The 57671-nt window shown below is 33.9% G+C and carries 34 protein-coding genes (1 of these 34 running past the window's edge); 10 read left to right on the forward strand and 24 right to left on the reverse strand.

Translation table 11 applies throughout. From position 1 onward, the window contains the following. The first annotated feature begins 24 nt into the window (after window positions 1-24). Window positions 25-429, forward strand: a complete 405-nt coding sequence (locus tag OIU83_RS18435) for a hypothetical protein (protein ID WP_264207732.1) — start codon at window positions 25-27, stop codon at window positions 427-429. Window positions 430-569: 140 nt separating this feature from the next. Here OIU83_RS18435 and OIU83_RS18440 read toward each other — a convergent pair whose 3' ends face one another. The 3 genes from OIU83_RS18440 to OIU83_RS18450 form a co-directional block, all read right to left on the reverse strand. After that, on the reverse strand, window positions 570-1223 hold the full coding sequence (locus OIU83_RS18440; protein WP_264207733.1) for an HD domain-containing protein: 654 nt from the start codon (window positions 1221-1223) through the stop codon (window positions 570-572). Between the two features lie 85 nt (window positions 1224-1308). Then, window positions 1309-2295 (reverse strand): acyl-ACP desaturase, encoded by a 987-nt coding sequence (locus OIU83_RS18445; protein ID WP_264207734.1) that lies wholly within the window; start codon window positions 2293-2295, stop codon window positions 1309-1311. Window positions 2296-2305: 10 nt separating this feature from the next. Continuing rightward, window positions 2306-3040 (reverse strand): lysophospholipid acyltransferase family protein, encoded by a 735-nt coding sequence (locus OIU83_RS18450; protein ID WP_264207735.1) that lies wholly within the window; start codon window positions 3038-3040, stop codon window positions 2306-2308. 126 nt (window positions 3041-3166) lie between these two features. On the opposite strand from OIU83_RS18450, the gene rnpA reads away from it, so the two are divergent. Both rnpA and OIU83_RS18460 read left to right on the forward strand, forming a co-directional pair. Beyond that, the gene (gene rnpA / locus OIU83_RS18455; RefSeq protein WP_264207736.1) at window positions 3167-3571 is read left to right on the forward strand and encodes a ribonuclease P protein component; all 405 of its coding nucleotides are present in this window, start codon (window positions 3167-3169) and stop codon (window positions 3569-3571) included. Window positions 3572-3666: 95 nt separating this feature from the next. Then, entirely contained in the window at window positions 3667-5304 is a 1638-nt protein-coding gene (locus OIU83_RS18460) for a S41 family peptidase (protein WP_264207737.1), read from the forward strand. Between the two features lie 137 nt (window positions 5305-5441). On the opposite strand, the gene OIU83_RS18465 is transcribed toward OIU83_RS18460, so the two are convergent. The 12 genes from OIU83_RS18465 to OIU83_RS18520 all read right to left on the reverse strand — a co-directional run bounded on the left by OIU83_RS18465 (window position 5442) and on the right by OIU83_RS18520 (window position 37934). Next, a complete protein-coding gene (locus OIU83_RS18465) occupies window positions 5442-6368 on the reverse strand; it encodes an alpha/beta hydrolase family protein (protein WP_264207738.1) in 927 nt (308 codons plus the stop codon). Window positions 6369-6422: 54 nt separating this feature from the next. Beyond that, entirely contained in the window at window positions 6423-6869 is a 447-nt protein-coding gene (locus OIU83_RS18470; protein ID WP_264207739.1) for a GNAT family N-acetyltransferase, read from the reverse strand. 35 nt (window positions 6870-6904) lie between these two features. After that, window positions 6905-7882: a DUF4837 family protein gene (locus tag OIU83_RS18475; protein WP_264207740.1), complete on the reverse strand. Its 978-nt coding sequence runs from the start codon at window positions 7880-7882 to the stop codon at window positions 6905-6907. 55 nt (window positions 7883-7937) lie between these two features. Then, window positions 7938-9776 carry a LysM peptidoglycan-binding domain-containing protein gene (locus OIU83_RS18480; RefSeq protein WP_264207741.1) on the reverse strand — a complete coding sequence of 613 codons (1839 nt, stop codon included), beginning with the start codon at window positions 9774-9776 and terminating at the stop codon, window positions 7938-7940. 107 nt (window positions 9777-9883) lie between these two features. Next, window positions 9884-11071 (reverse strand): phosphoglycerate kinase, encoded by a 1188-nt coding sequence (locus OIU83_RS18485; protein WP_264207742.1) that lies wholly within the window; start codon window positions 11069-11071, stop codon window positions 9884-9886. 162 nt (window positions 11072-11233) lie between these two features. Then, window positions 11234-12208, reverse strand: coding sequence for a PorP/SprF family type IX secretion system membrane protein (locus tag OIU83_RS18490; protein WP_264207743.1), 975 nt, complete (start codon window positions 12206-12208; stop codon window positions 11234-11236). A 41-nt stretch (window positions 12209-12249) separates the two neighbouring features. Then, a complete protein-coding gene (locus OIU83_RS18495; RefSeq protein ID WP_264207744.1) occupies window positions 12250-30126 on the reverse strand; it encodes a T9SS type B sorting domain-containing protein in 17877 nt (5958 codons plus the stop codon). 151 nt (window positions 30127-30277) lie between these two features. Continuing rightward, window positions 30278-34033, reverse strand: coding sequence for a PorP/SprF family type IX secretion system membrane protein (locus OIU83_RS18500; RefSeq protein ID WP_264207745.1), 3756 nt, complete (start codon window positions 34031-34033; stop codon window positions 30278-30280). A gap of 1 nt (window position 34034) precedes the next feature. Further along, window positions 34035-35495 carry a gliding motility-associated C-terminal domain-containing protein gene (locus OIU83_RS18505; protein WP_264207746.1) on the reverse strand — a complete coding sequence of 487 codons (1461 nt, stop codon included), beginning with the start codon at window positions 35493-35495 and terminating at the stop codon, window positions 34035-34037. Then, the gene (locus tag OIU83_RS18510; protein WP_264207747.1) at window positions 35492-35914 is read right to left on the reverse strand and encodes a hypothetical protein; all 423 of its coding nucleotides are present in this window, start codon (window positions 35912-35914) and stop codon (window positions 35492-35494) included. Before OIU83_RS18510 ends, OIU83_RS18505 begins: the two co-directional genes overlap by 4 nt. 99 nt (window positions 35915-36013) lie before the next feature. Continuing rightward, window positions 36014-37303: a hypothetical protein gene (locus tag OIU83_RS18515; protein ID WP_264207748.1), complete on the reverse strand. Its 1290-nt coding sequence runs from the start codon at window positions 37301-37303 to the stop codon at window positions 36014-36016. Between the two features lie 181 nt (window positions 37304-37484). Then, complete coding sequence (locus OIU83_RS18520; RefSeq protein WP_264207749.1) at window positions 37485-37934, reverse strand: hypothetical protein; 450 nt, start codon at window positions 37932-37934, stop codon at window positions 37485-37487. A 511-nt stretch (window positions 37935-38445) separates the two neighbouring features. On the opposite strand from OIU83_RS18520, the gene OIU83_RS18525 reads away from it, so the two are divergent. From OIU83_RS18525 to recA, 5 genes are all read left to right on the forward strand, one after another. After that, complete coding sequence (locus OIU83_RS18525) at window positions 38446-39594, forward strand: DNA polymerase III subunit (RefSeq protein ID WP_264207750.1); 1149 nt, start codon at window positions 38446-38448, stop codon at window positions 39592-39594. 4 nt (window positions 39595-39598) lie between these two features. Next, the gene (locus OIU83_RS18530) at window positions 39599-39985 is read left to right on the forward strand and encodes a DoxX family membrane protein (protein ID WP_264207751.1); all 387 of its coding nucleotides are present in this window, start codon (window positions 39599-39601) and stop codon (window positions 39983-39985) included. Between the two features lie 236 nt (window positions 39986-40221). After that, window positions 40222-41385: a WG repeat-containing protein gene (locus tag OIU83_RS18535; protein WP_264207752.1), complete on the forward strand. Its 1164-nt coding sequence runs from the start codon at window positions 40222-40224 to the stop codon at window positions 41383-41385. A 135-nt stretch (window positions 41386-41520) separates the two neighbouring features. Continuing rightward, on the forward strand, window positions 41521-42030 hold the full coding sequence (locus OIU83_RS18540) for an acyl-CoA thioesterase (RefSeq protein ID WP_264207753.1): 510 nt from the start codon (window positions 41521-41523) through the stop codon (window positions 42028-42030). 170 nt (window positions 42031-42200) lie between these two features. Beyond that, complete coding sequence (recA, locus tag OIU83_RS18545) at window positions 42201-43208, forward strand: recombinase RecA (protein WP_264207813.1); 1008 nt, start codon at window positions 42201-42203, stop codon at window positions 43206-43208. Window positions 43209-43460: 252 nt separating this feature from the next. Here recA and OIU83_RS18550 read toward each other — a convergent pair whose 3' ends face one another. Beyond that, window positions 43461-44261: a lysophospholipid acyltransferase family protein gene (locus tag OIU83_RS18550; protein ID WP_264207754.1), complete on the reverse strand. Its 801-nt coding sequence runs from the start codon at window positions 44259-44261 to the stop codon at window positions 43461-43463. Between the two features lie 333 nt (window positions 44262-44594). Between OIU83_RS18550 and trpS the strand changes: the two genes are divergently transcribed. Beyond that, window positions 44595-45566: a tryptophan--tRNA ligase gene (gene trpS, locus OIU83_RS18555; RefSeq protein ID WP_264207755.1), complete on the forward strand. Its 972-nt coding sequence runs from the start codon at window positions 44595-44597 to the stop codon at window positions 45564-45566. A 100-nt stretch (window positions 45567-45666) separates the two neighbouring features. Here trpS and dprA read toward each other — a convergent pair whose 3' ends face one another. Next, a complete protein-coding gene (gene dprA / locus OIU83_RS18560; RefSeq protein ID WP_264207756.1) occupies window positions 45667-46767 on the reverse strand; it encodes a DNA-processing protein DprA in 1101 nt (366 codons plus the stop codon). A 240-nt stretch (window positions 46768-47007) separates the two neighbouring features. Between dprA and OIU83_RS18565 the strand changes: the two genes are divergently transcribed. After that, window positions 47008-47955 (forward strand): HU domain-containing protein, encoded by a 948-nt coding sequence (locus OIU83_RS18565; protein ID WP_264207757.1) that lies wholly within the window; start codon window positions 47008-47010, stop codon window positions 47953-47955. A gap of 54 nt (window positions 47956-48009) precedes the next feature. Here the strand turns inward: OIU83_RS18565 and OIU83_RS18570 are convergent, their stop codons facing one another. The 7 genes from OIU83_RS18570 to OIU83_RS18600 all read right to left on the reverse strand — a co-directional run. Next, the gene (locus tag OIU83_RS18570; RefSeq protein ID WP_264207758.1) at window positions 48010-50277 is read right to left on the reverse strand and encodes a helix-turn-helix domain-containing protein; all 2268 of its coding nucleotides are present in this window, start codon (window positions 50275-50277) and stop codon (window positions 48010-48012) included. A 161-nt stretch (window positions 50278-50438) separates the two neighbouring features. Next, window positions 50439-51026, reverse strand: coding sequence for an OmpH family outer membrane protein (locus OIU83_RS18575; protein WP_264207759.1), 588 nt, complete (start codon window positions 51024-51026; stop codon window positions 50439-50441). A 246-nt stretch (window positions 51027-51272) separates the two neighbouring features. After that, window positions 51273-52121, reverse strand: coding sequence for a class I SAM-dependent methyltransferase (locus OIU83_RS18580; RefSeq protein ID WP_264207760.1), 849 nt, complete (start codon window positions 52119-52121; stop codon window positions 51273-51275). 100 nt (window positions 52122-52221) lie between these two features. Continuing rightward, window positions 52222-52686: a hypothetical protein gene (locus tag OIU83_RS18585; RefSeq protein WP_264207761.1), complete on the reverse strand. Its 465-nt coding sequence runs from the start codon at window positions 52684-52686 to the stop codon at window positions 52222-52224. Between the two features lie 593 nt (window positions 52687-53279). Then, on the reverse strand, window positions 53280-55151 hold the full coding sequence (gene mnmG / locus OIU83_RS18590; protein WP_264207762.1) for a tRNA uridine-5-carboxymethylaminomethyl(34) synthesis enzyme MnmG: 1872 nt from the start codon (window positions 55149-55151) through the stop codon (window positions 53280-53282). Window positions 55152-55298: 147 nt separating this feature from the next. Beyond that, entirely contained in the window at window positions 55299-55718 is a 420-nt protein-coding gene (gene ybeY / locus OIU83_RS18595; protein WP_264207763.1) for an rRNA maturation RNase YbeY, read from the reverse strand. Further along, window positions 55715-57671, reverse strand: partial view of a hypothetical protein gene (locus OIU83_RS18600; protein WP_264207764.1) — the 3' portion only. 1364 nt of this gene lie beyond the right edge of the window; only the last 1957 of its 3321 coding nucleotides appear in the window; its start codon lies off the right edge, out of view; it ends in the stop codon at window positions 55715-55717. The genes ybeY and OIU83_RS18600 overlap by 4 nt, the downstream gene beginning before the upstream one ends.

Raw genomic sequence — 57671 nt, forward strand, 5'->3', positions numbered from 1 at the left:
CAATTATAACATTAAAATAACATCATGTCTTACGAACCTATATTAGCCGAATTTTGGCAAAAAGTAAAAGAAAGTATCCAGAGCGGGACTTTTGCTAAATTAACATTAGCCAAAACCATTGGTGATACTGAGATAAAAAACATCTATGTACGTCTTGTTATCAATGAAGACGATACTACTTACGGCGTATCGCTTACTGCACGTTATAAAACCGAAGAAATAGAAAGTTTCCATACACTTGACGAAGCTTTTATAGTGCTAACTCCATACATCAAGAATCCGTTTTTAACAGCTTTATTATTTACAACCGTTGCTGATATTACCTTTAAAGTAAACAAAAAGAATGTGGGAAGTATTGTTGAGCAAGCTCCAACTTTTAAAAACGCATCTCCTGTAATGCTTGAGATGATCGAAAAAGGGATTGTGTAATTAAAAAAAAGACGCACTACTGTGCGTCTCTACTTTTTTTATGGACTTTTCTCCCCCTATCGGAAAACAAAATATAGAGTATATACTAAAGAGCTTCAACTTCACTCAGCCTGATATAAACTGAGCACTGAGACTAAAGACTATTTCTCCCCTTCCCACTCAGCATAAAACTGTGAAAGGAATGTTTCCATAAAACGGTGTCTTTCAGCAGCGATTTGCTTTCCAGTTTCGGTATTCATTTTATCTTTTAACAACAATAATTTCTCATAGAAATGATTAATTGTTGGGGCATTATTCTTTTTATATTCTTCTTTGGTCATATTGGTAACTGGATCTATTTTAGGATCATAGATTGTTCTATCCTTGAAACCTCCATAGTGAAAGGCTCTCGCAATTCCGATAGCACCAATTGCATCTAGTCGATCTGCGTCTTGTACAATATCCAACTCTACAGAAGTGAATTTCTTTTCAAAATTTCCTCCTTTATATGATATATTTTCGATAATATTTACAACATGTGTTATAATATCCTCTGGAGCATTCTCGGATTCCAGAAACAATCTTGCTGTTCTTGGTCCAATCGTTTCATCTCCATTATGAAATTTACTATCGGCAATATCATGTAACAAAGCGCCCAATTGTACTACTGTAATGTCACATGGTGTGTTTTTAGCAATTAAAAGCGCATTTTTATATACTCGTTCAATATGAAACCAATCATGCCCTCCTTCGGCATCGTTTAGTTTTTCTTTTACAAAAGTGATTGTCTTGTTTATTAGCTCTGAATTATTCATAGTCATATTTTAAAAAAAATGTTGATTTTCAAAGTCTTTAAACCTCAAAAATCAACATTTGTTATACTTAAATCTAAAGTTTAGCTTATAATCTTGCCGGTTCTACCCATTTAAAGATATGTGATTCTTGAGGAATTACTAATCTTTCAGAAATTTTAGCCATTCTTCCAGGTAATTTCATCAAGTAATCACGTGCTTTTTCAGCTTCATCAGTAAGACCACCAATTTTGTCAATTTCCCATTTGTCAATTAACTTTTGCATGATATCTACATAATCACTAGCGGTATAAACACCAATACGTTGTGCAGAATCAGAAAATTGCTCGAAAGCAGAACTTATCTTTTGTCCAGACTCTCTAAGGAAATGCGCAGGCATAACGATTTTTTGCTTCATCATGTATTGAAAAGCAAGCATCATTTCACTAGGATCTACTTGGAAAATACGGTTAACAAATTCACTATATGCATGGTGATGACGCATTTCGTCACCAGCTATCATTTTACACATTTTAGATAATTTATTATCTCCATATTTCTTAGCCATTTGTGCTACTCTGTTATGAGAAACATAAGTTGCAAGCTCTTGAAAACTAGTATATACAAAGTTTTTGTATGGATCTGTTCCGGTTCCGATATCAAAACCATCATTAATTAAATGCTGTGTAGTGATTTCTATTTCGCGCATATTCACACGTCCAGACAAATACAAGTATTTGTTCAACATATCTCCATGACGATTTTCTTCTCCAGTCCATTGTCTAATCCAGGTAGACCAACCGTTTCTTTCTACATTATCAATACCTTCCACATCCATTAACCAAGATTCGTATGTAGGTAATGCTTCTTCTGTAATTGTATCTCCAACTAAAGTTACCCAAAAATCGTATGGTAATTCTTTGGCTATTTCACGTAGTTCTTTTACCTCTTCAAAAAAAGTATCTTTTTCTGAATTGGGTAAAAAATCTGACGGTTGCCAAATTTTTTCAACAGGTATTAAATACTGTTCAACGAAGCTGTCCACGTTTTTCTCTAAAAACTGCATTACTTCTAATCGAATGTTCTTTATAGACATTTTATATAATTTAAATTTTAACTCCTTCTACTACAGCCTTTTCTGACTTTTCCATTATTGTTGCAAAATCATAATCTTTCACAGCTAACGGTTTATGGACGGTAAAGGTAAGATGATTTCCTAAACCCACGGGAAAAAAGCCAAATTTTACCATTTTCCATGAGTTATTAATACTAACCGGAACAACATATGCAGATGGTGCATACTTGCATAATATCTTCAAACCGTTTTGCGCAAATTCTTTAGGGACTCCGGTTTTACTTCGTGTGCCTTCGGGGAAGATTACGGCAGCACGATTATATTTTTCTATATATTCAGACATTCCTTTAATTGCAGGAATGGCTTGTTTAGGGTCTTTTCGATCAATAAGGACAGAACCTCCATGACGCAAATTATAAGATACACTTGGTATTCCAGATCCTAACTCTTTCTTACTTACAAATTTACAATGAAAACGACGTAAATACCAAATCATTGCCACAATATCATACATACTTTGATGGTTGGAAACAAAAATAATTGGAACTCCCTTTGGGATCAAATCTCTATTTTCGAATTTATAGGTTGTGCCTATAAGATTGGTACATTTTATCAAAAAAAAATTGAGATAATCAACACTTTTTTTATGTGCCTGATAACCAAAAACATTAAGACAAACCCACTGAATTGGATGGAAAATTGCTAAACAAAATCCAAAACACAAATAATAAATAACGGATATGGGGTACGAAATTAGTTTTTGCATGCTTAAAAAATTAGCTGCAAAAGTAATAAATATATTTTTAGCGCTAATTAAATCATAAACAATAATAGGTTTGTCGTTAAATTGTACCTTTGTTGCATATTTCACTATTTTTTTCAAAAATCAAAAATGAGCTTTACTTATCCTAAAAATGAACGACTAAAAAGCAAAACAACAATTGGATTACTTTTTTCTGAAGGGAAATCTGTTTCTAAATATCCGTTGCGATTAGTTTATTATTCTGGTGATATAAAGCAAGATGAAAAAATAAAAATGGGTGTTTCGGTATCCAAGAAATATTTTAAAAAAGCTGTTGACCGTAATTATTTCAAACGTGTCTTGCGTGAAACGTATCGATTAAACAAACACATTCTTGTTGATAATCTTGACAAACCATATTCTTTTATGTTCTTTTATCAAACAAAAGACAGATTGTCTTACGAAGAAATCAATACTAAAACAATACAATTGTTTGAAAAATTCTTACTTCAAATAAATCCAAATCCTGTTTCGGAGACTAAATCTGACTTATAAAACAATGTTGTAAAACTTGTTTAGCATAAGACTCTTGCTTATGTTGCTGAATTATTCTTATTTTAGTAGTCTGAAATTTAAGATAAATCACAAACATGGTCGCGTTCTTCAAAAAAAAGTTTATAATTCCTGTTGTTGCAGCTGCATTTTTATTTATTGGAACCAGTTTCAAGGATGACTTCTTTGAAATTGCCAAACAAATAGAGATATTCACTACTCTATTTAAAGCTGTAAACACTAACTATGTGGACGAAACCAATCCTGGTGATTTAATGGACAAAGCCATTAAGAGCATGCTTGCTAGCTTGGATCCTTATACCGTTTATTTTAATGAACAGGATGTTTTAAACTTCAAAATCAATAATACGGGGGAATACACTGGAATTGGTGCATTAATTACCCGAAAAGCCGACAGAATAATTATAAAAGAACCTTACAAAGGATATCCTGCCGATAAAGCTGGTCTTAAAGCTGGTGATGAAATTACTCAAATTGGTGATGTTATGATTGCCGATTTTAAAGACGATGCTTCGCAGTTGCTAAAAGGTACTAAGAATACCAAAATTGCTATTAAATACATTCGCCAAGGCAAAACCAATACTACTGATATTATTCTGGACGAAGTAGACATTAAGTCGGTCCCTTTCTTCGGAATGATAGACAGCAAAACAGGATATATTGTTTTGGCTCATTTTAGCCGTAAGGCTTCTGCTGAAACTCAAAGTGCATTGGAGCAACTTAAGCGTGATGGTGCAACTCAAATAGTTTTGGATTTAAGAGGAAACCCAGGTGGACTTTTGAATGAAGCAGTAAACATTTGCAATCTTTTTGTTCCAAAAAACGAAGTAATCGTAACTACAAAATCAAGAATTGAGAAACATAACAATACTTATAAAACTACCAAAGAACCTATCGATACTCAGATTCCATTGGCTATTTTGGTAAACGGAAGAAGCGCATCTGCATCTGAAATTGTTTCTGGAGCCTTGCAAGATCTTGACCGTGCCGTAGTTCTTGGAAGTCGTAGTTTTGGTAAAGGTTTGGTACAACGTTCTGTTGATCTTACTTACGGAACTCAGCTTAAAGTAACGATTTCTCGTTATTATACTCCTTCTGGAAGATGTATTCAAGCATTAGATTATGCACATAAAGACAAAAATGGTGTGGCTACTAAAACTGACGCTAAGAACTTTAATGCATTTAAAACCCGAAAAGGCAGAACTGTTTATGATGGTGGTGGTGTTATGCCCGACATAGAATTGGATGAAGCAAAAATGAGTTCTATTACAACTGCATTATTGAAAAACGACGGTATTTTTGACTATGCAACAAGTTACTATTATAAAAATCCAAATCTTGGCACTCAGATTCCAACAATATCTGATGCTGATTATACCGGTTTCAAACAGTTTTTGAAAACCAATAAAATTACTTTTGATACCGAAACCGAAGTGGCGTTGAAAAATACATTAGCTGCAGCCAAAAAAGAAAAAATAGACGAAACGATTTCTCCGGAATACCAACAATTACTTAATGCACTTGAAAAAAGTGAAACTACTTTGCTAGACAAAAATCAGAAAGAAATTAAAAATCTGATTCAGGAGGAATTAATCAAAAGGTATCAATATCAAGAAGGTTTGTATCAATATTATACTAAAAACAACTCGGAGATTAAAAAAGCTGTTGCGCTTTTAAACAATCAAACAGAGTATAAAACCATCTTGAAGATGTAATATAAAAAAAGCCCAAAATTGATAATTTTGGGCTTTTTTTAGTCCTTGTAGGTATTAAAATCATACCTGTAAGGTTTTTGAAACCTTGCAGAAACTAAATTTTATAAAAAATAAACGCTTGATTAATCGAAATTAGGTTATAAATATCTTTTTAACCAATCTGTTATTTGATTTAATAAATTATCATTTACAACTTCTAAATCGTGTCCTTCATTTTCATAAACGAGTAAGCGTGTAGTATATTCTTTTGAATTTAATTTAGAATAAAAAGCGAAGGCATTGCTTATATCAACTTTCACATCTTTATTCCCTTGAATAATAAAATGTGAAACCTTTTTGTTCTGGATAGAATCTATTGCCAGTAAACTTGAACGCGATTTTAAAGCTGTAACAGAATCTCTAGCATAACCCGGAATTCTTTCTCTGTAAACTCCAAACATCTCAGGACGCTTTGTTTGAAACAAATCGGCTTGTCCTGCAATTGCAATATTGGTTTTTATACGATTGGTTTTCTTTAGCATTAAAAAATTAGTCATAACGCCACGGCTCCATCCAAAAACTCCTATTCTATTTTTATCGGCATTGGGCAATTGATCTATAATATCAAAAAGGCTCAAAACATCGTTAACATCTTTACCACCAAATTCATCTTCTCCCTCACTTACTGATGTGCCTCGAAGCTGAGAACCAATAACAATATAACCTTCATTGGCTATTTTGCTTAAAAACTCTGTTAAGAATCCTGATTTTACAGCACCAAAATTACCATTCCCTCCGCGGTTAAATATCAAAACCGGGTATACTCCTTTCTTTTTAGGCTCTATTAAAAATCCCCTAAGTTTAAGATTATCAAAAGACTTATAATTGATACTGCAAAAATTTAAAGAATCAAGAAATTGATATTCTTTTTTGAAAACTATCTTGTCATTTATCTTATCAGAAATAACAGAATTAAAAGGATAATCGGTAACTTTTCGAATATCTAAAGTGAAATTCGTTTTTGAAGTTTGTGAAAAACCAAAATTAAAAAAAAGCAATAAAGCCAAAAGAGTAATTCTATTCATAATTGTTTTAGGAGATTGATTTAAGAAACAATCACAAAACTACTCTTTTAAAAACTACTTTCTCACCATCTCGATATGTGGGATATCATCTTCCAGATACATTTCGCTTGTTTGCACAAAGCCAAGACTTTCGTAGAATTTTTTCAAGTATAATTGTGCTCCAATTGTAATATCGGTTTTACCAAAATGAGTTTTGATTCCTGCAATTGCTTCTGTCATTAAATCATGTCCCCACTTTTTATCACGATAACCCGAACTTACAACAACTCTTCCTATTGAAGCGTTATCAAAACTAATTCCGGCATCAAAAAGTCGTGCATGGGCTATTATTTTACCTTCGTATTCGCCAATTAAATGTAAAGCGAGTTTGTCTTTTCCATCAAGATCCAAATACACACAGTTTTGCTCCACGACAAAGACTTCACTTCTTAATTTTAAGGTATCATATAATTCGTGAACAGATAATGCCTCAAAAGGCTTAATTTTCCAATTTGGTTTCATTTGTAGTAATATAATCAGAGTTGTTATAAAGAGAATTATCGGTTATTGATTTTAACCGATTTGATAATAGCTTCGAGTTCTAGCATTGAATCCCTTTCTTCATGGGAAGGAGAATAACAAAAACCTTCCAGAACCAATATTCGGTTGTAAGCTTTATCGATAATCGCATAATTGATAAATGGTCCGGACATAAAATCATTTTTTAAGTCCCAGGTTCCTTTAGTTTCATAAGCTGTTTTTCCGTCGAGTATAATCTTAGAGAGATATGGAGCATAGGCTTCTTCGGTAATCATTTGGGTATTGGGTTCTCTCCCCTTAATGTATTTACCGACTGAGTCACGCATTTTCACAATATTGGCAATAATATTTGAGTTCTTAGTAATGCTGCTAAGCGGTACCTGATAGATAAGCAAACTTGTACTACCACTGACTATTTCTTTTTTTAGCCAAATAAAATTACGTTTATGCAATGCATAGTCATAACCTGTGGGAATATCAATTTTTATATGGAACTTATTATTGATAACAGCAGGATTCAATAATGATTTGCTATTGATTTTTTGACATTCGGCAATTTCAGTTTCCCTAATGATGCGAATAATCTGTGGAGTATGAATTTCAAAGGCATTTATAATAGCTGACACTGATTTTCCGGATATTCTAAATACGTTTTGTGGTGATGTATAAACGTTCTTGGTAATTTCGAACTTACTCACATTCGATTTTTTTACCACTATAATATTACGACCATCGGTCATAAAGCCTTCCAGTAGTTTGGCAGGATATTGATTTATGGTAAATAATGGCTCTTCTTGGGTAAGTCCAATAACTGGTGACGCAAATTTATTACGGATACTATCGCCCACTTCTCCATACCACAGCTGATCGTCTATAATAATCGAAATGGTATTGATTTTACTGCTATCAGTATGCTGATGTATTTTCTCATTCTTTTTAAGACATGAGAAAAACAAAAAGGGAAGTATTAGCAATAAAAAATGGGTTTTATTCATTTTTAATTTTTAGTTAAGTTATGAAATAAAACCCAAATTTATATACAATTTTTGATTATCCGTTTATTTTAAGCTTCATTCCGGGTTTAATAGATCCGTTTTCGATATCATTCCATTTTTTAATATCCGATATGGTTACACCTGGATACTTTTTGGCAATGCTGTATAAGGAATCTCCCTTTTTAACATAATAATCAACACCTACTTTTTTAGTAATGTCTGTTTTTTTCTTGAAACTGTCAATATCATTTGAAGCAACAATCAATTCTGGAGTTTCATTTAATTCCTCTCCTTTGGAATGAATTACAAGTTTCTTCATAGAAGATACCATATCCATATTTTCCTGAGTAAGACCATTCCATTCTTTTAAATCTGCTAAAGAAACATTAAGTTTTTTGGCAATACTACTTAAATTATCTCCAGCTTGTACCACATAAAGTGATGGTTGTTGTTCTGGAGTATTCTTTTCATCATTACTAGCAATTGCTTCTTCGGTATGTTTTTTATCTACAACAGGAACTAGTTTAATTTCATTGATATCTTTCTTGATTCGGCTTTCGGAAATTATCTTCAAACTTTTACCAAGTGCAATTGAATTGCTCTTAAGATTATTCCATTTTTTTAATTGTGTAATTGAAACATTGTATTTACTTGCAATAGATCCTAAATTATCTCCTGATCGAACCTTATATAATTGTGTTTTTGTAACAACTGTTTGATTCGCTCTTGGCGCAGCAACTTTTGCAGCAGCGATATAAATTGGTGTTTTATTTATTTTTGAACTTGATTCATGATCCAGATAAGCGTAAATTTTATCTTCATTAGAAACAAATACAGAAGCTTTATTCTTAGGTAGTCTCAAGAAATGTTCTTCGCCTTGGTAAAATGGAACTACGTTAAGTTTATAAGATGGATTTAAAAGCTGTAATTGTGCTTCGGGAACATCCAGCAAACTAGAGATTTGCTTGAAAGTCATTTTATCTTTAATCCTAATAGTATCTGTTTCAAAATGTTGTACAACAGCTCTATCTGGAACTATACCATGTTCTTTATGGTATTCGTAAAGGTACATTGTTGCTAAGAAAGCAGGTACGTATCCTTGTGTTTCTTTTGGAAGGTAGTTACGGATATCCCAATAGGTTTGTTTTCCTCCCGAACGACGAATTGCTTTTGATACATTTCCTGGTCCTGAATTATATGAAGCAAGAACTAGTTCCCAATCGCCAAAAATTTTAAACATCTTCGACATATAATTGGCTGCTGCTTCTGAAGCTTTCAATGGATCACTGCGTTCATCGATATACGAATCTATTTTTAGATTGTATTGTTTACCGGTAAAGTACATAAACTGCCAAAGTCCTGTGGCTCCCATTTTTGAAACGGCTCTAGGGTTTAAGGCTGATTCTACAACGGCTAAATATTTAATTTCTAAAGGAACATTTTGTTTTGCAAATGCTTCTTCGAACATTGGGAAGTAATACTCGGATAAAGCCATTAATCGGGAAAAGGATTTTTTACGATTCTTTAAGAATGACTTTATAATATTTTCTAATCCTTGATTATACTGAATATTAAAGGGTGATTTTTCATTCATTGCCTGAAGTCGCTGCTTTAACAGCTCTGTTGGCAATTCATAATCAACACTTGCATCTGTATTAATCGTTTGGATGTCTTTGGTTAAATCTTCGTAAATATCTAAACTTACTAATTCTTTCATCCACAGACTATCTACACGAACTGCATAATCATCTTTTACGAATGAACTCTTAACTGAATCTAAATACGAGATTTTAATTTCCTGTTTTACAACTGGGTTTGTTTGTACAACTTCTTGTGCAAACAAACCCATTGTAGATAACAAGAGTACTGATAATGTGGTATTTTTTACAATCATAATGTATATTTCTACTGGCTATATTTCAAACAATTACAAGGCCATTATTTGCAAACTTAATCACTACAAACTAAAATACTCTTTAAAAAGTGTTAAAAATGAGATAGTTAGTCTAAAATAGCTGCTATTCCAGGTAAAACTCTACCTTCTAACATTTCTAACATTGCTCCACCTCCGGTAGATACGTAACTCATTTTATCTTCGAAACCAAACTGTTTTACAGCTGCTACCGAATCTCCTCCTCCTACTAGTGAGAAAGCACCATTTGCAGTAGATGCAGCGATAAACTCTCCTAAAGCTATTGTTCCTGTTGCGAAAGATTCCATTTCGAAAACTCCTAATGGACCATTCCATAAGATAGTTTTTGACTCCATAATCACTTTCTCAAAATTTGCTAATGATTTAGGACCTGCATCAAGACCTTGCCATCCATCAGGAATTGCGTATACATCGACTACTTGAGTATTTGCTGTATTTGAGAAATCATCTGCAGCAATAACATCAACTGGAATATGAATTTGAACTCCTTTTTCTTTGGCTAATCTCAATATTTCAAGTGCTAATTCTAATTTGTCATCTTCACAAATAGAATCTCCTACTTTACCACCTTGTGCTTTTATGAATGTGAAAGTCATTCCACCTCCAATGATCATGTGATCTACTTTATCTAAGATGTTTTCAATAACTGTAATCTTCGATGAAACTTTGGATCCACCAAGAACTGCTGTAACTGGTTTTTCACTATTTTTAAGTACTTTATTTAAGCTTTCAATCTCTTTTGCCAATAATGTACCAAAACATTTTTCGTTTGGAAAAAATTGTGCAATTATTGTTGTCGAAGCGTGTGCTCTATGTGCTGTTCCAAACGCATCATTTACATAGATATCACCTAATGAAGCTAATTCTTTTGCGAAAGCAACATCCCCAGCTTCTTCTTCGACATGAAAACGTAAATTTTCAAGTAATAAAACTTCTCCTGGTTTTAGGTTTGCAGCAGCATCTTTGGCAACCTCTCCAACACAGTCTGAAGCAAATTGTACTGGCACTCCTAAAATATCTGAAGCAGTTTTTAAAATATGTTTTAATGAATATTTTTCTTCAACTCCTTTTGGTCTCCCAAGGTGTGACATTAAAATCACACTTCCACCTTGAGCTAAAATAGCATCAATAGTTGGCTTTGCAGCTTCAATTCTTGTTGCATCGGTAACATTAAAATTTTCATCTAATGGCACGTTGAAATCAACACGAATTATTGCTTTTTTATTTTTAAAATTAAAATCTTTTAAAGTTTTCATTAAGGTACGTTTTTTAGTTTTTTTTGAAAGAAAAACAAATATAGAACTTTTAACTTAGTAATAAATTTGATAAAAATAAAAAATACGCATTTATATATACGAAAACGTTGTAATTTGATAATTATTTTAAATTAAACACAAATCTTTAAAAATAGTGAACTATTAATCGTGAACCGGACTTTGAGTACAAGGACAATTACTAATTGCCTGAAGGAAATCGAATCCAACAGTTACGACGTGTGTCCCCGAATTGTAAGCACCAATCTTATTAAGCGATGCCTGATAAGAGTATCCGAAATAAAAATTAGACTTTCTAAAACCTGCCATTGGACCAACCATTAAAGGCTGGAAGAACTGGTCGTTTAAGAAACGATACGAAACTCCTATCCAGTAGTAATCTTCGTAACGATTGTATTGTCTGAATTTAAAGTTGAAATCGGTACTGGAACGTTTATCACTTGCAAATAATTGATAGTAAACGGATGGTTCAAATTCGATTCGATTATTTTCGGCTCCTTTAAAAACATAACCGGTGTAAACCTGATAGTTTCTAAGCAAATTAGGCTCTATCCCATCGAATTTATCTATTTCCTTGTTTAGGATATTACTAGCATTAAAACTTAAGTAAAACGACTTGTTACGATATAAAACTCCTACATCAAAGTTGTTATTGGAAACAAATCTGTTATTGGTAACACCTGGGTCTAGAGTAGGGATTTCATAAGTTGGTTTAAACTCGTTGATATCAATTTTGAAATTATTGATGTTATACGAGATACCAAAAGACAAATATTGCTTGGAATAATAATCAAGAATCAAGTGGTGTGCAAAAGAAACTTTGGCACCTGTTTGTCTAGTATATCCGTTGCTATCGTTATAAAGTGAGATTCCTACTCCGGAACGATCCAAGATTCTGAAATCGGCATAAAGCGATTGGTTATCTGGTGCGTCTTTTACTCCTACCCATTGTGTCAATCCATTGGCACGTATTCTTAAGTTATCTCCTATACCGGCAAATGTTGAAGATACTACAAATGGGTTATCGGCTAAATATTGGGTGAAAACTGGCAAATTCAACTCTTGGCTGTAACCTGATGTTACAGCCATAAGTAGAAATGATATGATAATTTTTTTCATTGTATTATTGATTTTAGATAACATAATTATTTCTTTATTAGTTATCTGTAAAGGGTGAAATGTCCAACAAACTCTCTGTCATCTTTATTGTCATTGAGTTTCAATACATACCAGTAATCACCTGTTGGTAACTCGGCACCATTGTATCTTCCGTCCCATTTTTGACCCAACTTGTACTTGCAGATTACACGACCGTATCTATCAAAGATATCGAATGTTAAATCTTTGTAGTTTACAGTACATCCAGGAGCCCAAGTATCGTTGACACCATCTCCGTTTGGAGTAAAGTGATTTGGAATACAAACATCGATATATTCGAAATATCTTGAAGCTGTAGCTGTACATCCATTTTTATCTGTTACAGTAACAGTATATGTTCCTGATTTGTAAATAATGAATTTATTAACCGAGCCGTAAGCTTCTCCGTCTAATGCGTATTGGTATTCTCCACCACCACCTGTAGCTGTAGCAACAATTTCATTTAATCCGCCATCGGTCAATGTTAATGTTAATGGTTTAATATCCTCAATTTTAAACTCTGCAGTAGGCTGAATACAACCATTTAAGTGTTGTGCTCTTATGATATGATTTCCTGGCGCTACGTTTGTAAAAATATTACTTGGTTGGAAAGCTGCGCCATCAAGAGAATACTCAACATCGGTAAGTTTTGTATTGCTCTTATCAACTGTAATAGTAACAAAATTAGCCGCTGCATTGTTCACACAATCATAATTAACTACAGCTTTTGGCGCTAATAAAATTGGATCATCCATGATAACCTCAACTTCATAAGTACAACCTGATGCATCTTTCACGTAAACAATATGTTTCCCTCCTGAAAGGTTTTCAAAATTAAAGATCTCTTCTCCAGCTAATCCTTGTAAGAAAGTACCTGTAGGTTTGTCTAAGCTATAGCTATATGGCGATTTTCCTCCTTTAACTTCAATACTAAATGCACCGTCTTTATCATCTGCACAAACTTCTTGAATGATCGGTTGTAAAACCCTAGCTGTTAATATGCTTGGTTCTACAATCTCGAAAGGTAAATTGTGGAAACAACCCAATTCATCTTGAACAATTACTTGGTATTTACCCGGAGCTAATTTATCAAACACATTTTTATCCTCAAATTGATTTGAGTTTGGTGATATAGAGTATTTGATAATTCCTGTTCCTCCTGAAGCAATGATTTCAATTCTACCATTTTTCTCTCCATTACAAGTAACATGACTTACTTTGGAATCTACAATTGTTAATGGTGTATCTGGTTCTGTGATAATGATTCCTGCAACAGCTTGCTGACAATCGCCACTATCTACATTTACTTTATAAGTAGTACCTGCAAACAATCCTGTAAAGATACCATCTGCTTTAGGACCTTGAAGGTTTCCTGTAGCATCACTTAATGTGTACACATAGTTTCCTAAACCTCCTTGTGCTGTTGCAATAATTCTACCAGTAGCATCTCCTGCACAATTTATAATAGCATTCGTTAAGTCTAAATCTATTGTTAAAGGTTCTAATGGTTCGTTATTAAATTCTACCGGTATGTAGCTTACACATCCGTTTACATCCTTAACATAATATTGGTGTCTTCCAACCGATACTGGGAACGTAATTGAACCTCCTGTTAAATTTCCAAATGTAATTGGAGCTGTAAAAGTTGGATCTGTACTATATGTGTAAGGTCCTGTTCCTCCTTCTGCTTTTAGAGTAAGTTCTGTTTGTGTAAGACATGTTTGTGTTTTAGAAACAGACACACTAGCTTTAACTACAGTAGGTTCTTTAATCTCAATTTCTAGAGAAGTTCCAAAACAACTGAAACCATCTGTAGCCGTTATAGTATATGTTCCCGCTCCTAGTCCAGAGAAAACTGGATTCGTTGTTGGTCCAGATGAAATAACAGGATTAGCCGAAACTGTATTTAATGTATACGTATAATTACTTCCTACACCACCTGTGGTAAGGTTTACTGTTATAACTCCACTCTTATCTCCATTACATGATACTGAAATTACATTAGCACTAGCAAGAACTTGTATTGGTGTTGGAATTGATAACTTAACCTCACCTGCAACATTACAGTTACCACTATCTCTTACTACTACTACATAATCTCCAGCTGTTAAACCTGTGAAAGTTGAAGTAGTAGACCAAGACCAAGGAGCTACTGCTACACCAGGTGTTGCTTTTAACTCCAATTGGTATTCATAACTTCCAGACCATCCACCTTTGGCAGAAACCGAAATAGATCCATCGTTATTTCCAGTTACACATGTAATTTTTGTATGTGTAAGTTTATCGATTTCTAAAGCTGCTGTTGGACCTTCTATTGTGAAATTAGATTTAACATCACAGAATGGTTTACCAATTAAGGTAGCAACAATTGTATAATTTCCTGCTTTTAAGCCTGAAATTTGGAACGGTCCTGCATTTGGACTATTACCACTGCTTGGTGTAGGTCCCGTAATTGTATAACTGAATCCATTTGAAAGGTCTGTTGGTGCCGATTTACTATCTGTTATAGTAAGATCAATACTTCCATTTGCCGAATCAAAACAAGTAACACTTACAGCATTGGTTGCTTTTAATCCAAATGTATTTGGCTCAGCCACATAATGTGTATCTTGAATGCTACAACCTGTGGCTTCATTTAAAACTGTAATAATGTAATTACCTACTGTTAATCCAGTAAATACTGGATTTCCGCTAACTGTTTTAGTTTGGTTATAAGGAATTCCATTTGTACTAACAACTGTATACTTTAAGAGTGCTGGTGTTCCTCCAGTTGTAGTTACAGTAATCATAATCTCCTCTTTAGTAGGACAAGTAATAGGTGCAGTTACAACAATATCTATCTTATCTAAACTGATATATGGATTAATCTTAACAGGTAAACCTATAGATCCCATACATCCATTAATATCATAAACATTTACAGTATATGTACCTCCTAATAAATCTACTTCTTTGTATTGGGTTTCAGGACCTCTTTGAACTGAGACTCCATCTCTGAAAAATTCATAGATAGGATAAGATCCATCTAGAGCTGTAGGTGTTCCACCTGTTACACCACTTACTGTAATAGTAGCATGGTTCACTGTATTTGTTCCAGCTGTACAACCGTATTGAACAGGCGTTGGAGTTGGTACAGTAATTATTAGTGGTTGCGTTATTTCAATAACCTCCAAAGCCTCACAAAGTCTTCCAGAAATAACCTTTACAGTATAAATTCCTACTGGTAAATCTTTGAATAACGGTGTACTTTGTGACAATCTTGTAACACCATTATCACCTACAAGACTAAATTTATAAGGCTGATCGTTGTTAATTACATCCAAAGCTACTGCTATTGTACCATCTGCTCCTCCATTACAAGAAACGTGAGTAGGTGTTAAAGTAATACCTGTTACTAATGTTGCTGGAAGGATTTCTTTTACAAGATCTTTGGTACAATTTGTAACCATATCTTTTACTGTGAAAGTATAAGTTCCCGGTAGAAGATTTTTAAATACATTATCCGTACCAAAAGCTCCACTATCAATACTGTATTGATAATCTGTAGCTGGAGTTACATTTCCTCCAGTAGCTGTTAGGGTTATTTCTCCTTGATTCCCATTACAAGTTGGATAAGTCGAAATTTCTGCCGATAATCCTAATGGATCTAGAATTGTAAATGCACCTATCGCTGGAGTAATACATCCATTAGCATCTTTTACATATACATCATAAATACCTTGAGATTTTACAGTTAAAGGACCTGCTATAAAACTTTGCCCATCTAAACTAAATTCAAATGGTCCAACTCCAGAAGCCGTAACATTTATAGTATAAGTTTCTGTTAATGGGTCAAAACATTGACTAACTGGTTCTGCTAAGGTTAAAGCAGGAAGCGGATCCAGCTTAATAGTTACTGTTTTAACGATATAACAACCATTTGCATCTTTTACATATACATCCCACTCGTCAAAAGGAGCAGTAGTGTGTGTAGTAGGTATTGTTTTAATGTAGTCTGTAGAAGAAAACACTACATCGGCATAATCAGTACCCTTAGGTGCAAATCCATAGCTATACTCTTGAGTTCCTCCTTTAATAGCAGTTCTATCAATTGTAAGTTCTGCACCTAAATTTCTACAATTTTGGTTAACATTACTTACTACTAATCCATTTAAATCCAATACATCTGGTTGTGTTATTTCTACCACATTTGATGTTACCGAACATTTAGGATAATCCGTTGCTTTAACAACAACCGTATAATCATCTCCCGCAAGTAATCCTGTAATTATAACTGGACCAGTAGCTGTATTAGCATTTTCAAGAGGATATGGTGTTCCTCCTTTAAAAACCTGATAAGTATAATCTCCAGTATATCCAGTTACATTAATAGTAATAGTTCCATTAGCTTCTCCAAAACATTTTGCTGGAGCAGATGCGTTTGCAACTACCTTAATAGTGTTGAATACAGGAACTATTTGTATTACGGATTTAATACTACAAGTAGTATTGTTATCGAATACTTCGAATTGATAATTACTATCTGCATCTGGTGCATCAAATGTAAAGTCTCTACCTGTAACGGTAGTTAATGGACCATAAGCTACATCATTTTTATATGCTTGATAAGTAAATTCTTTTGGCGTGTTAGTTCCTCCAGTAATTGCAACATTCATAACTTGTTTCATGTTATCACAATCCATTAGAGGACCATAAGTAACAGTTGCAGCAATTAACTTAGGGAAAGCAGCAATTGGAATCGTTATCGAAGCGACACATTCATTACTATCTTTTACATAGAATGTTAAACTTTCTGCAGTTGTAGCATCAACATCAAATACATTTGAATCAAAGTATTCTACATTGTCTTCACTATACTTAAATCCTGTTCCTGTTCCACCTGTAGCTGTAACAGTCACTACTGTAGTCTTAGGATTGTTTCCTGAAGCACAAACAAATGGTGATGCTACTGCAGTTGCTATCACTGCGTCTGGAGCATCTATATCTATAGGTTTCATAACCGGACATCCTCTACCCGAAGTAACAGTAACTGTGTACTTACCAACTGGTAAACCTGTAAAAAGACCTGTACCTTGTGTGATTTCTGTCCCTGCAACTGGAGGTACTTGCTCCAACACATAAGTATAAGGTCCATTGTCGTTACTTGCAGCCATAGTTACTGTAATGGTTCCATTACTAATATTTCCTGGTGTTGCAAGACAATTAGGCGATTTCGATACTACTGTAAAATCTACTGGTGTAGGAGCCGTCATAACTACTGCATCAGTCTCATAAGTACAACCTTTAGCATCTGTTACTAAGAAACGGTAACTACCTGAAGCCAACACGGTATAATCGGTATAGGTTGCAGTAGTAGCTGCTATTGCAAAATATGTTCCTGCACCAATCTTAACCTGATATGTATACGGTGCATAACCTCCTGTAGGAGTTACACGTATTGATCCATTGGTATTACCAACTAAGCAAGAAAGTTCTTTTTTATTCACTGCATTGGCAAAAAGCTGTTCTTTGATTGTTGTTGCACTTGCAACCGAAATACAACCAAATGCATCCTTAACCATTGCATTATAATCACCAGGCGCCAAATCAGAGAATGTACCTGAATTTTGCCAAGTTTGTCCATTATTGATACTAAACATAAAAGGAGTTACTGCATGTGGAGCAGCAGAAGTTGCTGTTACAACCAATGTGGTTGTATTTGTTCCTACATAACAATAATCCGAAGTAGCAGCGATTGTAGCTACTGGCTTAACCGGATCTGTTAAACTAAATGAATCAGTTTTAATACATCCTTTAGCATCTTTTACGCTAGTGTTATAAAGTCCCACTTCTGTAAGTCCTTCAAAAATACCGTCATTATTCGTTGTAATTATTCCTGTAGGCGATGTTAACGTATATTTATAGCTACCCCAACCATCTACTGCTGTAATTTTAACTGCTCCTGTAGTAGTACAACCTAATGGCGTAACAACATTAGAACTTGTTAAAGCGAGTGCTGGTGCATCTATATCAAAAGTAGCTGTTGCAGGACATCCCGTAACATTATCTTTAAAATCTACTATATAATGACCTGCAGCCAAATTTATTAAATTAATTACAGTATCTGTTCCTGTTATAGGAGTTCCTCCATTAACAATATATGTATATGTTACACCTGTGCCAAATCCTGAAACCGATAAAGTTGCTTTACCATCTGGCGTTCCTAAACAAGAGATATCTGTTGTAGACTCTACTGTAGCAGCAATGTTAACAACCTCTTTTATGGTATATTCTTCTTGATAAGTACAACCATAAGCGATATCTGTAACCTGGAATACATAATCCCCTGGTAATAAATTAGGGAATGAACCAGTAAGATTGGTAACCAATACCGGAGATGGTGCAATGGTAGCATAACTATATGTAGCTCCAGGTCGTCCTATTACATTTGTAATAGTCACTGTAGTTCTTTGAACATCACATGTAATTGGTGTTAATTGCGTAAGATCAAATGCTGTTGGCGGAATCAATTTGTCGATAGTTACAGTACCTGACTCCACACAACCAAATTTATCCATTATACTATATGGAATTACTTGCGTAAGACCCGTATCAACAACCGTATAAACTGTTTGATTACCAAAGTCACCATTATTAAAACTATATTGATATGGTGTACTACCTCCAGTAGCAGCTATAGTAACTGTAGCAGATTGTGCAACGTTTCCAACACCACATGTTAATGGCACAATAACTGGTGTTACTAATGCTAATGGCGCAGGTTGTCCAACAGTAATTGCAGTACTAGCAGTCACACATAATTTTATATTTCTAACGGTAACAATGTATGTTGTACCAGCCGTTAATGATCCAAATATGTTTGAATCTTGGTATGGATAAGAAACCGGACCGTCTAATTTATATTCAAACTTACCACTACCTGAAGTTACATTAACTGCAATACTTCCAGTAGCACCTGAGTTACATTTTACATCAACAACAGTAGTGTTAAATACTGTTGGTACTTTATCATTTACAGTAATTTCTTTGGTAATCGGACATTTTCCATCTGTTATCAAGAAGGTATAAACGCCCGCAGTAGCTGCCGAATAATCAAAAGTAGTACCTACAATTGGTATAATGGCTCCAAAAGATCCAGCATCAACTTTAACTTGATACGTATATCCAGATCCTAACCCTCCAGAAACAATTCCATGGATTGTAGCATTTGGATCCGTTTTACAACTAAGCTCTTCTATTACTTTTAAATCTGTTAGAATTTGATCATTAACTATAAATGGTGCTTTTGCAACACAATTGTTATCGTCTTTTACAAAGAAAGTATACACTCCCGGAGTTCCAATTAAGAAATCTGGATTAGTTTGATAAGCACCTGCAACGGCTACAGCCGGAAGCCCTTTTCCAATACTATATGTAATAGATGAACCTGTAAATACTGTACCACTTACCGTTACAGTAGCTGGTAAATCTTTAAAACAAATTGCTGCTGGTGCAGTAACTGTAGGCGCATCATCATTTTTTAAGGTAACAAATGCTTCCTTAATACAACCATACGCATCTTTTACATAAACAATGTAATTACCTGCACTCTTATGGAATACGTTCGATTTATGTAATGCCAAATCAAATGTTGCAGAAAATGCAACATGACCAGCATCATAAGGGAAAATTAACTTTTGATCCGTACCATCCAGAACACCAACAACGCCGGTATCTGGGAAAATCTGATACAAATAAGGGGTGGTCGCATTTGCCGTTCCAAATTTTGCAATCGCAGTAATTATTCCCGCATTTGTAACACAAGTATTTGAATTTTTTGTAACTGATGCTGTTAATTCTAAAGCAAAACCTGATTCTACAATATCAAATGGTAACGATGCAATACTACAACCTGCATTGGTTGCTCCTGCATCCTCTTTTACCAAAATAAAATAATTACCAAAAGGTAATGCTCCAAAAGAAGTTACAGTTAAAAAAGGAGCTGCTGCGGGTACTGTCGCACTCACCTCTGGCCCAATTGCTACTAGAGATTGAGCATTAAATATTTGGTATTTAACCGGAGTAGCAACACCATATGTAGTAGATATTACAAAAGAAACTTTACCATCAGCATTACCCTTACAAGTAACATTTTGGATTTCTGGTTTTGTAATTTGTAGCGTAGAATTTGTTGGAATCGGCTTATCTGCTGTTTGATAATGATAACATTTAGTTGCTTCATCATAAATAACAAATGTATACGTAACTCCAGGCAACAACTGCGTAAAAGTAGTTCCTTTAAGCATAGTTTCATCTTGCCAAGTACCAACAGTTGGATACTTCATTCCTGGTCCTGTATAAATAGCAAAATGGAAAGGTCCATTACCAGATAAAGTAGAACCAACTTTCACAACAGCAGTACCTCCTATTGCTGGATCACAACTAGCAGTAGTTTTAATATCAATATCCAAATCGGTAACAATAGAAGCTACTAATACATTAGATACGATTTGTGTACAACCATTTGCATCCACAACACGTATTTCGTACAAACCAAAATCTACAACATTGAATCTTACCGATGTGGTACCGTCATTATTTAATTCCGATTCTTTATAGCCATTTGCTCCGGTTACAAAATAATTATATGGTCCTTTTCCACCACTTCCACCAACAGTACTTATACCATCAGTGATTTTATCAATTATGATCGAACCCATAGAAATAACACTATTATCATTTCCTAAACCATCATCGACACAACTAATAGGAAGTTCATGATGTAAAATCACTATTGGTTTTGGTGCTGCTATTGGTAAATCCATTGAATCTGTACAACCCTTAGCATCTGTAATAGTGATTGTGTAATTACCCGCTGCCAAACCTGTCGTTAAGGGACCATAATCTTTTCCTGTCGTATTATTTTTAACATTAAAAGTATATGGTGCCAGACCTAATGTTTTATCATATGTAATTGTAAGTACTGCAGTTTCATCACCAACACATTTAATCTCCGTTGCTTCAACCTTGGTAATATTCGGATTAATTGGAGTTGTTACCTTCACAGAAACTTTCGTTTCTATAGAACAACCATTAGAAGTAATTCTAAAATAATAATCTCCTGTTGCTGCTGTTTGAAAAACATTACCTGGAAAATCAGTCCAAGTTGCTCCATTATCTGCTGAATATGCATAGGTATAAATTCCGTTACCGCCATTTGCAGTCACAGTTATCTGTGCATTAGTCGTTGTAAAAGGCGGAATAATTGCACAAGTGATGTCTTTATCTAAACTTGCACTAATTGATAATTGATTACCAACTATTACTGTAGTTTTTGCTTCACAACCATTAGCATCTTTAATACTTAGTATATAAGTACCAGGCCCTGAAATTGTTTTTATTGGATCAGTATCATATACGCCATCAATACCATATAACTTAATAGCCGCTAGGTCTGTGTCGTAAACGGTTCCTGTAATAGTCACTGTAATAGCAGTTCCTGAATAACATAATGGAGTCGTAATTGGAACAATCGTTGGAACAGCATCTCTAACTACTTCAATAGTCTTCATTGATGGACAACCATTTTTATCTACTACATAAACATCATAAAATAACCCATCTAAACTAGTGTCTTTAGTGAAAACAGTATTTGTAGTATAAGATCCCAATGCAGGTGTGGTTCCTTTTTTAACTACAGCATAACTCAACGGTGCTGTTCCTCCGGCAGCCACTACAGTAATTGTAGTTTCTACTTTTGAACAAAACACTTTAGTCGCTGTTACATCTGTAAAGGTTATCGTAGTAGGTTCATCTAATGCAACACCAAACGAAGCCTTACAACCTGTTGATGTATTGGTAACAGTTATCGTGTATGTTTCTCCTCCTTTTAACCCGGAATAAAGAATAACATCTCCTGTTTTTACTCCACCAGCAATTGTTCCAGAAACACTACCTACCAATGCATAATTATAAGCTATTGCTGTATTACCAGAAACAGTAAATTCAATTTTACCATCAAGGGCAGTATTACAAGTCACAGCAGTTTTTACTTGTCCCGTTACTTGTATTGGAACAACATTTTTAATCTCAAAATTACCTGTAACTGTACATTTATTAGCATCCGTTACTTTAAAGTAATACGTTCCCGGTGCCAAATTAGTGAATGTATATGTATTGGTAAGTATACCCGCTGCTACAACTGGTGTAGGTCCTGTAATTTCATATTTAAATGGTGCTAAACCATCTGTAAAAGTAACTTCAAGGTCACTAACATCTTCATTAGTTTTACAAGTAATAAGACTCTTTTGTACAAAAGTCAAAGGAGATGGTGGTGTTAAAGGCTTAATTATTACCGATGTTGCCTTCGTACAATCATTTGCATCTTTTACCATAATGCTTACCGTCTGTGATGTGCTAACAGGGAAAGTGTTGCTTTTAATATAAGTACTTCCTCCGTCATAACTATACCAATATTTATCTGTACCTGTCATAGGAGTTCCTCCTGATGCAGTTACTGTAATAAGTGCTGGTTGCGAAATATTATTTGCACCACACGTTAAATTAGTAGCCACAGCTGATACAACCAATACCGGTGGATCAACTAAGATTACTTTTATGCTTGCAGACTCACATTTTTTAGTATCAATAACTTTAAAGTAGTACGTTCCTGCACCTGCATTTGCATATACATTAGACCCCATTAAAGTAAAAGTAGTATCATCGGTAGAAACATAATAAGTATATGGTCCTACTCCTAAATTACCTGTAATTGTTATAGATCCTGTAGCCCCTCCAAAACAAGCTGGATTTGTTTGGGTAGCTGATGCTGTTGGCAACACTTTGGCAACAATATCTTGTTTAACAACTGTTATACAACCTTTGCTATCTGTAATTTCAAAATAATAAGTCGCTGCAGCCGAACCTGTATTAGTTGTATATGTAAAAGTAGTTAAGCCTGCTCCAACATCCGTGTAAGCTCCACCAAAAGCAGCTCCTGTTGTATTAACTCTATATTTATAATTCGGATATCCTTTTTCTATTTTAACCTTAATAATGGCATTAGGATTTGTAGGATCACAATCTAGCTCTTTATCCAATCCAATAGTTGCTGTTAATGGCGAAGCAATAGTAGTATTTACAGTTAGATCTTTATAACATCCGGTTGCTGTATCTGTAACAACAATCGTATAAGTTCCCGGGATTAATCCTGTGAATGTTCCATTATTTTGCGCAGGTTTAATTCCGTTAATACTGTACACATAATTAGCATGTGTATTTGGAGTTACTTTTATTGTCGCTCCAGCAGCGCCGTAACAAAAATCTGAAGCTACCAGATCAATCTCTGCGTCAATTGGTACTATATCGTCTATTACAAAAGTTTGACTAACCTGACATCCTTTTAAATCACTTACTAATACCGAATAAGTACCAGCAACTAAACCTGCAAAGGTTTTTGTTGTTTGTACAATTGGTAAACCAGCAACTGGTAAAGTTTGTGTAACTGTATAAATATAGCTTCCCCAACCTCCTGTAACTTCGATTACTGCTGTTCCTTTATCCAAACAAGTAACTCCCGTAGTAACTGCTGGAGTAATTTCTAAAAGTGCTGTAGGACCAGCAATAGTAACATCTGCTGATTTTTCACACTTAGTAGTTGTATTCGTAACAATTATAGTATGTGTTCCGGCACTTAATCCAGGTACACTAATATTAAAAGAAGAACCTGCTCCTGGAGATATTCCTGTTCCTGTTACCGAACCAATTACATAAGAATATGGTGTACCATTTCCTAAACCGGAAACAGTAAATGTTGCAGAACCTTTAGTATCTCCAAAACATTGTATATCTGTATTTACCTTAGCTGCTATTGTAATTTCAGGCAATGCATCAATGGTAATTGGTTTTTCAAATGTACAATTATTAGCATCTTTTACTTGAAAAGTATAGGTTCCAGGGGCTAACCCTAAAAATATACCCGTCGAAGCTCCCGTTACATTTGATGTTGCAGCTGCCGGAGCAGTGATTGCGTATGATTTTGTTCCTGTTCCTCCTATTACGGCACTAATTGTAACATTTACTTTATTAGACGGACATTCAAGTGCTGAAGGAGTAAGGGTCATTGCTGTAGGTGGGTCTAATTTTACAATTGTCCCAACTGGAATTGTTTTAAAACATGCATTTGCATCTGTAATTGTAACTGTATAGATTCCTCCTTGAGTTAAATTATCAAATACTTTCGATCCTTGTGGTCCTACTAATTTTATACCATCTTTATTCAAAGTATAAGTATATGTAGGAGTCCCGCCAGAAACAGTCTTAACTGTAATAACCGCTGGATGATCACAAGTATAAGCCGTAGATATCTCAGCCGTACCATCAATTAGATCAGGTTGAGATAAAGTAATTTCTTTTATGTCCGAAAGACAACCTTTATCATCTTTAACCTGGTATTTGTAAGCTACATTCGCTTTTAAACCTGTATAATTAGTTTGTGTACTGAATGGCTTTAAGTCAAAACTATACTCATATCCTCCAGAACCCAATGAACCTGCCAATACCACAGAACCATTACTATCTCCATTACATTTTGGATTTGTTGGTGTTGCTGTAACTTCTGGACTTGTAATTGCGTCTACAACACCATCTACTGTTGTTGTACATTTATTTTTATCGGTAATATCAAATTTATATGTACCCGCAATAGTAGTTGTATATATAAATGTTGGACCTGGTGTTGTAATAACATTAGTCAAATCACCATTAACTGTATAAGTAAACGGACTTGTTCCACCACTAATTGTTACTTCTATCTTAGCTTCTTTCGGAGCAATACAAGTTAATGAAGTAGTCGTAAGTGCTTTTGCCGTAATTTTTGGATTAATTTTTTGGCTCACAGCTACATCTGCACAACCAAAAGCATCTGTAATTAAAAATGAATAATCACCTGTTGCAGTTGCATCATATGTAAATGAAGAACCTGTAACTGGCACACTACCACTTAATGTACCTGTATTATATTTAACCTGATAGCTATATGGAGCTACTCCACCTATAATACTAACTGTAATTGTTGCTTTGGTATTATCAAAACATAAACCTGTGTTTTGTGTGATAGTAGCTACTGGAGCTACTGGAGCAGCGATAATTAAATCGGTGTCTTTATTATCCGAACAGCCATTTGCGTCAACTCCCGAAACTGTATAGGTCCCAGGTTTAATATCTTTTAATATACCACTACTTGGGAAAGTAGTTACATTAGGAGGTGTTGCTTTATCGGTAAGTGTAAATGTGTACCCTGGAGTTCCTCCAGTTCCTGTTGCAGTAACTGTAGCTCCTTCTGAACATTTAGCAATTGTTGCTGTTGCATTAACTTCAAATATAGCTGGTGCACCTATTTCCGGAGTAAACGGGAAAGTACATCCAACCGAAACTTCATCATAACGTACCTGAACATTATACTTAGCTGCTCCTAAACCACCAACTAAAAGTGGCGATACTGTGGTAGTTACCCATGTTACTCCATTATCAATAGAATACTGGTATCCTTTAGTAGCATCAAAATTTTCTGCAGTAATTGTTATTGATCCATCTTTTGTACCATTACAACTTACACTTACTGGTTTTGTAACATCTGCTTTAAATTTTTTATTTGGATCTACAATAACAGGGAATTCTACAGTTGACAAACATGATATTGGCAATTGGTATACCTCTATGTCGTCAACAGCAAAATCAATCCCATCAATCTGAGAAACTTCAAGTCGCAAAACAAAATCCAATGTAGTATTAGCTCCAGGATTAATTGTTCTGTTATATTCTACCCAACCATTAGTTTTTGGAATACCGCCAGTAGATTGTGATGATAATGGAACTCCTGCGCTGTTTTGTAATTCTACAGTAAGAGATGCATCTGGTTGAGTATTTCCTATTTTTAATAAATTCGTAGCAAAGAATCTAACCTGTATAGGTTGATCTGGTACAATGTCTTTAATAACTTTTCTATAAAGAACTGCATTATTTGGAATAGCATTACCTGCATCAACTGCTAAATATCTGCCTGTAGCACTACCTGTTGTATGATCAACAGGATTATGCCATCCAATATATGGGTTATTTTTTAAAGAACTAGTAACGGTATATTCTCCGTTACCAAATAACTTATTTCCATTACATTTTGTTGCTTCAACTTGTCGCTCCCAACAAAAAGCTGGGTTAATACCTGGCGAAGTAGCATCTGGTCCAGAACCAAAATCTTCTTTTAATAAATTACTAAATGTTGGTGCAGAAACCAGTTTATATCTTACACTAATTATATGTGGGTTTCCTGGAGCAGATGGTGGTACGTTTAAAAATACTTTTGGATCTGCTGTATTTGGGTTCTTAACATTATTTAAATAATACTCATACTCATAATTAGTTCCTGCAGGGTTTGTAACCGTAACTGTAGTTGTAGCATTACCATCACAATTAAATGTAGGTGTTGAAACTGTAATTGTCGGATCTGCTGGTTTTGGATCTAAAACGATTCCTGTCATTGGGTAAATACAACCCGCCGCATCTTTTATATATAAAGTATAAGGAGTTGAACTAGGCTCCATATAAGCTTCATTAGAGGTTATCCAAGTATTTCCACCATCAAAACTATACCTATATAAGTTTGGTGCAGCAAATGGCACTCCTCCCTGAGCATTTGTAATTCTTACTTTACCTTGATTTTCATGACCAGGCAATCCGCAACCAGATAACTCTGCAACTCCTGCAGATGCTGTCAAAGCAAATGCTGGTCCTTGGATTGTAATAGCCTTTGAAGCATCAAGACAATCTACTCCTTGATAAGTATATTTTACAACAACATCATAATCACCAGGAGCTAAATTAGAAAAAATAGGATTTGTAGAAAAGGTTATCCCATTATCAATACTATACGAAACTGTATAGCCAGAATTAGCTGGGTTTAATGTAATACTGATTTCACCATTATTAACTCCATAACAAGTAATCGTATTTGGGGTAATAGTAGGAGTTGGTTTTTGTAATGCATCGACAGTTATTGTTGCTGTTGTCTCGCAATTATTATAATCTACAACTTTTATTGTATATAAACCTGGTGTTGCAGCTGGTATTTGTGGATAATCCTGAAATTCTGTTGAGCCATTTACAAAATAAGAATATGGAGCTGTACCACCAACTGGAGAGACTAAAATTTCTCCTTCACTACAAGCGGTTAAAGGCACGTTTAGTGAAGCCGTTGCTGTTAATTTTGCTGGTTCTACAACTTTAACATTTTCAGTATATAAACACCCATCATCGGTAGTTACTTTAATCGTATATGTTCCCGGAGCCAACTTATCAAAAGTATAATCACTCTGGGCAATTGGACCAATACTTTTAACCATAGTACCACTAATACTATAGTAATATTGTTCTCTTACATTTTTGGCTGCTATTTTAATAGATCCTAAATCTCCATTACATAATGGATTGTTAACTTTTACATCTACCTTAAAATCTCTATCTCTAACATCGATTCCAGGAACCGAAAAAATACAAGGATTTGTAAGTACCCCTTTTTGTTTAATATATACAGTATACGTATTTGGAGTACTAATATCAAAAATATTACTATCTTGATATGGTCCTGCCTTACTTAAACTATATTCATAATCATTACCAACACCTCCAACAACAATTTGTCCTTTAGTTTTACAAATAATATCAGTGCTTTTCGCGGTAGGATTTAGCAAGTTATGATACACATTGAAATAATATCGACTAAAACACCCACCTGCATAATTAAGAACAACTCGATATTGTCCTTCTGCATTTGCTGTGTAATCCTGCCCAATGGCGACTTGCTTCCAAGTACATGTATCACTTTCATTGGCACAATCGGCCATAGTCATTGGATTACAACTTGCTTCATCTAGTTTTTCCCAAACAATAGAATTTGCATCTGTAACTCCTGTTCGAATTAATCGAGTAGCATTGGCACCACATAAAATTATCTTAGGTAATTCTTTTCCGTTATTTTTACAAATTACAACTTCATCTGCAAAAGGAATCACAGGGTTTTTTGTTGTAGACCCAAATGCTGTTACGGTCACAACTTGTTTTATACTTTTACAAGGAGCTGCAGCAAAATTATCTACGTAATACGTTCCTATTTGTGAAACAGTAATAGATTGTGTAGTTCCAATAACTGGTACTCCTGTTGGGCTTGTTGACCATGAGTAACTACTATATCCATTAGCTGCTGTAAGCTTTACACTAGCTGTACATAATTGATATTCTTTCGTATATATACATGCATCAACACCAACTAAAAAATTCGTAGATGTTGGTGTTCCTATAAAACAACTATTAAAAGAAGACAAACTAGGATCATCTGTTATTAATGTTTTATTAATCTCTCCTCTGTAAGTACCGAAAGCTTGATTTTGAATTAAGTTAGAACAAACATCACTTAAATCATTACAGGTTGGTACAACCTTTACTTTTAAGTTTATCTCATAACGAGGGTCATCAATCTCAACCAAATTCTTTGGAACTGTAAAAACAATTGTTCTTGTAGCGGCATTATATGTATAAGTAATCTTCGAACCATTAGGTACTATAATATTTGCCGGATCGAATATAATGTTGATTGGCAAAACATCTCTAATCGTAAAATTGTCAGCATTATCATTTCCAACATTCTGGAAACCAATTTTGTAGTATAATTCCTGTCCTAAAACAACAGGGGTATTACCAATATCTTTACCTGCGGCATCTAATACTTCTTTGGTTAATACGATTTTTGGTTCAATAATATCTACAGCAATAGCATTAAAATAATAAAAGTAAACGTCTTGTGTACTACCTAAACGAATAACTGCTGATGTTGCCCCATTGTTAATAATAGTATTATTAACATTATTAATACTTATGATACCTGCGTCATATCCCAGAGTATTTTTACTTGCAGGATTTCTATCAAGAAAATTCTCATTTGTTAATGATAATGGATTCGTTTGGTCAATGTAAGTGACACTACTATTGAAAAAATTATTTGCTGCTCTAATAGTAGTTCCAGCTCTATTTGAGGCACTAATTGTTGTATTATTAATTCGTAGGTAATCACCCGGGATTGGTAAATCTCCTTCAAGTGCAGAAAAAGCAAACTTTACACGTACTGGTCCAGCTGGTATTGTTCTAAATCCTGAAACATTTATATCTAATGTTGTAGCTCCTCCAATACCACTAAAACCATCAAATGAAGTAATTGCTTTTGCAGGTAATTTTGGATCTTCATAAACAATATAAAGTGACCAACCTGCTGATAATCCTGTTCCACTATTACCTCCTACACTAGAAAGTACATTAGCAACAGTATATGTTCCTTGTGGAGTAGGATTTAAAGCTGCATTGGCTACTAAATCTGTAACATTTGCATAACATGCATAGGGCTTGTTATTATCCCCTCCAATTGGGGTCTTATCTGCATCGTAAATTACCTCACCCGTAATTTCATTATACCCCCCTGTAGGCATTTTTAGCTTTACCTTGTTAATTGTCGATCTGTTTCCACTTTGTAAGATAGCCCCCCAATACAATGCCGCATAAACTATTTTATAACAGTCCGGATTCGGAATTTTTAAATTAGCACTACTAGAGCTAAAGGTCGTATTATCATTATCGATATCAATATATTGCATACTGAAATCAGAATTATAGCCTCCATCATTATAAGCATCATTAGGTCTATTATTATTTCTATTCAAATCTCTATTTAAGATACTGTTCCCAATTAGGAGCATGTCTCCTTTCAAATTCTTATCAAACCTTGAGGTAAAGGGTTTTAGATTTTGAGAATAGGAAATGATACTTTGAAAAAAGATCAAAGCAAATAAAGCAAATTTTAAAATAGTAGGTTTTTTCATGGTATTTCTATTTAATCATTTGCAATATTCTCCTGATGGGGGGTCAGGAAAATAAGGCAAATGGTACTCTAAATATTTATTCAGTAGCATGCTCTTCTAAAAAACTAGAAGGTCCCTTGCATACTTATTTTTATAATTTTATACAATATTCTTATTCGTTTTCAACTTTTACAATAGACATTTTTCCGTTGTATGGTTTATTTCCTTTTGACTCCAATGCTTTGGTTGCCTCTTGTAAATTATCATACTTATCGTAATAGATGTAGTACTTACTAGCACTTACATTGTAAAAGAAATTAATATCCGATTGACCTGCCGCAACTGCTTTGGTCAAAAATTCATCTCTCTTATCTGTACTGTTGTGAACAGCAATAATCAGATAATAACCACTAGAAGCATTTTTAACATTTTTAATGATTTGCATGTTTGATTGTTCATCTCCATAATCAAAATCATTTGCTTTTAATGGCGTACTACTCGGTCTTGTTGTTTCTTTTATTCGTTTTAACGCAGCAAGATCTTGTTGATAACGACCTTGATCATTTTCGAAAGCAGCACGTTTTATTCTACGTTTTTTCTCAATTTCTGTTTCCAGTTTAATTTTTTCCAAACTCGCAATCAATGCAGCATTATCATGTTCTGCTCTTAATTGTTCAGCTTTTAAAGCTTCAATTTTGGTTAAATAACTTTTGTTAAGTGCATCATTTTTATTTGGCACTTTTCTAAGTCTTTCATTATATAAATTTGTCAATTTATTTAATGCTTCTTTTTGACCTCTGTTAACTTCAGCTATTTGTAATTTTAATGCTTCTAGCTCACTATTTTCTGAAGCCACACTTTTAAATGGTTTTGGCTCTTTATATATTCCTTTTTCACTTAAATCATTCTCTTCTCTAAGGTCATTAAGGTCTTTTTGTTTTTTGGCAACTGTAGCTGTCAATTGATTTAATAAGTCTGTTTGTTTCTTATACGAACCATCAAACTCATTAGTTAGATTATCCATTGATTTTGCAGTTTCGTCCTTAGCAGCATTCGCAGCAGCGTTTGAGGCTGCAAGAGCATCAGCTTCTTGTTTTGCTTTTAATGCAGCTTCTTGAGCAAGTCTTGTCTGAAGCCCATCTGCATCAGCTTTGGCTTTAGCATCAGCTTCCAATTTAGCCTTGGCATCGGCATCAGCTTTGGCCTTGGCATCGGCAGCAAGTTTTAATTGGAGAGCATCGGCATCGGCTTTTGCTTTTGCGTCTGCTGCTAGTTTCGCTTTTGCATCGGCAGCTTCTTTTGCTTTAGCATCTGCGGTTTCTTTTGCAAGAAGTGCAGCTGCATCAGCTTTGGCTTTGGCATCTACTGCAAGTTTAGCTTTAGCATCGGTATCGGCTTTCGCTTTGGCTGTTGCAGTTTCTTTTGCCAAAAGTGCAATTGCATCGGCTTTGGCTTTAGCATCTGCTGCTAACTTAGCCTGTAGTGCGATTGCATCGGCTTTCGCTTTTATTTTTGCTTCAGCAGCAATTTTTGCTTGTAATGCATCCGATTCGGCTTTAGCTTTAGCATCGGCATCTATTATTGCTTGTAAATCGGCAGCATCGGCTTTCGCTTTTGCATCGGCTTTTATCTTAGCTTCTGCAGCTAGTTTTGCATCTGCGGCAAGTTTTGCTTGTAATGCTTCTGCATCGGCTTTGGCTTTGGCATCTGCAGCTAGTTTTAATTTCAATGCATCAGCATCGGCTTTTACTTTGGCATCTGCAGCTAGTTTTGCCTGAATAGCATCTGCATCAGCTTTGGCTTTGGCATCGGCTGCTAGTTTAGCTTGTAATACATCGGCATCTGCTTTAGCTTTAGCATCTGCTACTAATTTTAATTTCAATACATCCGCATCGGCTTTTGCCTTAGCATCTGCAGCTAGTTTTGCTTGTAGAGCGTCTGCATCAGCTTTTACTTTTGCATCGGCTGCTAATTTTGCCTGAATAGCATCGGCTTTTGCCTTAGCATCAGCATCTAATTTGGCTTGTAGTGCCGTCGCATCTACTTTAACTTTTGTATCCGCAGCTAATTTAGCTTTAAGCGCATCAGCATCTGCTTTGGCTTTGGCATCTGCAGCTAATTTCGTTTGAAGCGCATCGGCATCGGCTTTCGCTTTAGCATCAGCAGCTAATTTTATTTTAAGTGCTTCTGCTGCATCGGCTTTGGCCTTGGTATCCGCATCTAATTTTGCTTTAGCATCTGCATCGGCTTTCACTTTCGCATCTGCTGCAAGTTTTGCTTGAAGTGCCGCAGCATCAACTTTGGCTTTTGCATCTGCAGCTAATTTTATTTTAAGTGCTTCTGCTGCATCGGCTTTCGCTTTTGCATCCGCTGCTAGTTTAGCTTTTGCATCAGCATCAGCTTTCGCTTTAGTATCAGCACCTAATTTAGTTTGTAAAGCGGCGGCATCAGCTTTCGCTTTTGCATCTGCAGCTAGTTTTTCTTGAAGGGCTGCTGCATCGGCTTTCGCTTTTGCATCGGCTCCTAATTTAGCTTTCGAATCGGCATCAACTTTAGTTTTACCGTCTGATGAAAGTTGTTTTGTTTTTAGTGCTGCAGCATCAGCTTTTGCTTTAGCATCAGCGGCTAGTTTAGCTTTAGCATCGGCATCAGCTTTGGCTTTGCCATCGGCAGAAAGTTGTTTAGTTTTAAGTGCTTCAGCAGCATCGGCTCTTGCCTTGGCATCAGCGGCTAGTTTAGCTTTGACGTCGGCATCGGCTTTTGCTTTATTATCAGCTGCCAATTTAATTCTTTCTTCAGCATCTGCTTTAACTTTTGCCTGAGCTTCTAATCTTGCCTGAATAGCTGCTGCATCGGCTTTAGCTTTAGCTTCAGCGGCTAGTTTAGCTTTAGCTGCCCCATCGGTTCTTACAGCCGGAGGAGTTGTTGAAGCTTTAACTGGTGTAACTTTTTTATTTTCTGCAGCAGGAATAAGTGCTCCCTCTTCTTCGTCATCTCCATAATAATAGTTTTTGCTTTTAAATTTATAAGCAATAACAAATTCATGAGAAGCCCCAAAATTGGAGAAATTACCTGTGCCTTTTTCGTAATTATATTCAATAGCAATTCTTGGGGTTACATTAACTCCAAATCCTGCCGACATTCCGTATAAAGTATTGTAACCAGCTTGTGCCCAAAAACCTTGAGGCATTGAGATCATGGCTAATCCTGAAATAACAGTTTTATCTTTTTTAAATTCTGATTTTACTAATCCTGAGAATTTGCTTCTATCAAAAAAACCAAAAGCATCTATATACCCAGTGTACATAAGATGCGCTTCTACGGCTTGTTCCGGGTCGTCTTTAACCATCTCGGAAGTAGCAAAATTATATAGCAGGAGATTGTTTACAGATAGACCAACATCCAGGAAAGCATTACCATAGTTAATCCCCGGGTTTATTGTAATCAATGAATTAGATGGAATATTATCGAAATTAATATTAGTATCGTTCGTGATTACTTTTCCTTGATTTAATCCACTTTTATAAAAACCTACGTTAGCTCCAACAGTAAGGTTGCTGTCTTCTTGCAACACTACATTGTGAGCAAAGTTTCCTACAACTCCAAAGGTGGTCATAACACCATAGTTTTGTTGGAATAAACCAACTCCTATACCATCGTTTTCTCTAAATCTTCCGGAGTAGCTAAATAAATAAGTTTGGGGAGCATTATCAAATTGTACCCATTGACGCTTGTTATAAAAACTCGCATACGTATTTTGTTCACGAACAAAACTGAACGTTGGGTTAATAATATATCTATTAAATTTTAATGAATTTCTAATAGGTATTGAAAATGAAACAACTCCATCCCCTTTGACATTGTCTTGAGAATAGAGTACTTGTATTGTGCCGTAAAAAAAGGTAATGAATAGTAAAACTTTCTTCATATTATTTAATTACAGTTATAGATCCTTTTTTTTCATCACCACCTTTTGTGATAATGTAATAATAAACCGGATTTACATTTTTAAAATCTTTTATTTCCCATTTGGAGGGATTATAATCCACACCATTGAACATAACCTCGCCTTGTGAGCTAACTATCATAACATTTGTATCTGCATTTTTATAATCTGCCGGTATATCCCAAGTATTATACTGATCGGAACTTAGGCTTATTATATTGGGTATATTTAAAATCTTTAAATTTGAATCGGATATTTGAAAAGTAAAATCTTTGGTAGATACACAACCTGTTGTTTGAGTAACTTCTGCTTTATAATTTCCAACAGCTTTAACCGAGTAAATATTAGAAACAGCATTAGTGATAACTGTTCCGTTTAAATACCATTTATAAGAAGGGTCAACAGCATCGGTTGTTATGGTTACATCTAATGTTCCACCAGATTCAATATCAATATAACTGGTTCCTTTAGGGTCAATATCAGCTTTAAACCCATCACTTTGTAAATTAATTGATGCATTTGCCGAACAACCTCCAAAATTAACTTCAACAGTGTATAGGCCACTTGTTGTGGTATCATAAGTTTGACTTGTTGCGCCACTTATAACTGTGCCATCCTTGGACCATTTATAACTTACACCTGATGTAGTACTCAAAGTGGTTGCGCCAGCGCTAGGACAAAATGGATTTCCAAGACTTGATGAAATAGTAGTACTTACATTTGTAGATGACTCTGAAACTGTTACACGATTAGAATAAGAATCAGATGTACAGGTTCCATAATTTGTTTCTACATAATAAACCCCTGGTTGCGTTACACTATAACTACCACCAGTTGCCGAAGCAACTTTAGTAGGAGGTAAAACCAATCCATTATCCTTAAACCAATTATAAGTTAAAGAAGGGTATTTTAATGGCGAATCATTCAACCCTGTACCTGGATTATCAATTGTTAAAACAAAACTACCACTAGCACAATAAGTTGCAGTTGGTATATTATTATTTATTGTAAATTGTGTATCCTGAGGTTTATAATATGCCGAAAATATATTCGAATTTTGACTAGTAGCACTTGGAGAAGTACTTTTTATTCGAATTTTATAATTTTCTCCCGCAGTATTTACTGGTGGTGAAAATGTAATATTACCTGGTGAAGCAGTAATTTCTCCAATTGCAGAAGTATAAACTACAGTAGGATTTGTTCCAAAGTTTCCGCTAGGATCAGATAACTCTACGATGAATTGATTCGTAGCTGTTAATTCTGTCGAAGGAGAAAAATTAAAACTTAACTGAAAATTCTTAAATGAAGGATTTGCACAAATTTGAGTAAACGAAAGTGACGGTTTTCCAATGATTAACTGCGCAGATAGATCCGTTGTTATAAAAAAAATTACACATAAAAGAAGAAAACATCTGCTAAGATTAGTAGGTAATGTTCTTATCATATGATACGTTCTTTAATTACATCGATATCAAAAAACAATAAGCTATCAATAAAAGTTTCAGAGAAATCATACTTGCAGTTTACATCCAGCACATTAACAGCATTGTTATTCAATAATGTTAATGTAGGTTGTGAACATTCAATATCTATATTCTTAGGAATATTTACCACTGTTGAATTTATAGCAAAGCTATCGTTGGGGGCGGATAGCTCTACCATAAACTCACTAGTAGTATTTAATTCTGAAACATTTGAAGAGTCAAAATCCTCATCTGCAGTTAAAATAGAATTTTCGCAAATACCATTATTAGGAAGTACTAATTTCCCAATAACAGTATCTTGTGCGAATGTATAATTAGTTGTTATAAGTAATCCAAATAACAACAAATATGGTATTTTTTTACTAAATGGGGCGGTCATTTCTTTTTTAGATCTTAGGTTCCAATTATAAGACACTAATTGTGTCTACAACTAAATATGATTTTAAATAAAATTAAGAGTCAAACAATAGGTAGGTTACTATTTGTTTGAAGCTGTAATTTTCCCAATATTAAGTCTGTAGTCCGGTCTTTTTGGATTAGAGATATCTATAAAAGTTTCGCTATTATTACTTTGTGAATACACGTTAAAAAAGATACTGTTTCCGTACCAGTTTTCTAAGTCTTCATTATTAGAGTTAAACTCTGTGAAAATATTTCCTTTACATAAATTGAAATACATTTCTTCGAATTTGATTTTTTTCAAATTAGCATCGTTAATCTCAATTTTACTATCAAGAACAACTGCTGGATTGAAACCAGAAATTACACTTCTTTTAAGCTCTAGAGCTGCATTATTACCAACATAAATAGCTTCTTTTACTAATCCAGATTGAATATCTGCACTAATGTTTTCACTATCGTTAAGCATTGTAATATTTGCTGCTGTAACCAAAGTTTGTTTTTTAGTAAAATCTGTTTCTTCTTTTTTATCATAAGAAGCAACTTCCATACAACGAGATCCTTCTTTATTACTAGTTAAATAAGAAGATCTAACTGCCAAAGAGTTGTACACTTTACATTGAGTTCCCTGAGTAAATTTAAAATCGTTGTTGATAGACTTATAAGAAACAAATTTTGTAATATTTAAATCTCCACCAATCATATCAAATGAATCACCACCTGCAAAACTAGCCATTACATTTTCTAAAGTAGTTTTACTTCCAACGCCTGCTAAAGTTAATGCATTCATGTTTCCTGAACCTTTCACTTTTTTACCAGCAAATTCAATTCTAACGTATCTTAAAATACCAGAATTTGAAGCAGCATTATCACCACCATAAGTAGTTAATGAAGGATCAAGATCATAATTAACAGATGAAATATTTCCAAATTTATTTATTGGAGCATCACCCAAAATTACAATTCCTCCCCAGTCACCAGCTTTCTTAACAGTTTTGTTTGAAGTAAAAACGATGGGATCAGTTTCTAGACCATCAGCAATGATAGAAGAACCTTTTGTAATAACAAGAGTACCTTTTGAATCAAAGTCTCCGATAATTAATGTACCAGGTTCTATTGTAAGTACAGCATTATTTGTTACATACACATTCCCTTGAAGAACATAAATATTCTTCTTCATTAATTTTGTATTTACAGTTATCTTACCAGCCAAAATTTGATTGGCTTCACCATAATCAACTTTGTTTGGTTTGAACTCGGTCCAGTTATTTAACCAGTTACTGTAACCCATTATTCCTTTTTCTTGTTGTGCATTTGCGTTGCACGCCACAAAAAGGGCGATCAAAATAATTTGTAATGATTTTTTCATGATAGTAGGATTTAATATTAACACTAAAGTGATATTTGAGTTAATGGAAATTAAAAAAACTCATTCCGGGTTTTCTGATAAATCTCAGAATACACGAAAACGAGTTATATAAATATTCTATTTCATTAAAACTATATTCTACAATAGTGCTTAATGAGAATAGGATATGAATAGGTTCATATTATTCGTTATATTCATTGAAAACGTGCAATGATTTTAATGTGTTCTCATAGAACAAAATGGCTGCAATTAAATTATCTTTATCAGAATAAGGCATCATTTTTCTTTGAAATTCGACTGTTACGTCAAGAAATGAATTGGTTGAAGCAACTTGAGCATCCTGGATTTTTTTATTTTCATTATCCATTGGAATACCAAGGTCAGCCATAGTTACACCTGGTTTAGTAGCCAAAGCAATATAAGGTAAGGTCTTTACCAAAACTTTGATACGTTCGATGTACAATTCTAACAGTTCACCTTTTTGCATACCTTTTAATTCCTTCTGATCATGGTATTTTCTGATCAGTGCGGTTGTACTAATAATACTTTGGGGAGCATTCTTAGCTTGAGATGATACCATCTCTGTTGACAACATTAAAAAGATGGTTAAAAAAATAATTTTCCCTTTCATAAATTCTGATTTAAAAATTCATTTATAAAAACAAAAATATATAAATAAAGTTAACTTGCAATTTTTATTACCCTTTTTTTTAAACAAAACAAGCCGTAAAAAGCCAAAAAAATGCTATTAAACGACTAAATGTGCTTTTTAATCGATTTTGTTTGACAGTTAACATAATCTTGTTTTACAGGGAAAGCTCTTCATTTATCATACTAAAAATCAATATGTTAAAATTTTATTTAGTAAAAAAAACTTTATGATTTTGAATAAATTCGAAATGATATTAACAAGAAAATGTTAATATTTATTTGATAAGTCCCTCAAAAAAAGATTTCACATTAATTTTTCATTTTCATTAAAAGAAAGTAACAAAAAGCATAAAAACCAGATTAAAACAATTAAAAAGGATGATTTCTATACTTTTCAAAAAGCATATTTCAGCATACTTTTACAATGAAAAGGACAGTAAAGTTTATTTCTGAAAACTTTTGACTAAATCATTTTCTGCTATCTTTGCTACATGCAATTTTCTGAAATATTAGGACAAGATTATATTAAAAACCACTTAGTAAAGAGTGCTTCTTCGGGCAGGATCCCTCATGCACAATTATTTATAGGTCCGGAAGGCTCAGGAACTTTACCTGCAGCTATCGCATACGCACAATATATATTATGTGGAAATACAGGTTCTGAAAATGAAAACGGAAATCATTCCTGCAATTTAAAGTTTCAGTCCATTTCCCATCCCGACCTACATTTTATATACCCAACCGTAACAACCGAAGATGTAAAAACCAAACCGAAAAGTTTGGATTTCATACAGGACTGGCGCAATTTTATTCAGGAAATGCCTTATGGAGGCTTATTTGACTGGTATAAAATACTGGGCGTACAAAATAAGCAAGGTGAAATTAGGGTTGAAGATGCTCAGGAAGTTTTAAAATCTCTTTCACTAAAATCTTATGAAGGTGGATATAAAATCATGATTATATGGATGGCCGATAAAATGAATATCGCAGCATCCAACAAACTTTTAAAATTATTAGAAGAACCATCAGACAAAACCATTTTCATATTAATATCCGAAAATGAAGAATCAATTATTCAAACCATACGATCACGTTGTCAGGTTTTACATTTTAATGGTTTAAGTGAGCAAGTAATTGCCCAAGCATTAGTATCAAAACACAACATCGAAAACAATTCGGCACTAAAAATTGCACATCAGGCACAAGGAAATTATAATAAAGCTTTACACTTATTAAAAAATGATGACGAAGAATATCCATTTGAACAATGGTTCGTTACTTGGGTTCGTGCAGCTTTTAAAGCCAAAGGTAATGCCGCAGCGATTCAGGATTTAATTGTGTGGAGTGAACAAATCGCCGGTTTAGGTAGAGAAAGCCAGAAAAAATTTCTGGAATTTTGTATCGAAATGTTCCGTCAAGCGTTATTACTTAATTATCAAGCACCTAGCTTGGTATATATGGAACCAAAAGTAGAGAAGTTTAAACTAGAGAATTTTGCCCCTTTTGTAAATGGCAATAACATTCACGATATTTTCAAAGAGCTTTCCGATGCCATGTATCATATTGAGCGTAATGGAAATGCAAAAATTATTTTAACAGATTTATCCATAAAACTAACACGTTTAATTCATAAAAAATAAAACAATGAACAATAATACTGCCTCAATCTTAATTTTAGTTTTTTTAGCTGTTACATTCATTCAATCTGGTTACGACAAAATTTTTTATTGGAAAGACAATGTAAACTGGCTTAAAGAACATTTTTCCAAAACACAACTTAAAAACAAAGTTCCACTAGCCTTGTTTAACATACTTGTTTTAGAATTAATATCAGGGATTTTATGTATCGTAGGATGCATCCAATTATTTTTAAACAGCGGAAGAGAATTTGGATTGTATGGCGCAATTTTTTCTTGTATAACATTGATAATGTTACTGTTTGGACAAAGACTGGCAAAAGATTATGATGGAGCAAGAACAATCGCAATTTATTTCATTCCTGCTATAATGGGGGTTTACTGGTTAAATTAAAAAATAATTCTTACAAGTTAATTATCAGTTTTCAGCCTAAAGAATCTAATAACCAGTAACAAATATCCCAATTAAAACATTTGGGAAAGTAACTATTGTCATAAATTCAGTGAAAGTCCATAATACTAAATGCAGCAATGCAACGTAAAAAGCCTTATTCTACAAAACATAATAAAAACGAAGACATTTTATATTGACACAAAAGCGAAACAAATACCACAACTGAAAACTAAATTATGAATCATTTAAAATTAAACAAATACGTTTTTTTGCTTTTTTTAGCATTCGCACTTCAAGGAAAAACATTTGCACAAGAAGCATATTCTGATCCGGGAACTGGCAAATGGGGACTAATTGATGATAAGGGAAACTTTATTCTAACACCAAAATATGACAAGATGTATGCTCCGGAAGAAGGATACTTTATCGTAGAAAAAAATAAAAAAGTCGGATTTATTGATGAAACCGGAAAAGAAATTTTGGCGCCAAAATATGATGATGTTTTTGCTCCAAAAGAAGGTTTATTTATAGTAATTAAAAACAAAAAATCGGGAATAGTAGACGAAAATGGGGATGAAATTGTTACACCAAAATATGATAAAATATTCACCCATGAAGCTGGATATTTCATTACGGTACTAAACAATAAATCCGGTTTTATAGACCTTACTGGAAAAGAAATCCTAGCACCAAAATACGATGAGATTTTTGTTCCAAATGAAGGCTTTTTTGTTGTAAGACAAGGTTCGAAATCAGGAATTGTAAATCAAATAGGAAAAGAAATTGTTACACCGAAATACGATCAGATTTTTACCTATCAAGACGGTTTAGCAATTGTAATACTAGACAATAAATGGGGTTTAATCGACACCACAGGAAAAGAAATTACACCCATAAAATATGATAAAATTTATGGTTCAAAAGAAGGGTTTTCTTTGGTAATAATAGATAATAAAACAGGATTTGTTGACCGCGCAGGTAAAGAAATTGTTCCTCCAAAATATGACGATGCCTACGACTTTACCAATGGATTTGCTATTGTAGTATCTAATAATAAATGGGGATTAATTAATGGGAAAGGAAAAGAAGTTGTACCTCCAAAATATGATAAAATATTTGCCCTGGAAGGAAATATTGCTCAAGTTATCCTTAAAGATAAAGTAGGATATATAGACACTACCGGAAAAGAAATTATCCCTTTAAAATATGATTCTATTTATGCATTTGATGGAGACTATACACCTGCAAGTATTAATAAAAAATGGGGATTAATCAACAAAAAAGGTCAGGTTATAATTCCTTTTAAATATGATTCAATGACATGTTTTTGTGGAGAAAGAACCGATGTAGAACTCAATGGCGAAACATTCTCATTAAATATCAAAGGCGAAAGGATTTAAATATGTCAAGGTTTAACATTAATCTAAGAAGTCTAATATTCTCAGAAGACCAATTATTGATTACATTTGTGCAGAATAATAAAATTTTAATGCTAAATTATTAAAGCGTTAAAAATCAACAATATAATAATTATAATGACTCCAAAACATCCTTCAGAATCTTTAACAATATTAACCGATTTAGTATTACCAAGCGAAACCAATCCCCTAAATAATCTTTTTGGAGGTGAATTATTGGCTCGTATGGATCGCGCAGCAAGTATTGCCGCTCGTAGACATTCACGCCGAATTGTAGTTACAGCTTCAGTAAATCACGTAGCTTTTAACAGAGCGATATCACTGGGAAGTGTAGTAACAGTTGAAGCAAAAGTGTCAAGATCTTTTAAAAGTTCAATGGAAGTTTTTATAGATGTTTGGGTAGAAGATCGCGAATCTGGAAATAGAACAAAAGCAAACGAAGCCATTTATACTTTTGTTGCTGTAGACGACACGGGAAGACCTGTTGAAGTGCCACCAATTGATCCGGAAACACATCTTGAAAAACAACGTTTTGAAGCAGCATTACGACGTAAACAACTAAGTTTATTACTTGCTGGGAAAATAAAACCAGAAGAAGCAACCGAACTTAGAGCATTGTTTTTATAAAAAAATAATCTCTTAAAGAGACCGTTAAACCCGTTGCAACTTCAGAAAAAAGAAGTATTTTTACGTCGTTTACAAGCCTAAAACGAATAAAAATCAAGGGTTTACAATATATAGATTAAATATATCAAAGAGTTATAAAAATTTAGATGAAAGAAAAAGAAAAAAAAGAGATGAGTTCAGAGAAAGAAGCCAAATTAAAAGCGCTACAACTTACGCTTGACAAACTTGATAAGACTTACGGAAAAGGAACCGTGATGAAAATGGGCGATAAAGCCATTGTTGAAGTAGAAACAATTTCATCAGGATCATTAGGAATCGATTTAGCTTTAGGAGTAAATGGTTACCCAAAAGGTAGAATTATAGAAATATACGGACCAGAATCTTCAGGTAAAACGACACTAACATTACATGCTATTGCCGAAGCTCAAAAAGCGGGCGGAATTGCTGCTTTTATTGATGCTGAGCATGCATTTGATAGAAATTATGCTGAAAAATTAGGAATTGATATCGAGAATTTAATTATATCTCAACCAGATAACGGAGAGCAAGCACTAGAAATCGCTGAGAACTTAATTCGTTCAGGAGCAATTGATATTGTGGTAATTGACTCTGTTGCTGCATTGACTCCAAAAAGTGAAATCGAAGGAGAAATGGGAGATTCTAAAATGGGGCTTCATGCTCGTTTAATGTCTCAGGCACTTCGTAAACTTACAGGAACGATTAGCAAAACAAATTGTACTGTATTCTTCATTAACCAATTAAGAGAGAAAATTGGTGTAATGTTTGGGAATCCAGAAACAACAACGGGTGGTAACGCCTTGAAATTTTATGCTTCGGTACGTTTAGATATTCGTCGTTCATCTCAAATAAAAGATGGGGACAACGTAATTGGTAACAGAACCAAAGTAAAAGTGGTTAAAAACAAAGTTGCTCCACCATTTAAAACTGCCGAATTCGACATTATGTACGGAGAAGGAGTTTCTAAAACTGGAGAAATCTTAGACTTAGCGGTAGAATTTGAAATCGTTAAAAAAGCAGGTTCATGGTTTAGCTACGGTGAAACGAAATTGGGACAAGGACGTGATGCAGTTAAATCGCTTATTAAAGATAATCCTGAATTAGCAGACGAATTAGAAGTGAAGATCAAAGCGCACATAAAAGAATTGGCAAGCGCCTAAAACTAAAACCCGAATTATTTCGGGTTTTTTTATGCTTTTAACGCAACCATTTCTTCTATTTGGCATCTATACAAAGAACACTTGATTTTAAGCTTTAAAAAGGCTAATTAATATAAATTCTTAAAGTATAACAGATGAAAAAGAAACTGGAAACGTTATTCAATAATCATTGGATAACAAAAAGGAAATTAAGAATTGTTATGAATTTTATTTCAAAGAAAATAATTCACCGATAAGGAAAAAATTTACTTTCTAAGAGTTAATGCTTGATTCCTGATTTTGCAAAATCACTTCTTCTTTCTTAAAGATTTGGTCTTTGCGAAAAAATAATAATTGTTTATAAATCAGGTTTCTTACTTGATCACGAAGCCCTTTTCTGTCTTCGGGAAGCATATTTTCTGTGTCTATAAAAGAATGGATTTTTACTCTCATTTTTCCTGGGCTACCGCTAAAAAAAGTATAAGAAAAACGCTTTTTATTATCAGCATACGTAATTGGTACAATTGGGATATGGTGTTCTACAGCCAAACGAAAAGCACCATCTTTAAATTCGTCCAAAATAATTGATTCATCATCTGGAACCCCACCTTCAGGAAAAATACAAATACTTAAACCTTGATTTATACGTTTTTGTGCGCTGTTAAAAACATCCATTTTACTTTTTGAAGACTTTCTATCGACAAGAATACAAGTTCTTTTATAGAAAAAACCAAATAACGGAATCTTTGAAAGTTCCTTCTTTCCAACAAAAACAAAAGGGTTTTTAATAATTGCCAACGTTAGCATAATATCAGTCATAGAAGTATGATTGGCCACAATCATGTAGCTTTTATGAGGATCCAAAGCTTGCTCCTTCTCTACTTTGTAATAAAATCCCATTCCGAAAAGGATAAATTTTGCCCAAATCCTAGCCATTCTAAAAAAATAGGGATAACCGCTCTCAGTAAGTATTGAGAGTACCAAAAACGGAAACATCACCAATATCGGGATCGCCATTAAAACATAAAACCAAATACGCCAAATAATCCAAAAAACAATTTTAATTCCTTTCATAGATTCAAATGTAATAAAACAGAAATTAATTTTCCAAAAAGAATTTACATGCTAAAAAATTTAACCGCAAAGGACGCAAAGTTTTACGCAAAGTCCGCTAAGATTTTAGCTTAAAAAATTACAAAAGGAACGCAGATAAAAACAAATTTTTAAAACATGATAAATAGAAAATCCGTTTTCATCCGTGTACCATTATAGGCAAAATTCTAAAGCAACTTTTATTATATCCACGGCAAAAAAATTGTGTATTTCGCGATAAATAAAAACTTTGAAAAAAACTTTGCGGACTTTGCGTAAAACTTTGCGAACTTTGCGGTTAAGAAAAAAATTAACATGGCAAAAATACTTACAGGCGTACAAAGTACCGGAACGCCGCACTTAGGCAACTTATTGGGAGCAATTATTCCTGCAATCGAATTATCTAACAAACCCGAAAACAAATCATTTTTGTTTATCGCCGATTTACATTCGATTACACAAATAAAAGATGGTAAAACTCTAAGAGAGAATACCTTTAGCGTTGCTTCTGCCTGGCTTGCTTTTGGTTTGGATATTGACCGTGTTACTTTTTACAGACAATCTGATGTTCCACAAACAACGGAGTTAACTTGGTATTTAAGCTGCTTTTTTCCATTTCAAAGATTGACATTAGCACATTCTTTCAAAGATAAAGCAGATCGTCTTGATGATGTAAACGCAGGATTATTCTCTTACCCAATGTTAATGGCGGCAGATATTTTGCTTTATGATGCAGAGTTTGTTCCTGTTGGAAAAGACCAGTTGCAACATTTAGAAATTACTCGTGACGTTGCTTCTCGTTTTAACCACCAAATGGGGGAAACATTTGTAATTCCTGAAGCTAAAATTCAAGAGGACAGCATGTTAATTCCTGGAACGAATGGAGGAAAAATGAGTAAATCGGCTAATAATTTTATCAATATTTTCTTGGATGATAAGACGTTACGCAAGCAAGTTATGAGTATCGAAACGGATAGCACACCACTAGAAGAACCAAAAAATCCAGATACTTGTAATGCATTTGCAATTTATTCGCTTATGGCAACTCAAGAGCAAATTGCTACTATGAGAGCAAATTATTTAGGTGGAAATTATGGTTACGGTCATGCAAAACAAGCTTTGTTTGAACTGATTACAGAGAAATATAAAACCGAAAGAGAAAAATACAATTACTACATAAACAACCTAGACGAAGTAGATGCTTTACTTAAAAAAGGAGCCGAAAAAGCAGCAGTTGTTGCTAATGAGGTTCTTGAAAGAGTACGAGTAAAACTAGGGTTCAAATAGAAAATAAATAGTATGCCTGCAAAATCATTAGAAAGATTTTGCAGGTTTTTTTTCATGTTAATACTAAATCGATTTAGTATTAACATGAAAAATTTTAAATTCAAATAGCCTCAAATAACTTCCCAGGTAAAGGACGAATAACTCCTTTGAGTTCCATATTCAGTAATAAACCTGAGATTTTGTAAATCGGGAAATTGCATTTTAAAGCAATAGTATCCATTAAATCCTTCCCTGTTTTTAATAAATAATCATAAATTTTCTGTTCATCGGGTTCTAATTCTACAAATAATTGCTTCTGTACTGATTTAGACTTGTTTTCGACGTCCCAGTTTAAAATATAAACCAAATCGGCTGCATTGGTTAGTACGTTTGCTTTTTGGGTCTTAATTAAGTTATTACAACCTTGGCTGTATTTATCTGTTACTCGACCAGGAACAGCAAACACATCCCGATTATAATCATTAGCCATGTTCGCAGTAATTAGAGATCCACCTTTATCGGCAGATTCAATAACAATTGTAGCTTCGCTCATACCGGCTACGATACGGTTTCGACGTACAAAATTTTCTTTATCAGGATTAGAAGAGCTCCAAAATTCTGTCATAAAACCTCCGTTTTGCTCTACTTTGGCAACATATCTTTTATGGGTTTTAGGATATATTTGGTTTAAACCATGAGCGACAACTCCAATAGTCTGGAGATTATTTTCAATCGCCAATTGATGCGCTACAATATCAACACCGTAAGCAAAACCACTAACAATAACTGGGTCTAAAGGGGCCAAATCTTCTATTAGTTTTTTGCAAAATTCCATTCCGTACGATGTGATTTGTCGCGTTCCAACGATACTTATGATCTTTTTATTCTTTAAATCAATGTTTCCAGAGCTAAATAGCAAAACAGGAGAATCGATACAATGTTTCAATCGATCAGGATAGGATTCTTCCTGAAAAAAGGTTATATTAATATCGTTTGAACCTATAAAATCAAGCTCTTTCTGTGCTTTTTCAAAAATAGATTTTTCTTTAATATTTCTTAGTAAAAAGGATCCAACTCCATCAATTGAAGCAAGTTGTGCCAATTTTGTTTTAAAAATTGCTTCGGCAGAACCACAATGCAATAATAGCTTTTTTGCCATTATATCTCCCACTCCTTCAACCCTTTGTAAAGCCAATAAATAAAATAATTCCTGTTCTGACATTTGCTTCTGTAATTCTATTTGTAAAAACGAAATAAAAATATATTCCGCACTTAGCAAAGATGCTAATTTAAAGTAAATTCTTCCTAAAAAAATAAATTTAAAATATTTAAGAAATAAAAACGAAAAATTACTTTAAAATTAAATAGCTGAATTACAGATACATAAAATCAAATCGACGATTGTTAATAAAAATTGTGAATAAAGTTTTGATAACTATTTTCGTTACCTAACTTTGTTACTATGAAAATCGAAACTTACATCTCGCAGTTATTGTATCGTTATCAGTGTGTAACGGTTCCTGGGTTTGGAGCTTTTTTAACCGAAATTCAATCGGCACAACTTAATGAAAGTTCAAATTCATTTTTTCCACCGAAAAAAATGATCTCGTTTAATGCACTCATCAAAAACAATGATGGATTGCTTGCAAATCATATTGCACAAACTGAGAAAACATCTTATAAATTTGCTGTTAGTGCATTACATTATGAGGTTTTGAGTTGGAAAAAAGAATTAGAAGATAATGGTTTTCTTTCCATAAAAAACATTGGCGAAATTAGAATGAACGCCGATAAAAACCTTGTGTTTACACCAAACGAGCAGAATAATTATTTAGCAACTTCATTTGGATTAAGTCCGTTTGTTTCTCCAATGGTAAAAAGAGAAATTTTCGAAAAACAAGTCGAAGCTTTTGAACTAGAAAATGCCAATGAAAACGAAGTAATTGAATTATCTGGATATAAAAATTCTTATTTAAAATATGCTGCAATTTTTATACTTGCATTAGGTGTGACTGGTAGTATTGGATATCCGATGTATCAAAATCAAATTGCGGCTAAAACTGTTCTAGTAGAAAGTGCTGTTCAAAAACAAGTACAAAACAAAATTCAGGAAGCTACTTTTTTTATCAAAAACCCAATGCCAGCGGTAACTCTTTCTGTAAAAGAAGATAAATTACCAATGCCTTATCACATTATGGCAGGCGCTTTTAGAAGTGAAAAAAATGCTCAAAAGGCTTATGACAAGTTAATAAAAGCTGGATACGAAGCCAAATTAATTCCTGCAAACAAACACGGTCTTTTCCCTGTTTTATATGGTAGTTATGCTACAATGCGTGAAGCAGAAAAAGCGCAAAAAGAAATACAGAAAACTATAAATCCTGATGCTTGGATTCTTATAGAAACGCTATAAAAACAAAAACCTATTCGAAAGAATAGGTTTTTTATGCTTAAAAATTACTGCATCTTAATTCAAACTTGCTTTAAACATACGCAGTTCATCCCAAGAAAACTTTTCTCCGTGTTTCTCTTTCAATCCATTAAGAGATTCTTCCTGATAAAATTTAAAAGCCTCTGTTAATGCTGCAATTTTCTCCGCAGGTAAAACATCAGTAACCGAAATAACTTTCGTCTGGATCAGCTTTACCAAATGAGATTCAATTGTTTGTGGTGTTAGTTTTCGGATGTTGGCAATCTCTTTAATAGAAATTTTTTCCTGCCATAATTCATACGTTTCCTCTACAGTAGATTTTTTAATCGTTTTTTCTTTCGGCTTTTTGGCAGAATAACGTTCAACTGGCTCATCATCATCCAATAAATCTGCATTCTTACTTTTGAAATTATCTCGGATAATAGTCGTTTTCTTCGACTTATAACTTTTGATCTCTGGCGATGTTAATTTATCTTTGGATATGGTTTCTCCTGCAACAACAGTTTCTATCAGTAATCTAGCCTTCATTAAGCGCAAAACAGCTTTTGTTTGTAACTCCTCAAGCCAGTTTAATTCATCATAAAAAGCTTTTGCTTTTTTAACGCGTTGGATTTCTTCAATTTTATATAAAAGCTCATAAACCAATTCGTCCATAGGTTTCATAAAATATCCATAAGCTGCTTCTATTCGCTCCGAAACATGAATTAAATCAACCGTTTCATTATTAAAAATTCTATTTAGCTGAATGATGAACTTTTTAGCAGGATCTACCAGTGATTCTATTATCAAAGTCTGCTTTTTTGCCCACAGCGCATGCTTTCCTTTTTCAGAACTTTCAGATTTTTCGTTATAGCTGTATTGATGATTGCGCCATTCCTGTGCAAGATCTGCCCAATCAAAACTGTTAGCCAGATACTTATGTATAAAATTCTTGGTTTCGAAGTGTAACGAATTTTTTAATAATTCTTCCGAAGCTTTGTTCAAAGCATAATCCATCACATCCTGATCGTTCGAAATACCATTCATTCGTAGCGGAGAAAGCAAAATAAGCCCATTTAAAGAACGCAAACGTGATAATGCAACATAAGCCTGTCCTGGAAGAAAAACTTGCGATACATCGAGCGCAGCTTTATCAAAAGTTAAACCTTGACTTTTATGAACCGTAATTGCCCAAGCGAGTTTGATCGGATATTGTACAAAAGTACCTAGAACCTCCTCCTCTATTTCCTGAGTCATTTCATCGACTTTGTATCGAATATTCTGCCATTCGTATTTTTCAACTTCAATGGTTTTATCTTCATCTGGAAAATGAACCATAATTTCCTGGCTTGATAGCGATTTTATCACGCCCATTTTACCGTTGAAATAATTTTTATCAAAAGACAAATCGTTTTTAACAAACATAACCTGAGCGCCAATTTTTAATTGAAGATTTGGGTCAAGTGGGTAAATTTTTTCAGGAAAATCACCTACAATATCAGGAAAATAATTATTCATTTTTCCTTTTAAGTCATTAATCGCCTGATTATTAATTGCATCTGCCTTGGCATTATGCGTAGTAAGAGTTATATATCCCGGATTGTTTTTTAAATCAAAATCTGGTTGAACGTACTGGTTTAAACTCTGAATATCTTGTGGAGTTATTTGATTGTTTCTCAGATTATTTAAAACCGAAATAAAAGCATCATCCGTCTGGCGGAAAATTTTCGATAATTCGATATACAACGGCGGATTTTGCTGAATTACATGTGAATGAAAAAAGAATTTCCCACGATAATACGTTCTTAAAGTTCTCCATTCTTCATCACGAATTACGGGTGGTAATTGCAATAAATCACCGATGAATAAAACCTGAACACCACCAAATGGGTTACTATTTTTACGAACAGTTTGCATCATAAAATCCATAGCATCAAGCAAATCGGCACGAAGCATACTAACTTCATCTATAACCAACAACTCCATATTACGGATAACAGCACGCTTTACATTGTTCATTTTAAAATGCCTGCGCAAAGTTGCCTTCGTTTCAAACTTGGTAGTTTCCGAAAATTGAGGCGAAGAATTATCAGGAATAAAACCTGCAAATGGCAACTGAAACATCGAATGAATCGTAACACCACCGGCATTAAGAGCAGCAATTCCTGTAGGCGCAACGACAACAGTATTTTTGTGCGTTGTTTCAATAATTTCACGCAATAATGTGGTTTTTCCAGTCCCCGCTTTTCCTGTGAGGAAAATCGAGCGTTGCGTTTGATTAATGAACTGTAGCGTATAGGAAGTGGCTTCGGAAATGTTTTGCATTAGGCTTATTTTAATAACTAAAATATGGAAATTCTTTTTTAGAAAATCATTTTACAAAAGTAGAAGAACATATTGAAGTTAACCACCCTATTGAGGATAATTTATAATAAAAAAAGCCTATATCTGGAGATATAGGCTTTAAAAATAGTAGTTAGTTTGTATTATTTTTTTGCAGCTGTAGTATCTTTTGCTTTAGCATCAGATTTAGTATCTAATTTCGTACCAGCTTTATAATTGTCGTTTAATGCTTTAACGATATCTTTAGTGATATCATATTTCTCCTCAGCATATAAAATCGAAGCAGCATCACCTGTTCCGTAAATGTAAGAGTACCCTTTTTCTTTACCGTAGTTCTTGATGAATTTTTTAACACCAGTAACCAAAGTATCCATTTCGGCACCACTTTCTTGTTGCAATTGTTGAGCAAGCGCTTGTTGAGCATACCCTAATTGTTGCTCTCTTTTTTGCAATTCAGCACCTCTTTGTTGTGCCCATGCTTGACCATTGGCTTGAGCCTGACTTTGGAAATTAGCAGCATCTTGTTTGAAACGAGTAATCTCGGCTTGAAGCTGTCTCCCTTTTTCTTCTGCTTGTGCTTTGTATTTAGCTTCAAGATCTTTTGCTTCAGTGTACTCTTTCATTAAAACTGAAGTGTCAACGTAAGCTGTTTTTACTTCCTTAACTTCTGCTGTTTTATTACAAGCAACAACTGAAATTGAAAGTGCGATAATTACTAATGCTTTTTTCATTTTGTTAATTTCTATTTTTTTTAAGTATGAAAGACAAAAATATAAAAAAATCAATAGCACCGACATAAAGTTTAAAAAATGCACGATTTTTATAGTATCAATTTTTGTTATCAAACCCAGATTATTTATAATTTACTGCTATTAATATTGGATTTACCAGCCTTTATTTAAGACGTTTTCTCAAAAAAGGCATACAAATGCCTATTTACCACCAAAAACATGCTTTAAAGTGGCTAAAAATACGTTTTACTTGTTTTTTAAGACGTAAATGTGCGATGAATATTCCAAAGTACGTTTTGCTTTCCAATTTGATTTTAAACCAACAAAAAATGCTGATACGTAATTCATTTTTCCGGTTTTGTATTTTTCCGAAAGTAAGCTCACATAAAAAGAATCAAATTTCATTGGAAGAATTTTTTCAAGACGCATATCTACTTTTCCAAAAAGAGACTGAATCGCTTTTTTTGAGAAATGCCAAAAATGAATTGGCACATCATAAGCCGCCCAAAATTCCTTATAATGATTTGCATCAAAAGATTTAAAATTTGGAACTGCTACAATTAACGTTCCAGTTGGTTTTAATAATCGCTTTAATTCCTGAATTTGAAATTCTAAATTTGGTACATGTTCCAAAACATGCCACATCGTAATTACGTCAAAAGAATTATTTTCTAAGTTCGAAATTTTTTCAACAAAAGAAATCCCCTTTTTTATAGCAATAGATTTTGCTCTGTCGCTCGGTTCTACTCCAACAGTCTCCCAACCATTTTCTTTAGCTGTTAATAAAAAATCTCCGGTTCCGGCACCAATGTCTAAAATTCTTCCTTTTTGCGGATTTTGAGAATTGATCAAATCCAATTTATTTTTTAAAGCAATATTTTTCACAATGTGATATGCTTTTTCAAATAACGAACGTTTGTTATCTGTGTGCGAAATATAATCTTCACTTTCGTAATATTTCCCCAAATTATTTTCGTTTGGTTGTGGAGATGTGATTAACATGTCCAAAGTTTCATCATGATACAATTCAAAAGTTTCTTTAGAAACCGAATGATCTTTTACAGTAAGAAAGTGTTTTTTGTTTAAAACGTCCATTTTTTAATTATAGGTATTTTTGGTTTATTTTTATAGTAAACCCTAAAAACGAAATTTATCATTTTTAGGGTTTATTGTACTTAAATATTTTATTTTCTATTTAATGCTTCCAATTAATTTTGACTGCTGATATTTTTTCGTTTTCCATTCTTGTTTCATTACAAACTGTAAAGCCATTTTTCACATAAAACAACAACGGCGATTTATACGGTTCATTATCCTGTTTTAAATCATTGTTATGATCTACAACCCACCCATTCAAATTAGTGTTGTTTTTTTTTAATTCTTCAATCAATAATGAACCTTTACCTGTTCCCTGAATTTGATTGTCTACAATTATTGCAAACCAATCTTCATCATCTCTAAAAAAAGTAAACGCCCATCCTTTAATTTTATTTCTACCATCAATTAACAAATGATGTTTTAAATTAGATAAACCGTTTAAATACAAGTCAAAATCTTTAATTGTATTATATTTTAGTTTCTCTGGGTATTCATTGTTCCAAAGTTGCAATAAGGAATTATTTTGTTCTAATGATAAAACTTCTACCTGAACTATCGTCATATTCTAAAATTTAAAAATTCAATTTCCTCAACAAAATCATGCATTCGCAAAGTAGTTTCACGTGGAACATAGTGATTATAGATTTCAGTCTCCAAGTTCCAGAATAGATTTTAGATTTCCTTGAGATCAAAAAAATCATTCTATAAAACAACGATCAAACAAACTGATTTCACGTGGAACATAAATATTTTAAATTTCGTTCTCGAATCATTGCGATACATTTTGGAATAAATTCAAAACCAGAAATTCTCAGCAAAATCAAGTATTCCCAAAGTAGTTTCACGTGGAACATTCTTCAGTTTCGGTTTTTAGTTTACATTCTCAGTTTAGAGCAACAGAACAAATTTCTTTAAAATATTTAAATACTACAAACATTTCCAACCCAAACCGAAGCTTTGGCACTAAAAACTAAAAAAATAATCCAAACGTGTGAAATAACAAAACCATAAAAAGACGCACTACTGTGCGTCTCTACTTATAATACGAACTAATTGAAAATAATCAAATTTTCACAAAACAGCTTAATGTCTAATATTTCAAATTCCAGCATACTGAGACTAAAAACTGAATACTGGTATCGAATACTAAGAAACTTACCTTCCCATGTAAATCAATAATACCGAAATATCACTTGGAGAAACTCCGCTTATTCTTGAAGCTTGGGAAATTGTCACAGGACGAATTTTACCAAGTTTTTGCTTTGCTTCAATCGACATTGATTTAATTTTATTATAATCAAAATTTTCAGGGATTTTCACTTCTTCAAGTCTTGTTAACTTATCCGCGTTATTTCTTTCTTTTTCAATATAACCAGAATACTTAACTTGAATTTCGGCTTGTTCGAGGATTTCCTGATCTACATCATTCCCTGCAATATATTCTTTTACTTTATCAAATTTCATAATATCCTCCAAATCGATTTGAGGACGAGAGAAAACTTTAAACATTTTATCTCCTTGAGAAATTAGAGCTGTTCCCTTAGATTCCAAAATCGGATTCGCTTCTACAACAGAAACACTCGTTTCTTTGAAAAAAGCAACCATTTTTTCAGATTCATTCAATTTATGCTCCATTCTACGCAAACGTTTCTCCGAAGCTAAACCAATTTCGTAAGACATTGGCGTTAATCTGAAATCGGCATTGTCTTGACGCAACAATGTTCTATACTCTGCACGAGAAGTAAACATACGATAAGGTTCTTCTGTTCCCTTCGTAATTAGGTCATCTATTAAAACACCAATATACGCTTCATCACGTTTTAAAATTAATGGTGCTTTTTCGTGTACTTTCAAATGTGCATTTATTCCAGCCATCAAACCTTGAGAAGCTGCTTCTTCATATCCTGTCGTTCCGTTTATTTGTCCCGCAAAATATAAACCCTCGACTAATTTAGTTTCAAGCGTATGCTTTAGCTGCGTTGGCGGAAAGTAGTCATATTCGATAGCGTAACCTGGGCGGAAAAATTTCACCTTTTCAAAACCAACAACTGAACGCAAAGCTTTAAACTGAATATCCTCTGGTAAAGAAGTAGAAAATCCATTTACATAAACCTCACAAGTATTCCACCCTTCTGGCTCCACAAATAACTGATGACGTTCTTTATCAGCAAAACGATTAATTTTATCTTCTATCGAAGGACAATATCTAGGGCCGATACTTTTTATTCTTCCGTTAAACATTGGAGAACGATCAAAACCAGATCTCAAAATATCATGAACATCCAAGGACGTATAAGTCATGTGACACGATCTTTGATGAACCAGCGGTGAAGTGACATCCGAGTATGAAAACTTATCAGGCTTAGCATCTCCTTTTTCTTCGTTCATTTTAGAATAATCCAAAGAACGCCCATCCACTCGTGGAGGCGTTCCAGTTTTCATTCTTCCAGATTCAAAACCTGCCTGAACCAAATCCTCTGTAATTCCGTATGCAGCACTTTCGCCAGCTCTACCTCCACCAAATTGTTTATCTCCGATATGAATCAAACCGTTCAAGAAAGTTCCGTTTGTCAAAACAACCGATTTGGAACGAATTTCAATTCCAAGTGAAGTTCTAACTCCTTTTATCTTTCCGTTTTCAATTATCAATCCTTTGACCATTTCTTGGTAAAAATCAAGATTTGGAGTTCCCTCCAACATCATTCGCCATTCTTCGGCAAAACGCATTCGATCACTTTGAACCCTTGGCGACCACATTGCTGGGCCTTTGGATTTGTTCAACATCTTAAATTGAATTGCCGTGCGGTCGGAAACGATTCCTGAATATCCACCAAGCGCATCAATCTCACGTACAATTTGCCCTTTGGCAATTCCTCCCATTGCAGGGTTGCAAGACATCTGAGCAATGTTTTGCAAACTCATTGTTACAAGCAAAGTCTTCGATCCAAGATTTGCGGCTGCTGCCGCAGCCTCTGAACCAGCATGACCTGCGCCAACTACAATAACATCGTATTCTTCTAAAAACATTTTGATATAGATTTTTTCTTAATGCTTCACATTCGAAACAACTCAGAAACAAATTAAAATAATTTCATGTTCCACGTGGAACACATAAAGTAAAACTTAAAACTCATGTTCCACGTGGAACATGTTGTTTGAGATGTTGGGATTTAATTAACGTTCCACGTGGAACATTGAAATTTTTTCCTCTTCCTTAGAGCGCATTAAAGCTGCTTCACTTTCGGATTTATCCTTATATCCACAGTAATGTAATATCCCATGAGCCAATACTCGCTTCAATTCATTCTCAAATGGAACGTTAAAATCCGTTGCGTTGTCACGAACTCTTTCAACAGAAACAAATATATCACCGTTTAGTTCGTTGCCAACAGTATAATCAAAACTGATAATATCCGTAAGGGTATCATGATTAAGATACTCAACGTTTATTTTATGAAGGTATTCATCGTTACAAAATATATAACTTATCTCCCCTTCTTTTTTATTCTCTGAAAGAATTACAGCCGATAGCCACTCTTCAAACGCCACTTCGTTATCTAAAACAAAGTCTGTCTCGTAATTAAAATTGATCATTTTGTATTAAAATATTCTTGAACCTTTTGATTAAAATTCGAGCGCAAAGGTAATGATTGTCTATTTAAAATCTCTATGCTATTTAAATAATCTGATAATGACCTTGGCAACGCATTCGATTGATTATTAAATTCTTTTCTATTTGTTTCGGATTGTCGCTTGTTCTCCTGACCTTGTTCCTGAACAGCATTATTAAGTTTTAATAGTTCTTGTTGTATATTCAATATACGCTGCAAATTTTCATTCTTAAATCCTTTGTTTAATAATTGTTTTTCGAGTTGTTTCATTTGGTCAAATGCATTTTGACCATTAGGACCAAGACCTTGTTTAGCTAATTCTTTTTGCAAAGCTTCTCTAAGCTGAACTTGTTCTTTATAAATTTCCATTATCTCCTGAGCATTTCCTTCTCCATCTTCTCCATTATCTCCATTTTCACCAGACTTTCCTTTACCACCAGACTTAGAATCTTTACCATTCTTACCTTCTTTTCCCCTACCTTGCTCCTGACCTTTCTCCATTCCATCTTTCATTTTCTTACCTAGCCCTTCTTGCTTTTTCATAATGTCCGGCAATTGCATACCTTCTCCTTGACCTGGTTTAGGCTTACCTGAACTAGCACCCGACATAGACATTTGCATATTGCTTAATAAATCACTCAGGAAATCTGCCAGTTTATTAGCAGAAGAAACAGCATACTGTTGATGAGAAACACCTTTGGGAATCTGGACATCGGTTAAAGTCTCCAAAGCTTTATCCATATTATATTGTACATTACCTATTTCTTTGGTAACATCTTCGGCTACTTTTGGGTTACGTAAAGACAGAGCAAACAAGCTATCATCAATATGTTTGAATTGCAACTTTAAGTTTTGCTGAATTTTTATATTCTTATTAAACACAGAAGAACCAAGTTTAAGAGATTTAAACTGTAGCATAACTGCCTCCTCAGATAAAGAAAAAGCCAAGAGATTGTCAAGAATCTGACGTAACATCTTTACATCTTCCTCTAGTTGTTCCTGCTCAGAACCTTCCATTCCCTCTTTCATTTTGGCTGCCATGTCTTTCATTTTTTTAGCAGCATTCTTCTGTTTAGGTTTAGCTCCAGCGCTATTATTCTTCTTTAACTCTTCAGATGCTTTTTGCAAATCGTTATCAATATCTTTTTCTTTACTAGCATCAGCAGGAATTTCCATTGGAGATTTCAATGACTTATTCTCCTCTTTTAAATCCTTTAAGTCTTGCTGAAGTTTATCAAATTCTTTATTAATCTCATCCTGCTTTTGAGAAGTATTCTCTTTGTCTTTATTAGAAAGCTGCTCTTGTTTATCTGCTAACTTATCTAGTTTATCTTTTAATTGTTCTGCCTTTTTAGATACATAATATCTCTTTGTAAGTTCAACTAATTGCTCTAGATTCTTCGATTGATTTTTAGAAATCTGTTTAAACTTATCTATCTTATCAAATAATTCTTCGCTCTTAATTTTATCGTTTAAATCTTTAAGTTCGTCCATCAACTTTTGATTTTTCTCTAAATCTTTATCAGCATTATCCAATCTCTTTTGTAAATCTTCGATGGTCTGATCTTTCTTTTCCGTCTTGAACTTATCCAAATTCTTATTCATCTTCTCTGCAAATTCTTTCATCATTTGGTCCTGTTGCTTCTGACGTTTGATGAAATCATTTACTTTTTGTTGGTCTTTAAACTCTAAATTATTCTTTTCCTTACCTACTTTTTGAAGCTTTTCTAATTCGGAAATTTGCTTATCCTGACTTTTTAAAGATTTAGATAAAGCATTAATATTACTATTTTGTTGTTCTAAGTCATGCTCATGTAATTCATCATTAGTAGCAACTCTATCTGAAAATACAGTTGACTTTGCACTCTTGAAATTATGCGGTGCATCGTTATCAAAAACTTCAAAATAATATTCATAAGATACACCTTGCTCAACA

The sequence above is a fragment of the Flavobacterium shii genome, from assembly GCF_025847235.1.
GTDB classification, from domain to species: Bacteria; Bacteroidota; Bacteroidia; order Flavobacteriales; family Flavobacteriaceae; genus Flavobacterium; species Flavobacterium shii.

Coding starts and splice junctions, on each gene's coding strand:
- OIU83_RS18435 (WP_264207732.1), top strand. CDS start 25: ATGTCTTACGAACCTATATTAGCCGAATTTTGGCAAAAAGTAAAAGAA.
- OIU83_RS18440 (WP_264207733.1), bottom strand. CDS start 1,223: ATGAATAATTCAGAGCTAATAAACAAGACAATCACTTTTGTAAAAGAA.
- OIU83_RS18445 (WP_264207734.1), bottom strand. CDS start 2,295: ATGTCTATAAAGAACATTCGATTAGAAGTAATGCAGTTTTTAGAGAAA.
- OIU83_RS18450 (WP_264207735.1), bottom strand. CDS start 3,040: ATGCAAAAACTAATTTCGTACCCCATATCCGTTATTTATTATTTGTGT.
- rnpA (WP_264207736.1), top strand. CDS start 3,167: ATGAGCTTTACTTATCCTAAAAATGAACGACTAAAAAGCAAAACAACA.
- OIU83_RS18460 (WP_264207737.1), top strand. CDS start 3,667: ATGGTCGCGTTCTTCAAAAAAAAGTTTATAATTCCTGTTGTTGCAGCT.
- OIU83_RS18465 (WP_264207738.1), bottom strand. CDS start 6,368: ATGAATAGAATTACTCTTTTGGCTTTATTGCTTTTTTTTAATTTTGGT.
- OIU83_RS18470 (WP_264207739.1), bottom strand. CDS start 6,869: ATGAAACCAAATTGGAAAATTAAGCCTTTTGAGGCATTATCTGTTCAC.
- OIU83_RS18475 (WP_264207740.1), bottom strand. CDS start 7,882: ATGAATAAAACCCATTTTTTATTGCTAATACTTCCCTTTTTGTTTTTC.
- OIU83_RS18480 (WP_264207741.1), bottom strand. CDS start 9,776: ATGATTGTAAAAAATACCACATTATCAGTACTCTTGTTATCTACAATG.
- OIU83_RS18485 (WP_264207742.1), bottom strand. CDS start 11,071: ATGAAAACTTTAAAAGATTTTAATTTTAAAAATAAAAAAGCAATAATT.
- OIU83_RS18490 (WP_264207743.1), bottom strand. CDS start 12,208: ATGAAAAAAATTATCATATCATTTCTACTTATGGCTGTAACATCAGGT.
- OIU83_RS18495 (WP_264207744.1), bottom strand. CDS start 30,126: ATGAAAAAACCTACTATTTTAAAATTTGCTTTATTTGCTTTGATCTTT.
- OIU83_RS18500 (WP_264207745.1), bottom strand. CDS start 34,033: ATGAAGAAAGTTTTACTATTCATTACCTTTTTTTACGGCACAATACAA.
- OIU83_RS18505 (WP_264207746.1), bottom strand. CDS start 35,495: ATGATAAGAACATTACCTACTAATCTTAGCAGATGTTTTCTTCTTTTA.
- OIU83_RS18510 (WP_264207747.1), bottom strand. CDS start 35,914: ATGACCGCCCCATTTAGTAAAAAAATACCATATTTGTTGTTATTTGGA.
- OIU83_RS18515 (WP_264207748.1), bottom strand. CDS start 37,303: ATGAAAAAATCATTACAAATTATTTTGATCGCCCTTTTTGTGGCGTGC.
- OIU83_RS18520 (WP_264207749.1), bottom strand. CDS start 37,934: ATGAAAGGGAAAATTATTTTTTTAACCATCTTTTTAATGTTGTCAACA.
- OIU83_RS18525 (WP_264207750.1), top strand. CDS start 38,446: ATGCAATTTTCTGAAATATTAGGACAAGATTATATTAAAAACCACTTA.
- OIU83_RS18530 (WP_264207751.1), top strand. CDS start 39,599: ATGAACAATAATACTGCCTCAATCTTAATTTTAGTTTTTTTAGCTGTT.
- OIU83_RS18535 (WP_264207752.1), top strand. CDS start 40,222: ATGAATCATTTAAAATTAAACAAATACGTTTTTTTGCTTTTTTTAGCA.
- OIU83_RS18540 (WP_264207753.1), top strand. CDS start 41,521: ATGACTCCAAAACATCCTTCAGAATCTTTAACAATATTAACCGATTTA.
- recA (WP_264207813.1), top strand. CDS start 42,201: ATGAGTTCAGAGAAAGAAGCCAAATTAAAAGCGCTACAACTTACGCTT.
- OIU83_RS18550 (WP_264207754.1), bottom strand. CDS start 44,261: ATGAAAGGAATTAAAATTGTTTTTTGGATTATTTGGCGTATTTGGTTT.
- trpS (WP_264207755.1), top strand. CDS start 44,595: ATGGCAAAAATACTTACAGGCGTACAAAGTACCGGAACGCCGCACTTA.
- dprA (WP_264207756.1), bottom strand. CDS start 46,767: ATGTCAGAACAGGAATTATTTTATTTATTGGCTTTACAAAGGGTTGAA.
- OIU83_RS18565 (WP_264207757.1), top strand. CDS start 47,008: ATGAAAATCGAAACTTACATCTCGCAGTTATTGTATCGTTATCAGTGT.
- OIU83_RS18570 (WP_264207758.1), bottom strand. CDS start 50,277: ATGCAAAACATTTCCGAAGCCACTTCCTATACGCTACAGTTCATTAAT.
- OIU83_RS18575 (WP_264207759.1), bottom strand. CDS start 51,026: ATGAAAAAAGCATTAGTAATTATCGCACTTTCAATTTCAGTTGTTGCT.
- OIU83_RS18580 (WP_264207760.1), bottom strand. CDS start 52,121: ATGGACGTTTTAAACAAAAAACACTTTCTTACTGTAAAAGATCATTCG.
- OIU83_RS18585 (WP_264207761.1), bottom strand. CDS start 52,686: ATGACGATAGTTCAGGTAGAAGTTTTATCATTAGAACAAAATAATTCC.
- mnmG (WP_264207762.1), bottom strand. CDS start 55,151: ATGTTTTTAGAAGAATACGATGTTATTGTAGTTGGCGCAGGTCATGCT.
- ybeY (WP_264207763.1), bottom strand. CDS start 55,718: ATGATCAATTTTAATTACGAGACAGACTTTGTTTTAGATAACGAAGTG.